Consider the following 57671-nt stretch of genomic DNA (forward strand, 5'->3'; position numbering starts at 1 on the left):
TCCACGCCGAGATCTCGCGCTCCGAAGCGGCGTTGACACGCGGAATGAAGCCGTGTTCTCCTGAAGGATTCGTCTTTGATTCAAAATCCGTGAGCAGGATTCGAGCGTCATGGGCGCATTGACACCACACTCGATGTCGATGGATACTGGCCGGATTTTCTCGATAGCGACTTTCGAAGAACTCAATCCTATGATTGACATTGAACCTCACCCGACTAGATATGAGGACATCGCAGGCCGCTCCCCGGACGGGGCAGGCCCATCCCAATCAGCCATTTGGGGCGTTCTGGTGCCTTGTTCTCGGAGGTCGTGTCATGGGTCTTCGTCGTTTCACCGCAGCCTCTCTCGCCATCTCCACCCTCGCCATTGCAAGCAGCGCACATGCGCTGAACGTCACACCGACCGATAACGCTCAGGCCCTGGCCAACGCTCTGCTCGGGAGCGGCGGCGCCGTCAGCATCACCTCCGTCAGCTACTCGGGTGCGGCTCACGCCTCGGGCCTCTTCACGGACGGGCCGCTCGGCCTCGCGGATGGCACGCTCCTCACGACGGGCAGAGCAATCGACGCGCTCCCTCCGAACTCGTCGCCGACCACGACGACCGCGAACAACCTTCCCGGGCATCCGCTCTGCGACGCGCTGATTCCGGGGTACACCAGCTACGACGCCTCGATCCTCACCATCACCTTCGATCTGGCGGCCTCGTTCAATGGTATCCAGTTCAACTCGGTGTTCGGCAGCGAGGAGTTCCCCGAGTGGGTCGGCTCCTCCTACAATGACGTCTACGGTGTCTATCTGAACGGGTCGCAGGTGGCGTTCGATGACAATGGCGCGCCGATCACCATCAACGGGCCGTTCTTCAGCAGCGGCTCCGTCGTCCTCACGCCCGCGAACGGCACGGAGTACAACGGGACCACGGGGATCTTGAATACCCGGGCGCCGCTGGCCGGAGGCTCGACGAACAACCTGCTCCAGATCGTGATCTGTGACGCTGGCGACACGGCGTTCGACAGCGGTGCATTCGTCTCGGGCCTCAATGGTTGCATCGGTGAGGACTGCAGCGGCACGGTCCCGTGCGCTCTCATCGACAACGACGGCGACGGCATCAACTCGTGCGACGATTGCGACGACGCCAACCCCAACACCTACCCCGGCGCGCCGGAGTACTGCGATGGCGTCGATAACAACTGCAATGGTGAGATCGACGAGGGCGGCGTCTGCGCGCCGGTGTGCGTGACGGTCCAGCGCGGCACCTTCGGCCACGCCGAGGATGCGTCGATCTACCCGCTGTCCCCGAACTACAACGAGGGCGCTCTGGCGAGCCTCCGGACCGGAAACACCAGCCCCCCGAAGAAGGCGCTCGTGCAGTTCGACCTCAACTTCGTGCCGTCGGGCGCGATCGTGACCCAGGCGAGCTTCGGCATCTTCCAGGAGTACACGACGCTGCAGAACCCCATCAACATCCACCAGGTGCTGGCGCCGTGGACCGAGAGCACGGTCACGGCCGGGAGCCTCAACAACAACTGGGATCCCGCCGTGCTCGCTTCCTTCACGACCGTGTCGGGCACCGCGGCCCACGCTGTGGACGTCACCACCATCGTGAGCGAGTGGGTGTACGGGATCGAAGCCAACCACGGCTTCCTGCTCGAGGAAGGCGCGTCTCCGGCGCTGCACTCCTACCGCGCCAGTGAGCACCCGAACGTCGCTCAGCGGCCGTACCTCCACCTCTGCTACTTCGGCGGGGATGGGGGCATCGTCGGCGGCCACTGAGCACAGTCCACCGCGGGTGAATTCCCCCACATGGGGACCCCGTGAGGATGCGCTGAAAGCGCTCGCCTCGTCGGAAAGGGTCGGGAATCACATTCTCGACCTTTCCGATGTGGGTTTCTGAATCCGATTGCGCTCCGCCCTCCTCCCGCGCGAATCTCCCTGCCTCTGAGCGCGGCTTTTCCCTTCGCCCATCTGGCTCGACGTGGTGGACGCCTGCCGGGCCCTCCCGCTCCATGGGGTCGGTACGGCTTGCGGGCTGCCGCGGCTTGCTACCTGTTGCTCATGGTCGCCTTGCCCGTGGGCATCGTGGCGAGGAGCGGGTTCTCTGCTGGGCTCGGAGGCCTCGCGCGCGCGCTCTGGCACCCCGTGGCCCGTAGCGCGTTGCTGCTGACCCTGCAGTCGGCCGCGATCATGGCCTTGATCAACGCGGTGATGGGCACACTCATCGCCTACGTGCTCGTGCGCTACCAGTTCCCGGGTCGACGCATCCTCAACCTGCTCATCGACCTGCCTTTCGCCATCCCCACGCTGGTCGCAGGGCTCATGCTCGTGGTGTTGCTGGGGCCCTCCGCGCCGCTCGGACGCGCCCTGGACGGCGCTGGACTCCGCGTCGTGTATGCGCCTGCATCGATCCTTCTCTGCCTGCTCTTCGTGACCCTTCCGTTCGTCGTGCGCGCCGTCGAGCCGGTGCTGCGTGAACTCGACCCTGCCGAGGAAGAGGCGGCTCGCATTCTGGGCGCGAGCGACGTCGCGGCATTTCGTCGGGTGATCTTGCCGTCGCTCTCGCCTGCCATCGTGAGTGGCTCCTTGCTCAGCTTCTCGCGGGCTCTCGGAGAGTTCGGCTCCATCGTGGTGGTGGCAGGGAACATCCCGCGCCGCACCCTCACCGCGGCGGTCTTCGTTTTCGGTGAGGTGGAGTCGGGGAATCCACTCGCGGCGAGCGCGATGGCGCTCGTCTTGATTACGATTTCATTTTCCATCCTGCTGCTCGTGGATGCATTCGGCCGGCGAGCAGCGCATGCCTAGGCGTGTCAGGCTCGGGCGTGCGGCGCTCATTGCCATTGCCGTCGTCTATGTCTGTGCGCTGGTCGCGGTTCCGGCTGCGGCGCTGCTCCATGGCGCCTTCAGCGAGGGGCTCGGGCCGTTCTTTCAGGTCTTCGCTCGGCCGGATGTCCGTCATGCTCTCTCGATGACGGCGCTGATGGTGTTCTCGGCCGTCGTGGTGAACACCGTGTTCGGCACGGCAATCGCGTGGGTGCTGACCCGTGACCGTTTTCGTGGCCGGCGGCTCCTGAATGGCCTCGTGGACGTGCCGTTCGCGATTTCGCCGGTCATCGTCGGGTTCGTGTTGCTCGAGCTCTTCGGGCGTCAGGGCCTCTTCACGCCGGTGACGCGCGCGCTTGGCGTCCAGATCGCCTTTGCGTGGCCAGGGATGGCGCTGGCAACGACGTTCGTGACGTTGCCCTTCGTCGTCCGTGAGGTGGCTCCGGTGCTCGAGGAGGTCGGCACGGAGCAGGAGGCCGCGGCCCATACCCTGGGGGCCTCCGCCCTCGTCACGTTCTTCCGGGTGACGCTGCCCTCGATCCGCTGGGGACTCGCTTACGGGATCACCTTGACGGCGGCTCGTAGCATCGGCGAGTTCGGCGCCGTCCTGATCATCTCCGGGGGCATCGCCGGCCGCACGGAGACGGCGACGAGCTTCGTGTACCGGGCGCTCGAAGATCGCGACGATCTCGGGGCTCATGCGGTCGCCGTCGTGCTCGCTGTCGCCTCCCTCGCGCTGCTCGGCGCCATGGAAATGCTCAAGCGCTGGCGTGCTGGTTCGCGCCAGGTAGAGGAGTAGCCGCCGTGGGGATCGTGGTTCGTGGCCTGAAGAAGCGGTTTGGGGCGACCCAGGTGCTCGACGACGTCTCGTTCGAGATCGCCCGTGGCGAGATGGTGGCGCTGCTCGGCCCCAGCGGCGGGGGCAAGAGCACGGTGCTCCGGATCATCGCCGGGCTGGAGTTTGCCGACGAAGGGGAGGTGCACCTCAGGGGACGGGTCGCCACCCACACCCGGGTGCAGGATCGCGACATCGGCTTCGTATTTCAGGGGTACGCGCTCTTCCGGCACATGACGGTCCGCGAGAACGTGGCCTTCGGCCTCAGCATCCGCAAGCGGCCGAAGGCCGAGGTCCAGCGCGTCGTCGACGAGTTCCTCGCGCTCGTGCAGCTCGACGGCCTGGGTGATCGCTATCCGACGGAGCTGTCCGGGGGGCAGCGCCAGCGCGTGGCCCTGGCCCGTGCTCTCGCTCCAGGAACGGATCTGCTGTTGCTCGATGAGCCCTTCGGGGCGCTCGACGCCAAGGTGCGCCTCGACTTGCGTGAGTGGCTGCGCCGCCTTCACCAGGAGCGTGGACTCACCGGCGTCTTCGTCACCCACGACCAGGAAGAGGCGATGGATCTCGCCAGTCGGGTGATCGTGATGAACCGCGGTCGTGTCGAGCAGATCGGTACACCGGAGGAGATCTACGATCGTCCCGCCACCGAGTTCGTGGCGAGCTTCGTGGGATCCATCAACGTGTTCGAGGGGCAGGTGCGTGGCGCGCAGGCAGCCCTCGGCGGGATCTCCGTGGGGGCTCCGTCGGGCGCAGGAGACGGCGCCAGCGTGCGTGCCTTCATCCGCCCCCACGACGTGGAGCTGCACGCGCGCGTCCGCCAGGAGGCTGGCTCGACGCCGGCGTCGCCGCTCGACGAGGGCGCGGAGGAGCGCTCCGACGCCAGCGAGGGGCCGGGGATCAGCCCTGCTGCTGCGCGCATCGAGCGGATGTCGCGGGTCGGATGGACCGCGAAGCTGGAGCTTCGTCTCACCGATGGACGTCCGCTCGTGGTCGAGGTGACCAAAGAGCGTCTCGCTCAGCTCGGCCTCTCCGAGGGGGACTGGGTCCTCGTCAGTGTCCGGCAGGCGAAGATCTTCGTGCAGGACTACGAGATCTGAGATCTCTGGGTCCGGGCTCGGCTCAGAAGTCCACGCACATGGGATCGCCCTTGTCGCACTTTTTCTTGGGCGCATCGGGCTTGCTGACCACCGCCCTCGGGCCTGCCCCGTGATGCGAAGGCGCTTGCCTGGACGTCAGCGCGTCGATCTGTCGCTGGAGTTCGAGCCTCTCCTTTTCACTCCTGGCCTGCTGGTACTGGTCCTGGAGTGACGCGATCTGTCCGGCGCGCTGCTCGAGTTCCTGCTTCAGCCGGGTCTGCTCCGCCTCTTGCGCCGCCAGCGCTGCGGCTTGAGTGGCCTGCTCCTTCTCGGCCTCCGGCTTGATCTTTCCGAAGTACACCCCGAAGGAAGCTCCCAGCACCAGCACCCCGCCGATGGTGCTCGCGGCGAGCAGCCGCTGCAGGCGCTTCTTGTGCTGGTCCTGCGCCATCTGGGCCAGAGAGCGTTCGTGCTCCTGCTGCCGGAGCAGTGCCTCCATCCTGGAGCGTTGTTCGACCTCGACCCGAGCGCGCTCGACCTCTGCTTGCTTCAGCGCCTCGAGCCGCGCGTTCTCCTCGCGCATGCGCTGCTCCTCCAGGCTGCGGCGCTCCTCTTCGGCGCGGATCCTGGCGAGTTCGGCTTCCCTGGCTCGCGCTTCGGCGTGTGCCCGTGCCGTCGCTTCGGCGGTCGCACGGCGCAGAGCGGCAGCTGCTTCCTCTTCTTGCCGCTGGCGCTCCAACCCCATGAGCTGATCCAGGGAGAACAAAAGGGAGTTGGCGTTTTCCTTCATCTCGGCCATGGCGCGTGGACCTCCTCATCGCTCCATCGGCGCTTCTCGAGCGTCGGCGAGCGGGCGAGTCAGGGGGCTACTCCGAGCGGCGGTGTGGCGCGCTGGGTGCTGAAGCCATGGACCAGCCAGGAATGCGCGGCTTGGGTCCCTCGTCGCGCTTACTCCTCGATGCGAACGGAGACCTTCACCTTCACCCACACACCTTCGGGAGGCAGCGGATACGACGGATCGATCTCTCCCTTCCAGTCGATGTGAATGGTCCAGCCCTCGCCTTCCGGATCCTCGTAAAAGAACTGTCGGATGTCGTCCTTGTAAACCACGTCGAGGGGCACGATGCGTTCGCCCTTCGGCATCGACGCCTTCTGCACGACGCGGGTGAGCTGGTCGCCCACCTTCACGTCCCCCGTGATGTTGCGGATGAAGCCCATGTCGGTCACCGACGTATCCTCGGCTTCGAGGCGTACGTACCGCAGCTCGGCGGCGCTCACCTGATGGGGGTTCTCGGTGATGGTGATCTCGCTCCAGCCAGCGAACGTCGTGGAACCTCCCGGTCTGACCGGAAATCGCGTCTCCGTCTCGTGATCGCCGCTGATGATGGAACATCCGGTCGAAGCGAGGGCCAGCGCGGCGAGGGCAGGGACCCATCCAGATGAGCGTGAAGGGACACGGGGCAGCAGGGTAAGCATGGAGACCCCAGCGTAACACGGGTCGCGAGGCCAGCGATCGGAGCCGATATCGCGGTTGGATCATCGGAGATCCAACCCTTGGTCGGTGTGCTCACGACGACCACCAGGGAGGTCGTGCTATGCAGCGAAGTGATGCCTTCCTCTCCCACCCTCGTGTCCAGCAACCGCAGTTTCGGCGGTGAGCAGCAGGTCTTTCGCCACGACTCGTCCGTCCTCGGCTGCTCGATGAATTTCGGCGTCTATCTCCCTCCCCAGGCCGCCTCCGGGCCCTGCCCGGTCGTGTACTGGCTGAGCGGCCTGACATGCACCGAACAGAACTTCATCACCAAGGCTGGAGCGCAAGCGCATGCAGCCCGGCTCGGCCTCATCCTGGTCGCCCCCGATACCAGCCCGCGTGGCGAGGGGGTGCCCGATGACGACGCCTTCGATCTCGGCTGCGGGGCAGGCTTCTACCTCAACGCGACCCAGGAGCCCTGGGCCCGTCAGTACCGGATGTACGACTACGTGGTGAGTGAGCTACCGGGCCTGATCGAAGCTCATTTCCCGGCGGCAGAGCGGCGCAGCATCCTGGGTCACTCCATGGGTGGCCATGGCGCCCTGGTGATCGCGCTGCGGAACCCCGGCCGCTACCGCGCCGTCTCGGCCGTCGCGCCCATCACGGCGCCGTCGCAGGTGCCCTGGGGTCAGAAGGCCTTCCGTGCCTACCTGGGCGAGGATCAGGGCGCCTGGGCCGAGTTCGATGCCAGCCAGCTCGTTCGTGTGGCCAAGGAGCGGCTGCCCCTCCTCGTGGACGTCGGCGACAAGGATCAGTTCCTGGAGCGGGAGCTGAAGCCCGAGATCTTCCGCCGCGCCTGCGAGGAAGTGGGCCACCCGCTCACGCTCCGGATGCAGCCGGGCTACGATCACAGCTACTACACCATCGCCACGTTCATCGGTGACCACCTGGAGCACCACGCGGCGGCTCTGAGCAAGTAACGTTGCATAGTTCCTGATGAGACTCCTTCCTTCCGAAGCCGTCTCTCCCGAGGACGGGATCCAGATCCCCACGGTGCGGGTCACGGCGACCTCCCCTCTGGGAGGAAAAGAGACGGCCGCTCTGGGGGCTGCACCTCTCGCGGTGGGGAGCAGCGCAGAGTGCGGCCTCACCGTGCGCGATCCGGCAGTCTCCCGACGACATTGCGAGTTCGTGCTGTCCTCACGCGGGATCACCCTTCGTGATCTCGGGAGCAAGAACGGGACGTTCGTCGGTGAGATCAGGATCGTCGAGGCGATCTTGCCCGTGGGCGCAACGATCCGGATCGGCACGACGCGGCTCTCCGTGGTCATGTCGTCGCCCCCCACCTTTCTGCCGTTGTCACGGAGCACCTCGTTCGGTGACGCCGTCGGTCAATCTCAGGTGATGCGCTCCCTCTTCGCGCGCCTGGAGCGTGCCTCCGCAGTCGGCGACGCCGTGCTTCTCACGGGCGAGCTGGGGACGGGCAAGAAGCTCCTCGCGCGCGCTCTCCATGAGGGCGGTGTGCAGCGGAACGAGGCCTTCGTGGCCGTCGAGATCAGTGGCCGACCGCCCAGGCATGTCGAGCGCGACCTCTTCGGTCAGGCCTCCAGCCAGAGTCACGCGGGGACGAGAGCGGAAGGCGCCATGCTCGCAGGGCAGGACGGCGCGTTGATGCGTGCGCGCAGCGGCACCTTGCTCCTCGAAGACGTCGGGGACCTCTCACCGGACCTCCAGGCCAGGCTGCTGCGTGTGCTCGAGTCGAGGCGGCTGGAGCCCTCCAGCGACAGCGAGGGGCTCCCTTTCGAGGCGCGCGTCATCGCGGCCACGCGTCGCAACCTCAAAGCCCAGGTCGACGAAGGCACGTTCCGGAGCGACCTTTACTATCTCCTCGCCGAGCTGGAGATGAGCGTGCCGCCGCTACGCGATCGCAAGGATGACATCCCGATGCTCGCGGAGCGTTTTCTTGCGGCCCAGACCCCCTCGCGCAAGCTCTCCGACCTTCCGCCGACGGCGCTCGATCTGCTCGCCGCGCATGCCTGGCCGGGCAATGTGCGAGAGCTGCAGAACATGGTGGTGCGTCTGGTGTTCCTGCCCGAGGAGATCGCAACGGCGATCTCGGAAGAGCAGGCCAACCCCACGGCAGACGACGGCGCGGCGGCCGTCGTGCCTGCAGGGAAGCCTTCGAGCGAGCCCTCGGTCGACAGGCTGCTCGCGCTGCCCTTGCAGCAGGCACGTGAGCTCGTGCTGGAAGCCTTCGAGAGACGCTACGTCACCGCCAAGTGGCGGGATGCTGGCGGGAATGCCTTCATCGCTGCCGCAAAAATGGGCATTTCAGAGCAGCTTCTGCGGCAACTCCTGGAGCGCTATCGACTGGATCGCGAAGGCTGAAGGAGCCGCGCCGCTCATCAGATGGCGCTGTCCCTCGGCCTCAGCGCTCGGCAGGCGCGTCGCCTCGCTGGGACGCTCGACTTGTAGTCCGGCCTTCTCTCCCGGGAGCACCATGGATTCGCCTCCTGCCTCCGCCTCGGCCACGAGTCCGTGAGGCGGCGATGACTTTTCGCGGTCGCGTGACGTCGACGCGCACGACGCGATGCGCAGAAGGTCGAGCGGACGGCGACACGAAGCTCGAGCGTTCGGGGGCAGGAAGTTTTCGTAATTGCAAGGATATCGGCGTTCGATGCGTTGTTTTCGAGCAGACCACGCAGACGCTGGCTGCCGCCTGCTACCGCCTGCTGCCTCGTGCTGCCGCGTCGATCATCCCTTCCGCTGGTTGGAAGGGCAGCTTTTGCCATCACGGCGCTTCACCGCTCCCGCATTCTCCCCGCCGATCATGGTACGATCCGAAGTGCGTGCCACATCCGTCCATCTTCACCCCGCGTCTCGAACTCGTGCCGATCACCGTCCCGCTGGTCGAGGCCGTGATGCGTGGTCGTCGCGATGATGTCGAGGCGATCCTGGCGGCCCGCATGCCGACGGAGTGGCCCGGCCCTGCGTTGATCGAGCGCGCTTTCTCCGCGTCTCTCGATCTCATCCGAGCGGCGCCGCTGGTTCGGCTCTGGGGAGACCGGGTGATGATCTCCCGCGAGGGAGCACGTCGGGTGATCGGCAGCGTGGTGTTTCACGGTGCCCCTGATGAGGATGGATCGGTCGAAGTCGCGTACGGCGTGGAGCACGAGTCGCAGCAGCAAGGCTTTGCGACCGAGGCGACCGAGGCATCGGTGCTCTGGGCTCTGCAGCAGCCCGGCGTCCGCCTGGTGAAAGCCACGACCCCCACCTGGCACACGGCCTCGCGACGCGTGCTCGAGAAGTGCGGTTTCTGCGTGGTCGGTTCCCGTGAAGGGGATCTCGTCGGCGAGCTGCTCGAGTTCGAGCGTTGCCCTTGAGGCGAGGCTCCGATGGTGCCTCGCCCCCAGGTCCAGCGCATCCGCCGGCATCGCTCCTGAGCCGACGCCTCCGCGCTGCCGTGCAGTGATTGCGGGGAGGTGAACGTCGTTGCGCGCTGCTCGGCGCGGGGGACGAGCTACGTGGTGGATTTCGCGAGCATCGATCGTCGTGAACCTGGCGTGGGCATGGGCACGAGCGTTGCTGTGACCTGAGAGGTGAGCCACGAACTCCACGGCCTGGGCCGTCACCCTGGTGGACGGTGCCCAGCAGATGCATGCGCGAGTCCCCATCCGAGAGCCACCCGACGAGGCACATCGTTCGTCGAGGTGATGGCGGCGCTGGGTGTTCTGAGCATCGGTGCAGCGGGAGCGATCGCGCTCGAGAAGGTGGTCTCTCGCTCCGGGGCACGTGCGAACACGCTGGCCGTCGCGAGCGCCGTGGCCTCGAGCTGGGCCGAGCGTCTTCATGTGGATGGCCTGCGATGGGGCGCTCATGGCCTCGCCGGCCTCGATGGCACCCTGTGGCTTCGCGCTGTCGAGTGGAGTCCCGGCGAACACCATGCCCCTGCCCCAGGTCCAACCGATGCACCGGTGGCCGATCGCATGGGTCTCGACGTGATCGACGGAGACGACGCGCTCCCGGTCTTCTGCACCCATGTCCGCCTCACTCGGCTCGGCCCCCTGTGGCCCGAGCTGGTGCGCGCCGAGATCCGCGTCGTGTGGGAGCGCGCGCTTCAGCCCATGGATTGCGGCGTGGATCCTGCCGTCGTCGACGCCGATCCTGGCCGCTTTGGCGCCATCTACCTCGTGGCCGGCGTGCTCGGACTCCCGCCAGGTGAAGCGCGATGAGCGCGTCGGTGGCGCGCCCCTCACGCCCGGGCCGCGCGTTCACGCTGGTCGAAGTGCTCGTCGCGCTCTCCGCCGGGCTCGCGATCGCTGCCGCAGCGCTGCTCCTCTCTCGCGGTGTCTCGCGGTTGCTCAGGGAAGATGCGCGCATGGCCTCCACCCGCGTGGCGGCCACACTGGGACTTGCCCGTCTCGTGGCGGACGTGCAGCGCGCTGGCTTCCTCTCTTCTGCCCACGCAGCGGCCGACCCATCGGTCTGTGGGGCCCGTGCTCTGTGGCCGCAGGGGCTCCAGCGCCTGTCCGCGGTCACCGCATGGAACGAGGGTTCTGTGATGGCCCACCCGGAAGATCTCGAGCAGAGCACCGCCAACGGGCTTCGTCCTGACGCCCTCATCGTGGGGGGGAACTCGGGAAACGGAGATGTGTTTCCCATCCGTGCAATCGCACCAGGCTCGGCCGGTGGACAGGACGTGTACCTGCAGATCGAAGGGAGCGGCGCCGTGCAACGCGCTCTCGCCCGAGGAGGAGCGGGCGGCGCTGACATCGAGGCGAGCTTTCAGGTGGGCCGCTTGCTGCGCATCGCCCTCCCGGGGCAGTCGCGGGTGAGCTACGGCGTGATCGCGGGGGTCCAGGTCGTCGGTGTGCCTCCCGCTCAGGTGGTGGTTCACCTCGCCTCGACGCCAGCGCTGCCTCGGCGTGAGCACGACGGCTGTGGTCTGGGCCGAGGAGCCCACGTCGGAGGGCTCGCCAACGCCGTGTCGCGTGTGCGGTACGACCTTCGACGGCTCGCGGGACACGCCGTGTACGGTGATCTGGTCGCGCCGATCTCTCCAGCAATCACCGGCGACCTCGGCCGCACCGAGCTGGTCCGGGTGGAGCTGGACGCCGACGACCGCGAGATCCCTGGCTCGCTGGAGCTCGTGGCGGAGTACGCCGTGGATCTCCAGATCGGCATCACGGCGGTGCTCGCCTCGGGCGACATCCGGCGGTTCCCCATCGGATCGAGCAACGAGGCAGAGGGCCTGGCCATCGCGGGAGATCCCGCCACGCCGGGAGCTGCACCCGAGCGGGTGCGGGCCGTGCAACTCCGGCTCTCCACCCGGGCACGTGCCCCTGATCGCGAGGCAGGGATCGACATGCAGACAGGCGGCCCGAGATCGCGGTTCTTCATCCCTGGTCTCGTCCCTGGCGTCGACACCGCGTGGGACCCGCTCCCTCCTGGCGCGCCGCCCGTCCACGCCCGCACGTGCACCCTTCAGACGGAGGTGGCGCTGAGGAACCTGGCTGGAGGTGCTCTGTGAGCGCGAGCGCCGTGCAGCGGTGGTCTCGCCGTGTACGTGCGCGGGGCGCTGCTCTGCCGATCGTGTTCCTTCTCGTCACCTCGCTGGCCTCCCTCGGTGTGTTCGCCATGAGCGCGACCCACACTGCCGTCGTCGCGAGCGGAGCCACTCGGCTCGAAGGGCAGGTGCAGCGCCTCACCAGCTATGTCCTGCTGGCCTTCGTGGCCGAGCTGAGCTCACCCAGAGGACCGACCTATGTGCAGGCGACCCGCGGCGCGAGCGACGCGGGCTGTACCTCGGCCGTCGCGTGCATTGCGCTGGGCCGAGAGCAGCTCGAACTCCAGGGAGGACCACTCCTCATCGCGCCCACGGCCGTCCGCCCTGGCAGCCTGGGCCTCGTCGAGGTGGGCTGGGGGGCGCGTGTCGAGCTGAGCGACCCCATGCCGGCGCTACCGCCACCGCCTGGATTCGACGAAAGCTCGGCGGGGGCCGTGAGCGTGGCGCCTGTCCTCGTGACGCTGAGCGCCACGGGCTACCTCTGGCCCGCTGCGTCAGACGGCGCGCCTCTCTCGCCCGAGCTTCGCGCAGCCTCGGCCGCGCGGACCGAGCTTCGCGCCCATGTGGTCGTGCACGGCGTTCCGCGCTGATCGCGCTTGCGCTGGTCTTCCGACGCCCCGCCGGGCATCATCGCGACGAGGCCAGCCATGTCGAACAAAAAGCCGAAGATGAGCACTCGTCGGAAGCTCGCCATCGCGAGCTGGAGTAGCCCGCGTGAAGGGAACATCTACGGAAAGCTCACGCTCGATGCGACCGAGGCTGTCGCCTACATCGAGCACCTGAGGCGTACCACGGGAGAGAAGGTGACCATCACCCACCTCGTGGGGAAGGCGTGTGGTGAAGCGCTCCGGCAGGAGCCTACCTTGAACGGCTTCATCCGACTCGGCTCGTACATTCCACACGACTCGGTCGACATCTCGTTCCTCGTCGCACTGGAGGAGGGCGGGAACCTCGCCAAGGCCAAGATCAGCCACGTCGACCAGAAATCCGTCGTCGATGTCGCGCGTGAGCTGCGTGAGCTGGCGGGGCGCCTTCACCGAGGCGGTGACGAGGCGTTCAACAAGACGCAGAGTCCGATCCGCGCGCTCCCCACCTGGTTGCTCCGACCACTGCTGTACTCGACCGGTTTGCTCAGCGCCTCGTTCGGGGTCTCGATCCCGGCGCTGGGGCTGGAGGCCTTTCCCTTCGGAGCCTGCATCATCACCAGTGTGGGGATGTTCGGTCTCGACGAGGGGTACGCACCCCCCACGCCGTTCGCGCGCGTTCCTGCCTATGTGCTCGTGGGGGCGCTGCGCGACAGCCCGGCAGTCGTCGACGGACAGCTCACGGTGCGCAAGCAGCTCACCATCACCGCGACCCTGGATCATCGCTTCATCGACGGACACCAGGCTGGCACACTCGCCCGCGTCGTGCGCGAGGCGTTCGAGAATCCCTGGCGACTCGAAGGGCTGCCGGGCCGCCCGGCGGAGGCGAGCGACGCCGCGGTGAAGGCCAACGCACAGCCTGGCGCTGCCAGCACCTGCTGAGCAGGGTGAAGCGCCGCGTGGCGCTGGAGGCGGCAGCCGCCGGAGGTGTAGACTGCCGCCGAGCCTCGTCATGGCGATCTGCCCTCGATGTCACTCGCAGCATTCGGACGCCACGCGCAGCTGTCCCGTGGACGGTGAGACGCTCGTCAGCGACAACACGCTTGGAGGGCAGGGGAGCGAGCTGCAAGCGGGGCACCTGGTCGGCGAGTACAGCATCGAGAGCAAGCTCGGTGAGGGGGGGTTTGGCGTCGTCTACAAGGCGATCCATCCCGTCATCGGCAAGGCTGCGGCCATCAAGGTCCTGAACCCGGAGTGCTCGGCGGACCCGCAGATGGTCGCGCGGTTCGTCGCCGAGGCGCGCGCCGTGAACCAGATCCGCCACAAGGGGATCATCGACATCTTCTCGTTCGGGAGGCTCGATGACGGGCGGCAGTACTACATCATGGAGCTGCTCGATGGCGTCCCGCTCGATGCCTATGTGAAGCGGCGTGGCCGACTTCCTCCGGAAGAGGTGTTGCCGATCCTTCGACAGATCTCCCGCGCGCTGGACGCGGCGCACGGTGCTGGCATCGCGCACCGTGACCTGAAGCCCGAGAACGTCTTCGTCGTCTTCGACGACGAGGGGCTCGTCTCGATCAAGCTGCTCGACTTCGGCATCGCAAAGCTCCTCGGCGATCATGAAGGCGGCCAGAAGACCCGCTCGGGCGCCCTCCTCGGGTCGCCGTTTTACATGTCACCGGAGCAGTGTCGCGGTCGAGGCGTCGACCACCGCACGGACATCTACTCGCTCGGCGTGATGGCCTGCGAGCTGCTCACCGGTCACCTTCCCTTCGAAGGCGAGGACATGATGGACCTGCTCATGAAGCAGGTGAACGCGCCGCCTCCACGGCCGTCGACCTTGTGCAAGGACCTCGCGCAAGAGCTGGATCAGCCGGTGATGCAGATGCTCGCGAAAGCTCCGGGCGCGCGACCCTCGTCCGTGGGAGGCGCCGTCGATGCGCTGGTCGCGGCGGCGCAGTCCGCGGGGCACACCATCCCGGCCACGGCGCTGCGCTCCGAGGTGGTCCGTCCAGTCAGTGATCGGGGAAGTGCATCCGCTCCAGGCGCGCGACACGACATCGGAGCCCAGGAGACCGTCGTGGCACCCGAGGGCGTCTCGGCAGAGACCCGCGGCTCCACACCAAAGACCCTCGTCGTGTCTGCCTCGGGAGCGTTCCCGGCCCCGAGCCACTCGCGGACGCTCGTCCTCGTCGCGCTGGTCTCGCTCACCGTCGGCATCCTGGCCGCACTCGCCTTCTGGACGAGCTCATCGGCCACGTCGTCCTCGGAGATCGCTCATGCCAGCCTCGATCCGTTGCCACCGACTCCGCCGGGGCCGATGGCAACCTCGGCGGCTGGGGGAGAGGAGGTTGCCTCCAAGCCATCGCCCCCTTCCGGGGAGGTCGTGATCGTCGTCCAGGGAAACCCTCCGGACCTCGACATTTCGTTGAACGGTTCCCGGCTCGGTTCCGCCTCGGAGGCGCTCGTCCTCCAGCGCAGCGACGACGAAGTGGAACTCTTGTTCTCCGCGAAAGGCTATCGAACGAGCACGCAGAAGATCTCGCCACGGTCCGACATGGAGCTGGAGGTCAAGCTCGTGAAAGAGACCGCGCCGTCCTCCAAGCCTGTGAAATCCAGGATTCATCGGGATCTTTCTTACGACTGAAGAGCGACGCGGGGTGTCGTACCGCCGTGTCGCTTCGGCTGGTGTGGCACTCTCGAGAGGGCGACCATGCGAACCACCTGCATCGCGGGACTGTTTCTGGGACTGGGGCTGCTCGGCGCGTGCATGTCGCTTCCGGACGTGGACGGAGGGATGTGCGGAAATCGCGTCGTTGAGGCAAGCAATGGTGAGTCCTGTGACAGCGTCAGGGCGGTCAATGGCTTTCAGTGCATCGCGCCAGGCGAACCGTATGAATGCCACTATCGGTGCAAAGATGAAGAGAGCACCCGAGATGGCGGGACAGCGTCGCAGCGATGTCCGGAGGGATATGCCTGCGGCAAGGGCGACGAAGTCTGTCGCTCCCCCGTCGGCCAGTTCGTCGCTCCGGAGCTCGTGGTGGCGAAGGGCGGGACGCAGCTCCTTGCCGCCGATATGGATGGCAATGATACGAAAGATTTGATCTCCGTCGGGGAGGCCGCGACTTCCGTCCACTATCTCGACGATAGCGGGCGGTATCTTTCCTCCGTCGAGGTCCCCTCTTTCCCGTTCAGACCCGCCGTGACGAACCTGGACGGCAAGGGACCCGAAGATCTGATCCTCAACCTGATTGCCGGGATCGGGGCCTTCGAGGGACAGAACGATCGGACGCTCCGGCGCATGCTCTTCGGCTCCTACGCGTTGCCTCCCGAGCTGGGAACGATCTTGCAAGTTCTCGTGGCGGACATCCAGCCAGCGCGTCTGGGTGACGAAAACCTGCTCGTCTTTCAGCACGATGACAAAATCGATCTGCTGAGCATATCGTCTCAACCTTTTACCGGCGTGGCCGTGATCGACGGCTGGACGATCCCGGGGGGGGCGACTGCCAATCTCGGTGAGCCCGTCGCCGCGGCGAAGGTCCGCCCGGGCGATCCATGTGTCCACCTGTTCCTGGCGATTCCGCAGAGCACGACCATCGAGGTATTTCGACCGTGTCCAGCGGCAGGCGTGAGGAGCACCATCCCTCTGCCCGCGAACCGAAGAGTCTGGGGCGAACTCCGCCTCGGAGATGTCGACGGCGACGGCGACGAAGATCTGATCGTGGGGTCGACGGATGCGGGCGGGAATCACGGCTACGAGATTTTCTCGTTCGATGACGGGAATGGCTTCCAGCATCTAAGGTCCATCGAAGTCCGCGAGGAGGCCGCTTGCTCATCACAGAATGGTGGCGCTCGCCTTTATGGGCCGGTGCTCGAGATCGTCGACATCGACGGCGACGGCCGTGTCGATTTGATTGATGGACGAGGCGCCTTGCGCATGACGTCGACCGGTCCGGTTCGTGAGGTGTGTGCTGCCGTTCCTCTCTGGAATCACGTCGTCGCTGGTCGCTTCAACGCCGACCCCTTCCTCGATCTGGCCGTGATCCGCGCGGTGGGTTCAGAGACGACGGTGGACGTGCTCATCGGAACCGGGACGGGCTGGACCAATACGTTCTCGTTTCCGATGGACCGACCCGTTCAGCGGCTCTTCGCGGCCGATCTCGATGGAGACGTCCTTGATGACGTGCTCGTCTGGCAGACGCCAGGGGACTCTCAGCCGGCTCGCCTCTCCGTGCTCTTCGGGCGTGCCGCAGGAGGTCCGGAGCCGCTGACGACGATTGGCGATCTCGACGCCATCCAGCGCATCACGGTAGGACGCTCCTACGGTGCGGATGGCATCAGCGACATCAGCATCGTCTCGGGTTCACCCGGTAGCGTGGCCTTCTCGTTGATCCCCGGAGATCCCAGCCGGCATTTTCTCTCTCCGTTCGTGTTCGAGGAAGAAGGGGCACCGGCAGGCGTGCGCGAGACGCCGGTGCGCATTGCGGGGGGCGAGTTCACCGGGGATGGCTTGGGGGACGTCGCTGTGCTGACGGCGAGGAGTGAAGACGACACCGTGCCGGGCAAGAGGTCCTTCTCCTTGTGGCTCGCCGCGGCGACCCCGAACGCCGGCTTCGTCCGTACGAGGCTGGAGCAAGGGCTCTCCATGCAGGACGGGGCCATCGCGCTTGCCATCGTGGACCTCGATGAGGTCACGGACCCGACGGGCAAGAAGGCAGAAGAGGCGGTGATCTTCTACCGAGGTCCTGACCGAGCCGATCAAGGCAGCGTCACCGATCGTTACATCATCGTCCGATCAGACGACTCAGGCGTTGCACCCATCCCGCAGGAAGTCCACCTCGGTGAGTCTCTGCGCTTGACGCCGGAGAGTCGCGACGTTCCAGCGCCCCTTCGCGTGATCGACGTCGACGGTGATGGGAAGCGTGACATCGCGCTCGCGACCTCGAAGAGCGTCGTCGTCTTCTGGAATGAGGGAAACTCCACCCTGGGGGGGCCAACCGAGTTTTCGCTGGCGCCATCTCTCGACAAGGCCAAGGAGGTGATCGAGGTCATGGACTTCGATTTCATCGAGCTCGATGGAGATCGAGCGCGAGAGCTGGTGATCCTGACCTCGGTGGGGCTCATCCCATTCGACCTCCGGGGAGCGGATGCCAAGGCGATGAAGCAGGGCGAGAGACCATCGACCGTGATGCCTTTCAAGGTCGTGGGGGCGCCGCAGATCTCGATCTCGGACCTGGAGGAAGATGAGGAGGATCAAACGCTCAGCGAGATCCCGGGTGGCCGAGGGGGCCTCGCGTTTCTCTGCGCCGATGTCGATCGTGACGGCCTCGACGACATCGTCGTCGCGAAGCCCGATGGCATCTTCCTGCTTCGCGCAAGGCAACAGGGGGCCCGGTGAGCACATCCTCTCGTTCCCTGGCCCCTCCCGCTGCGGCAGCTTGCGTGGCGCTGTGTTTGACGATGGCCCTCGGCGTCCCCTCGGCGCTCGCCAACGACACGTCCGATCCTGCGTGGGTCTATTTCAATGCAGGCCAGCAGGCTTACGCTGCAGGAAAGTACCCGTACGCCATCCAGGCGTTCCAGCAAGCATTCAAGATCACGGCGCGGCCCGGGCTCGTCTTCTCGATAGCGCAAGCCTATCGCAAGCAATACGTCACGCTGCGCAAGCGACAAGATCTCCAGGAAGCCGTCACCCATTATCGCAAATACCTCTCCCTGGTCCCGGATGGGGGTCGGCGGGCCGATGCCGTGTCCGCGCTCGAGGAGCTGGAGCCTGCCCTCGAGCGCCTCCAGACCCAGCAGGAGGCGGAGGCCCCTTCGCCGGTGCCCGAGGAGACGATGCCCTCCACGAGGCTGATGGTCTCCGCCTCGGTGCGCCAGGCGCGGATCTCGGTCGATGGCGGAGCCCCCTCCGAGATGCCGCTCATGGTCGAGGTGAGCCCGGGCAAGCACACGCTCCGGATCGTGGCCGACGGTTACTTCCCCGAAGAGCGCGAGGTGGTCGCCGCCGAGGGCGGGATCGTGGCGCTGGACATGGCGCTGCGCGAGAAGCCCGCGTTGCTCGACATCGTGGCCAAGGCGGGCTCGCGGGTCACCATCGATGGCCGCCCTGCAGGTGAGCTTCCGTTCGGGCGCCCCATCGAACTGGAGGCGGGGTCGAGGTTCGTCACGGTGACGCGCAATGGCTTCAAGCCTTTCTCCAGCGACCTCCTGCTCGAGCGGGGTGGACAGAAGCAGCTCGTCGCTCGCCTCGAAGTGACCCAGCAGCGCGTGCTCGCCTATGTGCTGCTGGGCGCTGGTGCAGCCACGGCCGGCCTCGGTGCGCTCCTGGCCTTGCGGGCTGCGGAAATCGAGAGCGAAGCGGATGAGATCAACACCCGCCGCGTCAGCGGCTCCATCCAGGCGGCCGAGCTGAATGACTACAATGCCTTGATTCGCGAGCGTAACGAGTTCCGCATCGGGGCCGCCACGACGCTCGGTGCCGCGGCCGCCATCTCTGGCATCGGGGCGCTGCTCTTCGCTTTCGATCCGCCGGGCATGGTCTCCGTCCCCCCGCGCGCGACGCGATCCACACCTCCTGCCCGACCCGAGCCCGGCGACGTCGGCGACAAGGGCGTCGACATCTCGGCCGCGCCTGTGTGGGCGCCTGGTGTCTTCGGCCTGACGGTGCGCGGTCACTTCTAGATCGTCCGGTCATCCTCGTCGAACGCCAGCCCTCGCTTCGCGAGAGAGGCCGGGTCGACGCCCGCCCGTCACCCGGCTATCGTCTGTGCCCACATCATGGCCATAGCATCCGGCGTGGATCTCGAATCCCGACTCGCGGTCGCGCGTGACGCGAGCCGCCGTCTCAAGGACGCGATCGCCCAGGTGATCGTCGGGCAGAGCGAGGTCGTGGAGCAGACGCTCTGGGGGATCCTCGCTGGCGGTCACGTGCTCCTCGAAGGCGCGCCGGGGCTGGGGAAGACGCTCCTCGTCCGCACCATCGCCTCGTGTCTGGACCTCAGGTTCTCGCGCATCCAGTTCACGCCGGACCTCATGCCGAGCGACGTGACCGGCACCAACATCCTGGTCTCGGCGCCGGACGGGTCACGTCACTTCTCGCTGCACAAGGGACCCATCTTCGGACAGGTGATCCTGGCCGACGAGATCAACCGCGCCACACCGAAGACGCAGAGCGCCTTGCTCGAAGCGATGCAGGAACATGCCTGCACCATCGCGGGCGTGCGCCACGTCATGGAGCAGCCCTTCTTCGTGCTCGCCACCGAGAACCCGATCGAGATGGAAGGGACCTACCCCCTGCCCGAGGCCCAGCTCGACAGGTTCCTGCTCAAGGTGATGGTCCCGAGCCCGACCGAGGACGAGATGACGGAGATCCTCGTCCGCACCACGGGGCACGCGCTGGAGTCGCCCTCGCGCGTGCTCACCCGCGAAGAGATCCTCGACCTGCGCTCGCTCTGTCGTGACGTGGCGGTGGCCGAGCCCGTCATGCGTTACGCCTCGCGCCTCGTCCGCGCCACCGACCCGCAGGAGCGCGGAGCGCCGGACATCACGCGGCGCGCCCTTCGGTACGGGGCGGGTGTGCGAGGCGCGCAGTCTCTGGTCCTCGGCGCGAAGGCGGTCGCGTTGCTGGAGGGAAGAGCGCACGTCGCCTTTGCGGACGTGCAGCGGGTCGCGTTGCCCGTCCTGCGCCACCGCCTGATCCGGTCCTTCGAGGGCGAGGCGGACGGCATCACCACCGATCAGGTCGTCTCCGCCGTCATCGAGGCGATCCCGACCCGGCCGGCGTCGGTGGACGAGGCGATCAAACGATGACCCTCCGCCACGGCCTGAGGATCCACGGCCTCGGGATCGCAGCGCTCACCGCCACCCTCGTCGCCGCCGGGACAGCGGAGGCGCAGACGCCAGCGACGTCGGGCGCCGCCAAAGCGTCCAGCGTCGTGGCAGAGGCCCATCCAGCGATCTCTCTGGGAGCCGGTGTGTCCGGCGGCTGGAACCAGATCCTGGTGCGCGTCCAGAACCAGGGCCAGCAGCCGGCTCGGGGTCAGGTCGCGGTCTCGGCGCATCCCTACAGCGGCGACCCCTCCTTCGAGGCCTCTGCACCCTACAGCGTCGGACCAGGCGCCTCGGTGCATGTTCGCGTCCCCGTGCTCGCGGGAACGTATGGCGACGTCCAGGTCCGCGTGGGGGACGACAAGGGCGAAGAGCTTCTGAGGCAGAGCTTCACCTCCAGCACGCTCTCCTCGGTGGTGCTCTTCGACATCGAGCCCGTATCCAGGTTGCGCACGGTGCTCAACGAGTCCCCCATCTCCCTCACCTCCGCCGGTTCGTCGGGGGGTGGCAGGGCCCCGACCGCCAGCACCAGCTTGCTCGTGAGCCAGCCGCATGTGGATCCCGCGACGGGGGATCCGATGCTGCCCGATCGGCCGGCACTCTATGCAGCCGTGGATGTCGTGCTGATCCGCTCCGACACTCTCGCCAGGTTGCACGGCGCGGAACTCGACGCCCTCGCGGGGTTCGTCCTTGCCGGTGGGACGATCGCCTTGACGGTGACGCGGCCGGAGGATCTCCGCAGCGCGACCTTGATCTCCCTCGTGGGCGGGGAAGTGTCGCCAGCGTCTAGGTCGCCGGAGCTCGCGCAAGAGATCCCACCTCCCTTGCCACCCAGCAGCGCTGCAAGCCGCTCGCTCCCACCGGCCCCGACGCCGACCCCAGCGGTCGCCGAGGCGCTACGGGGATGGCAGGGCGGCAACCTGCGGCCCTCCCCTTACGGCAACGCTTCGACCTACGGCCTGGGCGAAGTGCACCTGCTCGCCTTCGACCCGGGCCATGCCGAGGCGCTCTCGGATCCGTGGATCCACCTGCGCATGATCGATCTCGCCCGTCGCGCCCACGATCGACGAACCTCCGTGGTTTTCCGCCAGGGAGCCGAGCAGACCCACACGGACATGAAGCGCGTGCGCCAGCAGCTCGATCCCAACGAGAGCACGCGCTGGGCCCTCGGCCTGTCGGTACTTCTGCTCGGCATCTACGCGATCGTCGCCGGACCGATGAACTTCATGCGCGCCGCGAAGAAGCAGCAGCCGCTCCGCGCGCTCTGGCATCTGCCCATCTATGCTGCCGTGACCTTCGGACTCATCCTGGCCATCGGTGTCGCCGCGAAAGGCGTCGTGGGTCGGGCGCGGCACCTCACCTTGGTCGAAGCGGGGGCCGGCATGACCCAGGGCACGGCCCGCCGCTTCCGAGGCTTCTTCACCGCCGAGAGCAAGGGCCTGACCGTACGCACCACGGACGCGAGCAGCGTGATGGGCATCGCGGTCAACGCCGAGCTTGCCGAGAGGCGCGAAAAGCTCGTGGTGGACCGGGACGGCGCGCGCCTCGTCGACGTGGTCGCGCTGCCCTGGCAGACGGTGGTGGTCCGGGAAGACGGCTTCTCCTCGCTCGGAGAAGGCATCTCGATCCTGCCGGTGCCTGGCGGTGGAGCCACCGTGACCAACCGCAGCGGCCGCGACATGCGGGCGGTGCTGCTCTGGCTCCCTGACGGCATGCCCACCGCATGGTACTTCGACAAGATCGAGGACGGCGCTCAGGTCGCCTCGTCGGCGGGCACGGATCTGCGCAGCTCCAAGCAAGGACTCGCGTGGCTCACCATCATGCGTCACGGGAGGCGCTCGGGCATCATGGACCTCCACGACCTCAACGCGACGCAGCTCGCCCCCATCCTCGACGTCGCCGCCCCTCGCCTGAGCGAAGCCTGGCGCGCCCTGGAAAACGCCGCGCCCGGCCAGGTCGACTGGTTCCCCACGGGGGTTCCCACGCTCCTCGCCCAGCTCGATGGAGGCGAAGGACGCAGCAGCGACACGGGCCTGCGCCTGGAGAGCGATCGGCTGCTGGTGCGGGTCGTGGGATGGGGAGGTCGGCCATGAGCGAGCCCGTGGGACCGACGGTGGAGGGGGGCGCCCCGGTGGCGCAGGCGCCCGCGCAAGCGTCTCGGCCCCGACCCGCGATCCGCGTGCGGCACCTGTGGCACCGGTTCGGCACCTTCGACGTCCTGAGGGACGTCACCTTCGACGTGGCCGAGGGCGAGATCTTCGGCTTCATCGGCCCGAACGGCGCTGGCAAGACCACCACCATCCGGGTGATGACGACCCTGCTCGAACCCATGGCAGGGCGCGTGGAAGTGGACGGCATCGACGTCTCCCTCAATCCGTACGCCGTGCGTCGCCTCATCGGCTACATGCCCGATCACGCCGGCGTCTACGACCGGGTCACGGTGCGGGAGTACCTGGAGTTCTTCGCCGACGCCTTCCGCGTTCCCTCCGCCGACGTGGTCGACGCGGTCCTCGAACTCACCGAGCTACGGAGGATCCAGGACCGCGTCGTGGCCACGATGTCCAAGGGCATGAAGCAACGCCTGCAACTCGGGCGCATCCTGCTCCACGACCCGAAGGTGCTCATCCTCGACGAGCCGGCCAGCGATCTCGACCCGCGCGCACGGATCGAGATCCGCGACCTCCTGCTCGAGCTGCGCAGCCTGGGCAAGACGGTCTTCCTCTCCTCGCACATCCTCACCGAGCTGAGCGACGTCTGCACCTCGATCGGCATCCTCGAGCGAGGCCGCCTCGTCGTGGCAGGTCCCATCGGCGAGATCGGCGCTCGGCTCGAGGCCATCCGCGCTGCCCAGGCCATCGGACACCACCCGCCGCCGAACGCCCCCCATGGCCACGCCCCCCATGGCCGCGCCCCCCATGGCCACGCCCCCCATGGCCACGCCCCCTACGGCCACCTGCCACCAGGACACGCTCCACCCGCGCCCTACCCCGCGGTGAACGGCGCGCCGCCTCCAGCGTACCCTGGCGCTCCAGGCCAGACGCCTCCACCAGGACCGTCCATGGTCCCCGGCCACGCCGCCGTGCCAGGCCACGCCGTCGTACCAGGCCATCCACCCGCGCCTGGTGTCCCCCTCCCCGTCGCCATCCGGCGCAAGGTGAAGGTCAAGGTGCTGGGCGACGCCATCCGCGCCGCGTACTTCCTTCGAGGCGGACCCGGCATCATCGAGGTCGAGGTGATCGCCGGCCTGGTGCACGTCACCTTCGAGGGCGGTGAGGTGAAGATCGCCGAGATCGTGCAGCACCTCGTGAGGAACGGCGTGGGCGTCGTCGGTGTCGAACCCGAGAGAAACGAGCTCGAGCGGATCTTCCTGGAGGTCACGCGGGGAGAGGTACAGTGAGCGCGCAGACGGGAACTCCGACGATCAGCGGACCTGCATCGACCGGGTGGCTTTCGCGGGTGCGGTTCTGGCTTCACCAGCTCCGACACGCGCCGAACCCCATCTGGCTCCGCGAGATGAAGCAGTCCGTGCGGCTCACGAGAACGCCGGTCTTCATGACCGTGCTCACCGTCGTGCTCACGCTGCTCATCGCCTTCATCGGAGGTGTCGCGTCGACCGAAACCTCTCCGGCGAAGACGGGCGTGGTGCTGTTCCACGTCTTCTTCTCTCTGGCGTACTTGATCGTCACCCTCGTCGGTCCGGCCGTGGCCGCGAACAGCATTGCCGCGGAGCGTGAAGGGAGGACGTGGGAAGCCGTGGTCCTCACGGGCATCCCCCCTGCCGACATCGCGCGGGGCAAATTCCTTGCCGCCTACACCTCGATGGGCATGTACATCGTGATGATGGCGCCCGTCGGCGCGCTGCTCTTCCTGTTCGGCGGCGTGACCGCGCTCGAGGTGATCGTCGCCTTCGCGCTCCTCTTCCTGATCGCGCTGGTCAGCGTCGCCCTCGGCCTGGCGATCAGCTCGCAGATGAGCAACCTCAGAGGGGCGATCCTGCTCACCCTGTTCTGCGCCGCCTGTCTCGCCAGCGCCGCGTTCGTCATGGGAGGACCCTTGCTCTCGGTGGCGGTTCACGAAGTCTGGCCTGGCATCATTCGCGGCGCACCCATCTGGTTGCCTGCCGCGTACGAGCGAGCGACCTTCGGACTGTCCTACGTCCTCTTCCTCATCGTCCTGCCGTTTCTGGCCATCGCGCTGCCTGCCTGGTTTCTCTACGAGGTCACCATCGCGAACCTCAGTGACCCGAGCGACGATCGCTCCTCGGGCGTGAAGCGCTGGTTTCTGGTCGCCATGCCTCTCTTGACCGCGACGGCCGCCCTCCCGGTCTCGATCGTCGACGTTCATGATCGCGTCCCGGCGCACTTCATCTCCATGGGCGCCATGGTGGTGTTCTTGAGCTGGGCCACCTTCCTCTTCGCCAGCGAGCCCATCGGCCCTTCGCGGCGGGTCCTCGCTGACTGGGAGCGGTCCCGCGCAAGCGCATTCCGGCGCTACCTCGGGCCCGGGGTGGAGCGCACCGCCTTTCTCCTCGCCTCCTTGGGCATCATCGCGCTGCTCATGCTCACCGCGCTCGGCCTCATCGTGCTGAACGATCCGGCGATCACCAGCCACGAGCATCACCTCCAGCGGCTCGTGTGCTTCGCCAGCTATGCCATCTCGTTCTATCTCTTCATGGTCGGCCTGGCCGCCTTCTTGAGAGCGCGCTCGACCACCACGATCGTTGTCAGGCTCATGCTCTTCTCGCTGCTGTTCGGCATCGCGGTCGGCCCCTGGATCTTCGTGGCGATCGCAAGTGTGATCTCCGAAGCACGTGGCGATCTGACCGGCGCGATGGCTGTCGGAGCCCCCTCACCGTTCTACGTCTTCCTGATGATGGCCAGGGTTGGAGAGGCCGACAGCGAGATCCTCATGATGGCCGGTGCGGCAGCGATGCTTGGGTGGGTGACACTCGGCCTCGCGCTGCTCGTGGGAGCGCGCGCTCGGTGCAGGCAGCTGCTGACGGCGCAAGCCGCGATCGTGGCGCAGACGGATGAGATTGTCCGCGCCGAAGACGAGCAACTCTCCGCAGCCCCCTGACCGAACACCTCCACCCTCCGCCTCGCAACAGCGCTCGGCCTCGTATCAAGGCTTGGCGCACCGCCCGACCAGCAGGACGTACGCGACGACATCCCGGGATTCGCGCGGTGATGCGCAGGGAAACGAACAGAACTGAGAATCCAGGACACCTGTCCGGAATGCGCATCTCATCCACCTGCACGGAGGAGACGCAGCTACCGGACCCGCGAAACTTGGGCAACCCACATCGTCCGTGAGAAGCACCTCGATCACCGTTGCGACACGACGCAACCGGGCGAGGGGCCACGATGAACGACGGCGATCGGCGTGGGGTCAGCGACACGTTACTCTGGGGGACACCCTATCGTGTCCATCGGTGGCTCGGGCGCGGTGGCTCGGGCGACGTCTTCGAAGCCGAGCATCAGCACCTCGCCAGGTCGGTGGTGGTGAAGGTCCTCCACCCCGACCTGTGCCGTGAGCCACGCGGCATGGAGCGCATGCGCCTCGAAGCCCAGGTACTCGCGCGCCTCTCCCACCCGAACCTGGTTGCGGTGCGCGACTTCGGCGTGACCGCCGAAGGGCGGGCCTACCTGGTGATGGAGCGCCTCCGCGGCCGTACCTTCGACGACGAGCTCCGAGCGCGCGGCAAGCTTCCTGTCCAGGAGGCCATCTCCTACGTGGTGCAAGCCCTGACGGGGCTCGCTGCCGTGCACGCCGTCGGCATCGTGCATCGCGACGTCAAGCTCGAGAACCTCTTCGTCTGCGAGCCCGACGCGACGGGGCATCGGGTGGTGAAGCTCCTCGACTTCGGCGCCATCAAGCTGCTGTCACCCTCCCTTCCGATCGCTGCCGCCTTCGCGACGGCGCAAGGCGTCTTGCTCGGATCCCCCCGCTACCTCGCCCCCGAGCAGCTCACGACCGGCATCGTGGATGCGCGCGCCGACCTGTACGCGATGGGCATTGCGCTCTATGCCCTCCTGACCGGACGAGGACCGTTCGCGCCTGCACAGCGCCTCACCGACATCCTCCACGCCCACACCAGTGAAGTGCCAGCGCCCCCCTCGCGGTGGGCGCCCGAGATCCCTCCCTACCTGGATCACCTCGTCCTGCAGGCCCTCGAAAAAGATCCAGCACACAGGTTCTCCAGCGCCGCCGCCTTCGCCACTGCGCTCACCCAGGCAGCGACGGCGATGGCGACCCCGCATCCTGTCCCCGCCGCGTCCCGCGCTTCCTCGCTGCCTGGCGCGCTCAACCCCCTCGTCGTGTGCGCCTCCAGGCCCTCCCTCCTCGCTGGGGTGGCCTCCGACAGGTCGTCGTCACCTGCTGCAAGCGCGTCTTACGAGAGCCCCTCACGCCCTGTCGACCCACTCCCGTCGCTCGCTCCAGGACACGCACACCAGGCACCCGTGACCCGCTGGGCCGTGACCGAACCCCTCGATCCTCGCCATGTGCTGGCGGCTGCGTGGCCAGGGCTCCAGCCACCCCAGCGACGACACGGACGACGCCTGGGTTTCTGGGCGATGGGCTCTGCGCTGCTCGGCTTCGCCGTCGCGATGCTGCTCCACACCTGGCACTGAGCCACCGGACGGCGAAACGCAGACCACCATCACGCAGAACGGACAAGCTGAGCTACGCCCCCGCGAGCATCCGAGATACCATGACGAGCATGGCTGGGTCGGTCCGCGTCGATGGTCAAAAGCCTGAGCATGCCGGCAAGGTGGGCTATCCTGCGGAGAGCCGGGTCTCAGACGGAGACCTGACGCGGCCAGAGTTCAGCAGCAGCGACACGCCGCACAGGGAGCAGGCATGACCACGACGAAAAGAGACGAGCTGGATGGCCTGCCTGCGGATCCCCCTCGGGCGTCCACGCACGACGACGACGGCCAGCTCGTGGAGTGGACGGGACCGCTGCCCGCCAACCGCCGTCGAAAGCAAGACCGCGAAGCAGGTCCCAGCGAGAAGCACATCTACGTGCCTCCGGTGACGCTGCCGCCCACCAAGGGCCCCTCTGCGGTCGACCAGCAGAAGATCCTGGTCGCTCCCTCCGTGCTGAAGCCCGCCGACAACTCGCGCAACCAGCCCACCATCCGGAAGCTCCCCAGCGCCATCGGCCCTGAGCTGATTCCAGGTGGGGCACAAGGACCGGCCAGCGGTGATGCCGCAGCGCAGACGTTGAAGACCGGCGCGCAACCCACGACCGTCCAGGTCCGCGCAGCGCAACCCCAGGCCGCAGCGCAGCCCCAGGCGGCCGCAGCGCAGCCCCAGGCTGCCGCGCCACCTGCTGGTGCGAAGACCGTGGTCGGAAAGACCGAGCCTGGCGCGAGCCCCTGGGCCAAGGGCGGACTCCCTGCCGTCGACCGCCAGGCCTTGCCCTCGGCCCAGCTCCTCGCCACCTCGGCCACCAGCGCGGCTGCTGCGCAAGCCAAGACGGAGAAGCCGCGCCCCTGGACGGGCGTCTTCGTCGGTGTGCTCGTCACCGCCGCCGCTGCCGTCGGCGTCTGGTTCCTCGTCGCCTGGCCCGAGCCATCCGGAGGCCCGAGCACACCCATCCGTGTCGTTCCCACGGCCGCCCCCACGCTGGACCCTGCGACCCTCGCCGCGGGCACCCGCAACACCGAGCCACCCCCGCTCACGCCCACCGACACGCCTCCGCCGCCGGCACCCCAGCTACCCCCGCAATCGCCCATCGAGGCGAAGCCCACGAACAACGAGCCCGCGCAGGGGACCCCCTCCGAAGCCGCCACCGCCGCGACGCCTCGACCCCCGGTCACCTCGCGGCCGCCGACGGCGACCACCACCAAACCTCCCGCGGCCACCACCGCGAAGGACCCGGCGCCTGCACCGACACCGGCTCCTGCTCCCACACCGACCGCCACGACGACAGCTCCGCCTCGACCGTTCTGACGTTCGCCACTACCCTGCGAGCCCGCGATGCGATCCCGAAGCTTGATCTCCTTGGGCCTCTTGCTGTTCACCGCCATCGCTGCGCCCCGCTCCGCTTTGGCGGGCAAACCGCAGGCTGGCCCAGACGCACCCGCACCTCCTCCCGCGGCCGCTCCAGCCCCTGCGACGCCAGCCGCTGCACCTGCTGCCGCGCCAGAGGCCGCAGCGCCGGCTCCCCCTGCGGGCGCGAACGATCCGAACGCGCGTGCCGCGCAGCTCTACCAGGAAGGCAACGAGTTCTACGATCAGGGCAAGTACGCCGAGGCCGAGGTGAAGTACCAGGCCGCCTGGGACCTCGCGCAGAGCTTCGACGTCGCCGGCAACCTCGGCAACACCGAGATGCTCACCGGTCAGTACCGTGACGCTGCCGAGCACCTCACCTACGCCCTCAAGACCTTCCCCCTCGGCGGCACCCCGCAGAAGCGCAAGTTCCTCGAAGACCTCCTGGACAAGGCCAAAGCGCAGATCGGCACCTTGCAGATCGCCGTGAACCTGAACGGCGCCGAGGTCCGCCTCGACGGCAAGCGCATCGGCGAGTCCCCCATCCTCGGCGAGCTGTTCGTCGCCCCGGGCGAGCGCGAGATCGAGGTGCGGCGTGGCACCCTGCAGGTCAAGCGCTCCATCCTCGTCGCCAAGGGCTCGTCGCAGCGCGTCGCCGTGCAGCTGGAGTCAGGCCCTCGCAAGGAGATCCTCATCACCGGCGGTGCCGTCGGCGCAGCCGGCATCGGCCTGGGCGTCGTGTTCGCGATCCTCTCCAGCGGCAAAGGCTCCGACGCCGCCGCCGAGCCGATGGGATCTCCGGTGCGCGCTGGCCTGCGCGACGATCAGACCGTCTTCGGCAACGTCTCCTTCTGGAGCTTCGTCGGCGGCGGCCTCGCCCTCGCCGGCACCGGCGTGTACTGGCTCATCGCCGCCAGCGAACCGGCCCCCACCACGACCCCGGTCCGAGGTCTCCGCGCAACACCGATCGTGACCGGTCAAGGCGGAGGCCTCATGCTGGGTGGGAGTTTCTAGTGCGACTCACAGTGAGCGAACCAGGTTCTTGTCTTTGGTTTCTGCGGAGGATCGGATGATGCGTCGCGTACGTTGGGCAACCCGAACGGTCGCACTTCTCAGCATGGCCGCCAGCGCGCAGGCGATGGGCTGCTTCCCGCTCGACTTCAGCGAGGGAGACGTCGGCGGAACGGGTGGTGGCGGGGCGGGTGGCTACGAGCCGCCCGCCTGCCCCGGGGACCCGGTCACCGACCCGGCGCTGGTGCGGGACGACTGCGGCACGTTCGTGAGCGCGAGCGCAGCGGACGGGGGTGATGGGACGAAGGCGAAGCCGTTCAAGAGCCTCGCAGAGGCCGCGACGAAGGGGGCAAAGCGGATCTACGCCTGCGCGGAGAGCTACTCGGCCGGAGCTGAGACCGTGATGTTCACGGGTGGCGTCGATATCTTCGCAGGCTTCACCGACTGCGGTGCAACGGGCGCGTGGACGTGGGCAGAGGGGTCGAAGGCGACGCTGAGCGGTCCGGCTGACCTCGTGGCGCTGACGCTGAACGGCGGCGATTATCTGGTGCGGAACCTGAACGTGACGGCGGCGAACGCGCAGGCGCCTGGTGGCTCGTCGATCGCGGTGGTGGTGACCGGGGGGACGCTCCATGCCTTGAACAGTGAGTTCCGGGGCGGCAATGCGCAGAATGGGGCCGACGGAGCACCTCAAGCCGATGATCCGGACCTGGACGGTAACGATGGCGGTGCTGGTTCTGGCGTCTGTCTGAGCGCAGCCGAGAATCCGGGCGCCGTGGCGCCCGTCAAGGTGTGCACGGATGCCCCCTCGTCGACGGGAGGGAAAGGTGGAGATGGCGGTGTGCTCGTGGGTGGCGCACCGCAAGTGGCGGGCAGTGGTGAGGACGGCCTCCCGGAGCCGGTCGATCCCGACCCCCCCAACCTCGGAGACGGGGGCGTGGGTGAGGGCGTCAACGGCGCCTCGTCATGTCGGAACGGGGAACCGGGCGCAGATGGTGAATCCGGCACGAATGGCGGCGGCGTCTCGGGCCGTGGCTCCGTGTCGCTGACGGGCTACACGGGGGTGGACGGCGCTTCCGGGCTCGGGGGTCAACCCGGCCATGGTGGCGGTGGTGGTGGCGCTGCTCGCGGTGCACAAAACATTACGTGCAATGGTGTGACCATCTCCCGGGTCGGGTCGAGTGGCGGTGCAGGCGGTACGGGAGGATGCGGCGGTGCAGGGGGCCATGGCGGCAAGGCGGGTGGCTCGAGCATCGCCCTGCTCGTGCTCGACGCGACGGTGACGCTGGAAGGCACGACCGTCACTGCCGGACGGGCGGGTCATGGAGGCAAAGGGGGGGAGGGGCAGCGGGGTGGCCAACCTGGGCAGGGTGGCGGCAATGGAGCAGGCCAAGGGGCTGCCCGCCAGAGCTGCCGTGGTGGAGATGGGGGTCTTGGCGGTCGTGGGGGGCACGGTGGCGGCGGGACCGGCGGTCACGCGCTGGGCATTGCCGTAGATGGCGACGCGAGCGTCACGGGCGCGACCTTCGTGATGGATGCTGCGGTCGCTGGGGATGGGGGGCTCGGCGCTGGCACTGCTCCGGACAACGGGAGCGACGGCGCAGGCGGGCAAGTCCAGAACTGCTGGGACTTCGGCAAAGACAGCGCCTGCAGCGGGTAGCATTCGCTCCTGCTGTTTGGCTCAGGCCTCTCTCCCGAGAGGCCGAGCGCACCCCTTTCGCAGGACACCACCAGCCCCGAGCCACACGCTCTCGGTGCGAGAGCATGCCATGCACACGGGGAGCTGGAGGGCCCGGCGGTGGCGGCCGTGGAGGGGACTCTCTTGGCATCGCTGAACCCCTCCTGGCCTGACCTGGAGGCCCAGAGACTGGCTCAGGCGATCACGACGCCCAAGTCTGGCCAAGCGTCCCACGGTGTGCTCCTGCGCTGCCACGCGACGTTTGCTTTCCCTCCCTGTGTGTGAGCGAGGCAGGTAGGACGAGGGAGAAACGGTTCGAGCGCTTCGATGAGGCCGCGTCGTTGAGGGTGACGCGGCTCTGCACCTGCCTGCATCTCCATCCATTGCGCAGGGATGCGGCTGCGGGTCCAGGCCTGTTTCCTGGATGTCTCTTCGTCCACGATTCCAGATAGCGTGAGTTCGCATGAGGCTCTCCTGGCTACGCCGCTGCTGCGCGGCTGCTCTCTTGATCCCTCTGCTCAGCGTGGAAGGTGCATGCGCTGTCCTGGCCGGTCTGGACGACTTCTCGATTCAGGAAATTGGCTCTGGGGCCGGTGGATCGGGGATGTCTGAGCCTCCGGTGTGTCCTGGTGATCCTGTCACCGACCCGGCGCTGGTGCGGGACGACTGCGGCACGTTCGTGAGCGCGAGCGCAGCGGACGGGGGTGATGGGACGAAGGCGAAGCCGTTCAAGAGCCTCGCAGAGGCCGCGACGAAGGGGGCGAAGCGGATCTACGCCTGCGCGGAGACCTACCCGGCGGGAACTGCGACGGTGAAGTTCACGGGCGGCGCCGAGATCTTTGCAGGCTTCACCGACTGCGGTGCGACGGGCGCGTGGACGTGGGGGGAGGGCTCGAAGGCGACGCTGAGCGGTCCGGCGGACCTCGTGGCGCTGAGGCTGGATGGCGGCGACTACGTGGTGCGGAACCTGAACGTGACGGCGGCGAACGCGCAGGCGCCTGGTGGCTCGTCGATCGCGGTGGCGGTGACCGGGGGAATGCTCAATGCCTTGAACAGTGAGTTCCGGGGCGGCAATGCGCAGAATGGGGCCGACGGAGCACCTCGAGCCGATGATCCGGACCTGGACGGTAACGATGGCGGTGCCGGTACTGGCGTCTGTCTGAGCGGAGCCGAGAATCCGGGCGCCGTGGCGCCCGTCAAGGTGTGCACGGATGCCCCCTCGTCGACCGGAGGGAAAGGTGGAGATGGCGGTGTGCTCATGAGTGGCGTACCGCAAGCGGCGGGCAGTGGTGAGGACGGCCTCCCGGAGCCGGTCGATCCCGACCCCCCCAACCTCGGAGACGGGGGCGTGGGTGAGGGCGTCAACGGCGCTTCGATATGTCGGAACGGGGAACCGGGCGCAGAAGGTGGAGCCGGCACGAATGGCGGCGGCGTCTCGGGCCGTGGCTCCGTGTCGCTGATGGGCTACACGGGGGTGGACGGCGCTCCTGGGCTCAGGGGTCAAACCGGCCACGGTGGCGGTGGTGGTGGCGCTGCTCGCGGTGCACAAAACATTACGTGCAATGGTGTGACCATCCCCCGGGTCGGGTCGAGTGGTGGTGCAGGCGGTACGGGAGGATGCGGCGGTGCAGGTGGCCATGGCGGCAAGGCGGGTGGCTCGAGCATCGCCCTGCTCGTGCTCGACGCGACGGTGACGCTGGAAGGCACGACCGTCACTGCCGGACGGGCGGGTCATGGAGGCAAAGGGGGGGAGGGCCAGGGAGGTGGACAGCCTGGGCTGGGTGGTGGCAATGGAGCAGGCCAAGGGGCTGCCCGGCAGAGCTGCCGCGGTGGCGAAGGGGGTCGCGGTGGTCGTGGGGGGCACGGTGGCGGCGGGACCGGCGGTCACGCGCTGGGCATTGCCGTGGCTGGCGACGCGAGCGTCACGGGCGCGACCTTCGTGATGGATGCTGCGGTCGCTGGGGATGGGGGGCTCGGCGCTGGCACTGCTCCGGACAACGGGGGCGACGGCGCAGGCGGGCAAGTCCAGAACTGCTGGGACTTCGGCAAAGACAGCGCCTGCAGCGGGTAGCATTCGCTCCTGCTGTTTGGCTCAGGCCTCTCTCCCGAGAGGCCGAGCGCACCCCTTTCGCAGGAGTCGAGTTCGCTACTGCTTTCCGAATTCGGTCGATCCCTCGAACGACTGGCATCGCTTCCCTGCTGAAATCATCGAGCGAAACGCTCCCGAGACCAGACACTGCTGGATAGCGGCTGCCCTGGCATTCGCGCGCCTCTCGACACCTTGATCCAGGTATGCGGCTGCGGGTCCAGGCCTGTTCCCTGGATGTCTCGGTGTCGGCGATTCCAGCTACTGTGAGTTCGCATGAGGACCTCCATGCCACGCCATGGCTGCGCTGCCGCTCTCCTCCTCCCTGTGCTCAGCCTGGGAGGTGCTTGCAAGGACAGGTCCTGGGACCTGTCGGAGGAAGTTCGAGAATGGACCGGGAGAGGTTCTGGGATCCGTCGAAAGAGGTCCGGTACCGACCGGGAGAGGTTCTGGGACCTGTCGTGGGGGAAGTCTCGAACCGACGAAGAGAGGTCAGAGGATCTGTCGGCGGAGGTTCGGGAACCGACCTGGAGAGATGGGGGAGTCTGTCGAGGAGGGTCGGGAACCGATCCAGAGAGGTCCGGTACCGACCGGGAGAGGTTCTGGGACCTGTCGAAGGAAGGTCCAGAAGTGACAGGGAAAGGCGCCGGGATTGGACGGCGGAAGGCCTGGGAGCGACCAGGAAAGGCCGCTGGAATCCAGCCGAGGGAACCGGAAAAGGCTGTCGAAACGGCTGTGGGAGCTGCCTCGCTCGTCCGGAAGACGCTGCCTCGCTCGTCCGGATATGGAGGGCATCCTGCGGACTGCGACGCTCCCCGACCCCACGCCTCGGTCCGTCGACTCTGAAACTCGACCCGTCGAGTCAGCGCAACGGATCGAGCGTGAGGGGTGGCTTCGGCGCGAACGTCCCCACGTCCTTCACGGCACCCCCTGCACCTCCAGCAGCGCCTCTCCGAACAGGGAGGCCCACGCCTGACGCGCCCGCTCCCGCAGCGCGTCGTCCCCCTCTTGGCGGAGCTGCTCCAGGGCCTGTGCCACCTTCCCGACGTCCAGCTTGCCGGCCCCGTCCATCCCCCGCACCTCTCGCCCGCTCAGCACCTCCAGCGCGATCAACCCGACCTGGTGCTCCACCCCGCGTCGCCCCAGCAAGGCGAAGCGCGCCAGGTGCACCAGCCCCAGGCGTGGCGCCGACCCGGGCCCCGTCATCTCCGCCAGGTACGCGGACAGCTCCCGGTTCGCCCGCTCCCGGGACGCCTCCCCGTAGCCCCCCAGCCGCCTTCGCACCAGCGTTGCCACGGGCAGGTGCGGCCCATCCACCTGGTGTTGCAGCTCGTGCCGCTCCGTCGCCTCCGTCAGCGCCACCAGCAGCGGCTCCTCCCCGCCAGCGTTCCGCACCGCTTCTGCGAGCATCGCTCCGCAAACGGCGAGCCCTCGCCTCCGCTCACCGTCGTCGCCCCCTGGAAGCGGCATCGCTTCGTCCTCGGGCGCTTCGGGCGCTCCGGACGTCTCGGCTTCGCTCGTTGCCCCCGCGTCGGCCATCCCGGCGTCTGCTGCCGCGGCATCTGCCGCTCCAGCGTCCACGGCGCTCGCATCCGCAGCGCCTGCGCCTGCCATCCCCACATCACCCGCAGCGCCCGCGTCGGAGGCGCTGTCACCCGACCCGCTCCCGGGGCCATCTCCTTTGCGGGGCACGGCGCTCCCTTCCTTCTCGCCGTCCAGCAAACACACCTCTTCCGCTGCCATCGCCACCACCTCGTCCCGGTGGGGCTCCAGCTCGTCCAGCACCACCAGCGCGAATGGCTGCAGATCCCGCGAGAATCCCAGCCGCGCGTGCCCGTCCCGCCGGTGTCCGAGTTGCCGCACGTGCAGTGCCGCGAGCTCCTGGCGGCCCATCGTGAACCGCCGCGCCTTCTCGATCCGGTAGCTGTGGGCGTGGAAGTGCCGACGGAGCCCCTCCTCCGTCTGGTAGACGCGCACCGTCGGATCCACGTAGTAGGGCAACCCGGCCTGCCGGCTCGCCTCGTTCACCTCACCGAACAGCCGGTACCAGCGCCGCCCGGCCAGATCGAGCTGCCCGGCTTCCGACGTCAGCGCCACCATCGCCTCGCCGAGCCCGGCGTCCAGCGCCCGCGCGGCATTCGTCAGCTCGCGCGCTGCGGACTTCACCTGCACCAGACGCCCGGCGGCGCTGTCGGCGCGCACCCTCCGGTCCCACCGCAGCCGCGCCTCGCTCCAGGTGTGCAAGCGCTCCCCGAACAGCTCGTCACCCTCGGCCGTGCGCTCTTTCAGTGTCCAGGTCACCCCCTTCACCGGCGGTCGCGCCAGCTGCCACTGCGCGCTGCCCAGGAGCACCGTCGCCAGCGCCCCGATCATCGCGGCGCGCTGCAAGGGCAGTCCGGGCGCCAGCGCGAGTTCCGCTTCCGGCGTCACCCAGGCCTCGGCCAGCACCTCCACGGCCGACGCCATCAGGCAGAGCAGCGCCGTGAGCATCGCGATCGCCAGCAGCGCTGCACCCAGCCCTGCGCCGAGGGCTCCCCCGAGCAGACCGCGGTAGGCGAACAGGAGCAGGATGGTGGGCAGGCCGTACAGCGCGAAGGCGGCGAGGAGAGGCTGCTCGCGGGTCGGGGGTCGGTTCAGGAACTGGAGCCCTGCGATCGGCAGGAGCAGCGGCCACAGCGCCACCAGCGCGATGAAGAGCATCCCGAGCTGGAACCGGAGACTCGGCAGCTCCGGCAGCGAGACCAGCGCGCGCGCGAGCAGCACGAGCGGGGCCTCTCCGCGCATCGGAAAGGCATAGAACAGCGCCGCGGCGACGAGCGCTGCGCTCAGCACCCACCGACCGGCTCGTCGCGCCGCGGGCCGGAACATCAGGCTCGCGCCTGCGGCCGTGAGCGACAGCGCGAGCAAAGCGGGCGGAGAACGGCCCGAGAGGCTCTCGGGCAGGTCCAGCACCTCCCACGCGGCAGCGTCTGCGCCGAACTGGATGAACAGTCCTGCCAGGGTGAGCGCCGCAAGAACCGTCACGGCCAGGGAGCTTGCGCGTCGGGCCAGGAACGACGCTGCCAGGATGGCCAGCCCCGCCGCCGTCGGCGAAAGCGCCGCCAGCACGCCCGCGGGGGGCAGCTCGGGCAAGAGGCTCCACACGAACTGGGGCGTCTCGTCGACGATCTCGTACGGGAGGAACAGGCCGAGGGCCAGCGCGGCGCCGCCCCTCCGACAGCGTGCCCTGAGCCGCGCGCTCGACAGGCCGAAGAACAGGGCCGCTTCGCTCATGGCACCTCCACCGAGGCCACGAGGCTCACCTGCCGGCGGGGCAGGCTCGGATCGGCGCCCACCGACTCGAAGTACACGCGCTTGCCGTCCGGCGAGAAGCGCGGCGAGCGCTCCAGCATCGGGTTGGCGGTGAGCGCGCGGGTCTCGCCGGTGGCGAGCGTCAAGAGCGCGATGTCGCCCTCCCGGCTGAAGGCGACCCGGGTGCCGTCCGGGGACATCGCGGGCTCGTCGGCGCGTCCCTCGGGATCGTGCACGGTCACCTTGCCGCTCTCGACGTCGATCGTGGCCAGCCGGTTGGGGCCGTCCTTGAAGAGCACCACCGCGAGCTTGCGGCCGTCGGTGCTCGCCGAGGGGCGCGCCCAGGTCTCGCTGGCGGGCACCTCGATGGACTTCACGACGCTCGCAGGGCGCTTGCTCACGTCGATGAGGGTCAGCACCTGTGCCGGGGCAACCTGCGCCTGCGCCTTCGCGGTGGACGCCTGCGCCTTCGCAGGCTTCACCGGGCCCTCGACGCCCAGGTCGGCCTCGTCGCCGCCTTCCGAAGGAGGCTTCGGGCGGTGCAGGTACGCGAGCGAGGTCGGACTCAGCCACGTGAAGCCGTGGAACTCGCCGCCGTCGAGAGGCAGGAGGAACCGCTCGCTGCCGTCGTCGAGCGAGATCACGAGCAGGTCGCCGGCGCAGTCGCGGCAGGCGCGATCGTACAGGGCGGCGAGCTTGCCTCCGGGCGCGACCTCCGGGCCCACGAAGCGGTGCTGGGCGTCCACCCGCAGTCGCCGCGCCTTGCCGCCGGCGTCCACCACGGTCAGCGTCTTCGCCCAGCCGAACAGGTCCTCGACGAAGAGCACGGGGGAGCCCTCCGGCGCGGCCGAGGGCTGGCTGAAGATGTGGTAGCCGCTCCAGAGCGGCCTCTCTTTGCCATCGGGGGCTCGCCAGACGACCGTCTCCATGCGGGTGATGCCAGTGAGGTTGAGCGTGGTGGGCGAGATGAACGGGGTCACGTCCGCCGTCCTCACCAGCGCGCCGGCGGGACCCACGGTGCCGAGCGTGTCCGCGGCTGACGGGACGCTGTGGTACTGCACCTTGGCGCCTCGCTCCGCGGCTTCGCGCTCGCGTCCCGTGGCAGCGTAGGCGTCCTCGACTTCCTTCAGCCGGCTCTGCCGGTACGCGACGTACTTCTTCGCGGGCTGGAGCTTCTCCAGGCGCTTGATGTCGCTGCTCTCCAGCACGGACTGGATGGTCGGGTGCGCGAGCAAGCTGGGGACCACGGCGTCCACGGCCATGCTGCTCAGCGACCGGGCGACGAGGCGCATGGCTTCGTCCTTCTCGGGCGCGCCCGACCAGCCCGTGATTTGCTGCTGCTGGCACGCCTCCGCGTCGTCCATGTGCCGCACGGCGATCCCGCCCGCGACCCGCACCTCGACGTAGCCTTTGTCCACGGGGTGCTCGATGCGCTCCGGGACCAGCAGCGAGGTGACGAGGAACGCCGCACGCAGCTTGCGCGCTGCCTCTTCCGGAGAGCTGGCCTTCTCCAGCACCGCCGCGACCTCCGGGTCGCCGCCGCGCACGGGCTCGAAGCCCAGCTTGGTCAGGTGCTCGCCGACCCGATCGGCCAGCTCCGCCGCCGGCTCCGAGCCCTCCCACCAGGTCCCGTCGAGGTCGATGGCGATCAGCACCCGCAGGGGGACGGGCCGCCGTGACAGCCAGAGGCCAGCGCCTCCGGCCGCCGCGACCAGCACCCCCAGCGCGAGCAGCGCAGGCCACTTGCGTCGCCTGGGCATGAAATCCTGGCCATCGACCTCGTCCCCGGACCCCTCGACGTCGGACATTCGCCGCACGTACCCGCTTCGTCACCGTGCGGCAACGCCGTCAAGGCGGAGGTGTATTACAGTTCGACCATGCTCCCTGTCCTCGTCACGCTCGGGCTTCTCCTGCTGGCCTACCTGCTGTCGGGCTTCCGCCAGATCAACCAGTGGGAGGTGGCCCTGCGCTTCACGCTGGGAAAGCTCTCGGGGCGGGTGGCGCCCGGGCTGACGATGTTCCTGCCCGGGGTGCAGGAGCTGCGGCGCATCGACACGCGCATGAAGAACCGCGACCTGTTGCGGCAGATGGTGATCACCCGGGACAACGTGACCACCATGATCGACGCGGTGGTGTACTACCGCGTCACCGATCCGGAGAAGGCGACGCTCGCGGTCGAGAACTACGAGGCGGCGGTGAAGGATCGCGCGAAGGTGGTGCTGCGCGACGTTGTCGGCGAGACGCGGCTCGACGAGCTTCTGGCGCACCGGGAGGAGGTCGCCGCCAAGGTGCGCGCTCAGGTCGAGACGGCGGTGAGCGCGTGGGGGCTGCACGTGGAGACGATCGGCCTGCAGGACGTCCAGCTCCCGCCGCAGATGCAGGAGGTGCTCGCCAAGGTCGCCATCGCCGAGCGCGACCGCCGCTACGTGGTCATCAAGAGCGAGGCCGACGTGGAGAGCGCCAAGAACTTCGCCGAGGCCGCCTCGATCCTCTCGCGCTCGCCGGGCGCGATGGAGCTGCGGCGCTTCGAGGCGCTCGCGAACCTGTCGCAGGGCAACACCAAGGTCATCTTCGATCTCGCCAAGCCTTACGATGACGTCCGCCGGACTGCGGCGGCGATCGCCGAGGCGTCGAACTCGGAAGACCTGAGCCAGCGGCGGCGTCTCCCGCACCCTGGGCAACAGGAGCACCACGTCCCCATGGACGCCCAGGCCCAGCGCGAGGCGGAGGCCATCGCCGAGGCGCAGGCGGTGCTGGAGACCGAGGAAGCCGAGCGGCGCGGTCGCATGGGCAGCGCGTGAGCGATCCGCTCTCCGCCCTCCGCGTCGCCGTGCGCGAGCTGCTGCTGGCGGAGGGGGCGCGGCGCCTTTCCGCCCTCGTGGACGGGGCCGTCGTGGAGATGGTCGGTGCCCCCGAGCGCTGGGCGGTCGGGGCGCAGGAGGTCCGCGCGATGCGGCTCGTGCTCCTCGTCGATCCGACGGCCTATGCGGCGCTCTCGTCGGACCCGGCGCAGCTCTCGACGGTGCGCGATGCGTTCGCGCGGGCGGTGCGCACGCCGGAGACCGACCTGGCTGGCCTCGCGCTCGCGCTGCGGCTGCCGGGCATCGAGCGAGGCTGGCATCGCGCGTACCGGGACGCCGTGCCACGCGCTTTGCCCGAGCGTCCGGAGCCCGAGGCCGTCCTCGGGGGGGCGGCGGCGTTGCTCGACGCGCAGGAACAGCCGACCGCAGCCGCCATGCTCCGCCGCGCTCGGCTCGAAGGGGCGGAGGTGCCCGGGGGAGGAGCGCAGGCGCTGGTGCGCTACGTGCTGCGCCTCGACCCTGCCGACTGCGCTCGGGTCGACAAGGAGCCCACGCTCGAAGAGCGCCTGCGCCGGGCGGTGCGGGACGCCGGGACCCGCGCCGCGGCGACGGTGGCGGGGGTGGAGATCGCGACGGCGCTCCGCCCGCTCGAGGCCTCGGACGACGCCGAGGCGCGGCTCACCCGGGCCCTGACCGCGCTCGGCGCCGTCGTCGTGCCGGTGTACCGCGACGACACGCGCGTGGTGCTGTCGTTCGTCACGGGGGGGCAGCTCCATCAGGTCGAGATCGCCGTGGAGGGCGCAGGCACCCTCGACGCCTCGGCCAGCTTGCGGTGGCAGGCCGAGGCCGTTCCCGCCGCCACCGTGGCGCGTGCTCAGGTGGAGGATGCGGCCGGCGCCAGCCTGGTCGCAGCGCTGCTCTGCGGTAGCCGCTGACGTTTTTCCTGAGGAGGCGACGCGCGGGCGTCGGTGAGCCCGCCCAGGGTTCCGGATTGCTCCCCTGGAAGCTGCTGGAGTACGCTGATGACGTCTGAATGGCGCAACAGATCGGCGGAAAGTACAGCCTGGAGCGTGAGCTCGATCGCGGCGGGATGGGCTCGATCTGGATCGCCTTCGACACCAAGCTCCGCCGCCGCGTCGCCCTCAAGCTGATGCGCCCCGACCGTCCCGGGTCGAGCGGGTCGCACGAGCTGTTCGAGCGTGAGGCGATGGCGATCGCGCAGCTCCACAACCCGCACGTCGTGCAGGTGTACGACTACGGGATCGACGGCGGCTCGCCGTACATCGTCATGGAGCTGCTCGAAGGCGAGGACCTCGCCGCGCGCCTCCACAAGCGGGGGAGCTTGCCGTTGACGGCCGTCAGCCAGATCTTGATGCAGGCGGCGCGCGCGCTGGGCGCGGTGCACGGCGAGGGGATCATCCACCGGGATCTGAAGCCGGCGAACATCTTCATCGTGCCCGGCGAGACCGGCGAGAACGTGAAGATTCTCGATTTCGGTGTGGCGACCGTGCTCCAGCGGCAAGCGGCGCTCGACGATGCCGGCGCCCTCCAGGCGATCGGCACGCCCAGCTACATGAGCCCCGAGCAGGTCGAGGGCAGAGCTGCGGACAGTCGGACCGATCTCTGGTCGCTCAGCGTGGTCGCGTACCACGCCCTGACCGGACAGCTCCCCTTCCAGAGCAAGGACTCCAACGAGCTGATGGTGGAGATCACCTCGGCCACGCCGAAGGCCCCGTCGACCCTCGTCCCGGAGCTGTCTCCCGCCGTAGATCGCTTCTTCGAGCGCGCGCTCTCCAAGGAGCCAGGGAACCGCTTCCAGTCCGTCGGGGAGATGGCCGCCGCCTTCGCCGCCCTCGCCGAGCCTCGTCTGACCACGAAGATCCTGGTCATCGACGACGAGCCCGACGTCGAGACGCTCATGAAGGCGCGCTTCCGGGACCAGGTGAGGAGGAAGCACTACCACTTCACCTTCGCCGTCGACGGCCGCAGCGCGCTGGAAGCGCTGCGCCGGGACCCCGACATCGAGGTCGCCCTCAGCGACATCAACATGCCCGGCATGGATGGCCTCACCTTCCTCCGGCAGGCTGCGGAGGTGAGCCCGACGCTCAAGGTGATCATGGTGTCCGCCTACAGCGACATGGCGAACATCCGCGCCGCCATGAACCGGGGCGCGCATGACTTTCTCGTCAAGCCCATCGACTTCAAGGATCTCGAGGCCACCATCGAGAACGCCTCCGAGCGCGTCCGCGAGATCCGCCGCAGCATCCGCGCGACCGAGGAGAACGGCATCCTGCGGATGTTCGTGAACGACGGCATCGTCGACCGTCTCCTCCCCGTGATCCGCGCCGCGGACAACCTTGCGGGGGAGCATGTCCAGGGGACGGTGGCCTTCATCGATCTCTGTGGGTTCCAGCGCCACGCGCGCTCGCGCAGCGCCGACGCCGCCATCCGTCTGCTCAACGCGAACTTCGAGATCATCGTCCCGGAGATCACCGCGCGCGGTGGTGTCGTCGACAAGTTCATCGGAGACGCGGTGATGGCGCTCTTCCACGGCAAGGACCACGGCCGGCGCGCCGTCGAGGCGAGCCTCGCAGCGCGTGACGAGCTCTCGCGGCTGGCCGAGCGGAGCGGGAAGGGATCGCCGTACGGGTGCGGCGTCTCCATCGGGGTGGCCTCTGGCGATCTGATCTCCGGCAGCATCGGCTCCAGGGCGATCGGGCGGCTCGACTACACGGTGCTGGGCGCGGTGGTGGCGCGCGCCGCGCGGCTCTCCCTCCAGGCGAACCCAGGGCAGATCCTCATCGACGAGAAGCTGCACGCACAGGTGCACGAGACGTTCATCTGTGAGGACGGGGGGCGGGTCTCTTCGGCGGGGGACGACGAGGGGCGGATCTTCGACGTACGCAGCCTGGTGGTGAGCGCGACGGTGGAGCCGTTGCAGCTCCCGACCGTGCCGATGCCGCGGGAGCGCCGAAAGGACGGGAAGGCGCGCAACGAGTCGCCTCAGGGGTCGGGGACGCCCACCGAGGACTGACGCTGGATGAGGACTGACGCTGGATACGGTCAGGCGGCCGTGACGTCGGCCTGCGTCTCGTCGCCAGACGCTGGACGGGTGGCGGCGAGGGGAGGGGGGGGCGTGCACCGGGCGAGCCGCTCTTTCGCGAGGGCGTGGTACTGCGTGGCGATCTCCGCACTGTAGCAGCGCCGCCCCACGGCGAAGGCGGCGACGGCCGTGGTGCAGAGGCCGCCGAACGGCTCCCACACGACGTCGCCAGGATCCGACGAGGCGCGGATGATCCGGTCGAGTAGCTTCACGGGCTTCTGATTGCCATGCAGCGCGCGCGCCTCGGCCTTGAATCGCTCGGCGCCGCGCACCGCCGGCTCGTGCCACACATTCGTGACGCCGACCTCGCAATGGAATTTCGAGCGCATTCCGGCCCACTCTTCCCCCGTGAGTGAGCGCTTCCCGTCGACGGAGAAATAGGGGCGCCCCTCCGGGCGTCCGCGCGCATTGGCGAAGGCGACGAGGCGCTCGAAGGCCTCGGCGGGGGGGTAATACCAGAGGTGGCAGCGGGTGAAGTACTTGCGCGTCGCGGCGTTCTTCACGCCGCACGCTTCATTGGTCAATCCGATGGGCAGGCCCGAGCGCTCCCACTCGCGGCGGAGCCACGCCTTCATGGGCATGCTGACGCCAGCGGAGTCGAGGTGGACCTCGCGGACGTACTGCGCGCAGACCTCGGTGACCATGGGGAACTTGCGCAGCGTGCGGGTGTTCGCATTGCCGGCGACGTGGGCGATGCCTTTGTCCCAGATATGGCAGCTCCGGTACGCCCAGCCATTGCGCATGAGGAGGGCGTGGACGGTGGCCCAGCCGATCTCGGTGCCCCAGAACCAGAGGGTGGTGGAGGGCAAGGCGCGGCGAGACCAGGCGTCGACGTGAGGCGCATACCAGTCGACGAGGCCATCCGGGGTCGGCGGATCGCCCGGGAAGCCCGAGACACCGTACGCGCCGTCGGAGACGATGACCGTGGGCGCAGGCCAGGTGTCGTAATGGTCGAGGGCATTGCCCAGCACGAGGGTGGGGCGGAGCTCTCGCTGGATGGGTCGGCGCGCGGTGGGCGGCACGGGGGGCATCCAATCGAATCGGCGAAAACAGTCAACAAAACGGCAGAAGTCGCCAGGACCCGAGGACCCGAGAAGGGCGACGCGAGGGCGGGTTTTTCGCGGGGGTTGCGCTGGAGGCTGCCGCAGGTGCCGTGCCGGCGAAGAGGCTCGGTTCGAGGCTGGCTGGCTTCGGGTGAGGCCCGGTTCGAGGCTACCTGGCTTCGGGGTAGAGGTACTCGACCAGGGTGTCGGTCAGGTCGTCGTGGAGTTCGCCTTCGCCTTCCATGCGACGGAAGATGTCCTCGGTCGGCTCGTACACGTAACGGACGAGCCGGCGGGGCTCGCCGAATTTCTCGGCGGTGAGGACCATCGCGGTGATGTCCCGCTGCCACTCCAGGGCAATCTCGGCGTTGCGAGGTGGGCGCTGAAGGCGAAATTTCCCGGCGGCGTCACGCCACAGGCGGAGGCCGGGCATGGCGCTTTCGCCGGTGAGATCGCGGGCCAGGCGCTCGATGGTCTTCAGGGCACGGCGGTTCACCGGGGCGTCGCCGGAGGCCGTGAGCTTTTCCTGGAGGGACTTCGAGAGATCCTGGAGGCGTTTGCGTCCTGTGTCCTCCGACATCGCGTCCAGGCTAACCGAAGGGGCTTGCAGGGTCGAGCTTCGCCGGGCGTGCCGCGCTGGACCGGCGTGCCGCGCTGGACCGGCGTGCCGCGCTGGACCGGCTGCGTCACGGGGCTTCACCCGGTCGAGGTGAGGCCGCTTCACCTGGCGGTGCCGTTGCCATCGGTCGGCGTTACGCTGCGTGCTCGTCGTGCCGTTCTCTCATCGTCCGCTCGTGCCCGTGCCCCTCTGGGTCGCCCTCGTGTCCACGCTGGTCGGCCTTGCGTGCGTCGGCCTTGCGTGCGGTGGCTCGTCGTCCGTCCGGACGGGGGGGCCGGCGGACGGTGCGACACGCGGTCTGGAGAGACGATCTCCTGCGACCTCCGGCGGCCTCCAGTACGTCGCGAAGGCCGCTCCAGGCGCCCGGACGCTGCGCATCGAGCTGTCGCTGCCTCCAGGTCCTGCACGTCTGCTGGTCGTGGAGGAGGGGGCCGAAGCCTTCGTGCGTGACGTCGAGTTCGTTGCAGCGGCCAGCGCGGAGGGCGCTGGTCGCGGTGCGGCGGCGCCTCGGCGGCTGCTTCTCCACGGAGACCGGTGGCGCATGCCGGCATGTCCTCAGGGCTGCCAGGTCGTGTACCGCTTCTTGCTCGATGAGGCGGCGGCGGCGATGGACCATGTCGGCTATGCCGCCGAACGGCAGGGGACCTACCTGGCGCCACCGTCCACCTGGTTGCTTCGCCCTGCCCCGGGAGGTCCGGACGCCGAGGAAACGCGGTTCCGCCTCCGGGTCGAGGTGCCCGAGGGGGTGCAGTTCGCGTCGGGGCTCTTCCGCGCGGCAGGGGCGCCGGACGAGTACGAGGCGACGCTCTCGGATCTCCCCCGCACGCCCTATGCCGTGTTCGGGGCGGTGGAGAGGCTCCAGGTGCCCGTGCGCGGGGGGGTGATCGAGGTGGCGCTGCTGCCCGGTCTCCTGCACGTGGGGTTGCAGGAGATCCGCCAGTGGATCGAGCAGGCGGCGGGAGACGTCGCTGGCTACTTCGGTGCGTTTCCCGTCCCGTCGGCGCTCGTCATCGTGTTGCCGTCGGAGGGAGAGCACGGGGGATATTCCACGGCACTCGGCAATGGGGGCGCGTCGGTCATGGCGCGGGTCGGGCGGTCCACGTCGTTGCACGGGCTCCTGCGCGGCTGGGAGCTGACGCACGAGTTCGTGCACCTCGGGTTTCCCAATGTGCATCGCCGGCATTCGTGGCTCGAAGAAGGGATCGCCACCTATGTCGAGCCGATCGCGCGGGCGCGCAGGGGGCTGATCCCCGTCGAGAAGGTATGGCGCGATTTCGCGCTGGGCTTCCCGAAAGGGCTGCCGGAGCCAGGGGACCGGGGGCTCGACCATACGCCCACCTGGGGTCGCACCTACTGGGGCGGGGCCCTGTTCTGCTTTCTGGCGGACGTCGAGATTCGAAGGCGCACGCGCAATGAGCGCTCGCTCGACGACGCGTTGCGGGCGGTCCTCGCGGCCGGTGGAAACGTGTCGGTTCGCTGGCCGATCGAGCAGGTGATCGAGGTGGGGGACGAGGCGACCGGGGTGCCCGTGCTGGCGGAGCTGTATGCGCAATGGAAGGATCGGCCGGTGGAGCCGGACCTGGAGGCGCTGTGGCGGCAGCTCGGGGTGCGACTCGGAGAGCGGCGGGTGTTCTTCGACGAGGCCGCGCCCCTCGCGGGCATCCGGGACGCCATCGTGCCCCGGAGGGCGATTGCTGGCGGGCCGTGACGGCGCTGGGGCGCTACGAATTCAGTGCGCCAGCGGGTGCCCGTCGACGCGGAGCTGAAACAGAAAGTACGGCGGCATGCAGGCGCCACGTCCGGCCGGGGTCCGTGCGCACACGTAATCGTCGCGGCATGCGTGCTCGGCGTCGCAGGCCTGAAGCCCGGCGGGCTGCACGGTCTCTGCAATGCATTGCTCGAAGGGGAGCTTCCGGGCGAGGCAGCCATTGAAGGTGGCGAGCACGGGGATCCCGCCGCACACGCCGTCAGGGCTCGCCTCGGCGTCGCCGCAGGTCGTGAAGCACATGCCGCCGGGGAAGCCGACCTCGTTGGTGTCGCAGCCGGCAGGCGCGGCGCATGCCGTGCGGGTCATCCGGGCCACGCCGTCCCGCCGTCCGTCGTCGTTCGGCTGGATCCGTGCGGTCTCGCAGGCGTCTCCTGCCCGGCCAGGGCCCGGCGTGGAGCACACGCCCACGTCGCGATCGGTGGCGTCGTGGTCCCCCAGGGTGCAGACCAGCCCGGGCTCGCACGTCCACGCCGCGAAGCCGGGATCTCCCAGGCCGCAATGGGCATGGCGCGGGCCACCGCGCTCGCCGGGCTCGGCGCGTTCGGCGATGGGGGCGTGGAGATCGGGTGCTGCTCCTCCGGCGAGCGCCTCCGTGAGCGCCGCGCGTCGCCGCAGGTCGTCGCCGAGGTGAGGGGAGACGGCCACGTGCAGGCCATTGGCGCCGTGGCCGCCGGGGGGGTCTTCCCCCAGGAGGTGGAAGCCGGCCACGCTGCGGCTCTGGTGGCACCCCTGGCAGGAGAGCTGGTCGAGCCGGCGCAGCAAGGCCGCCGGCGATTGAATGCTGGGGTACGGGGTCAGATCCAGCGCGGCGAGCTCCCGGGGTTCGAAGAGCTGCCGGAACGGGCGGTTGTGTCGGCGCGCGAGGCCACGGGGGCTGACCGACGTCGCCCGCCTCGCCAGGAATGGCTCCGGGAGGACGGCGGTGCCCGCATCGATCGCCGCGAGGTGCTCGGGGTGGGCCATCCAGCGCAGCAGCTCCGCGCGAAGGCGGCGGTCCGTCCGGATCTTCGCCACGTCCGGTGTGTTTTCGAGCGGCTTCGGGGCGAGGTGGCCTTGCGCGTCGGGGGCGAAGGCGAGCAGCAGGTATTCGGCGTGGCCCGCCATGTGGGGCCGGACGGTGGACGGCCAGCGCACCGTTTGCACATTGAGATTCACGCCGAGCAGCCGGTGGGTGGCCACGCGCGCGGGGGAGAGCGGCCCCTCTTCGCCCGTCAGCCACGCGCCGAGGGCCGCGCCGCTCAGGTGACTCGGCGCTCGCCATGCGCGCGCGGCGTCCGCGCAAGGGATGTCTCCTCCGGACGGCGGCACGAGCAGCTCCAGGATGACCGTCGCCGGAAGCTTGGAGGCCAGCGGTCCAGAAGGTGAGCTGCGGCCGTAGGCGAGGCGATAGGCGAGCCGCACCTCGCCACAGCTCCCGGGGTGGAAAGGAGCCCGGTCGAGGCGATTCACCACCCCACTCAGCTCGAAACGCGCGTCGGCGGCGCGCAGCCAGCCCACGTCCAGGAGCCGGTGGGGTTTGCTCCCGACGCCCACGCCGCTCAAGGGGTCCGTCGTGCGAAGGGTGCGCACCTCGGCCTCGACGGCGCGCACCAGTGTGCCGAAGCGGGGAGCCCGCGCGAGATCAGCGTTCCCTCCCGACACGCCGTCGAGACGCTCCCCCAGGCCGTGACCCCGGGCTTCCACGGCGCGGAGGGCGCCGTGCTCGGTGATCAGCGTGAGGGTGCGCCGCTCGATGGAAGGCGGTTGCACGTCGGTATCGCGCGTGCCGGAAGCGCCGTTGAAACCGGGAGCGGGCGCCACGGGCGGCGGAGGCGCTGGTCGTATGTCAGGGCCGGGGGTGCAGGAAACGAAAAGCAGCGCGAAGAGGCCGCGGTGGAGACGCCGGAGAGGGAGGAACATCGAATGAAGAATCTAGCCGGGTGTGGTCGGCACGCGGAGCTTGAATCCGTTCGTCACTCGTCCGTGGTCGCGCGGTCGATAGCGGTCAGGAGCGTCGCAGCAGATCGTCCCATCCGCCCCGGAGAGTGCATCGCGCCGCCCCGTACGGAGCACTCGTGGGCTCATTGAGCCTGAAAATCGCGGCCGATTGCGCGTCGGCGCACCGCATTGGTATCGAATTGGTTGGACTGGCCGCCCCGGGCATCTGGGAAGCGAGCGTTCCCTTGCGGGTTTTCATTTTCGAGGGATACCAAATGGGAAACGCCTGTCGCTCCACGGAAACAATCAGCACCGGGAGGTCTTGGTGAACCAGCAAATCGATCTATTCATGGACCAGAACACCCGCCGGAATCCTTATCCGGTATACGCCGAGCTGCGTCGCAACCGGCCCGTATGCCAGGTCAAAGGTGGAATCTGGGTCGCCGCGCGGCACGCCGACGTCATGCGTATCGCGAAGGACGTGACGAGCTTCTCTTCCTCGGGATTCCGCGTGATCCTGAGCCCTCCGACCATTGGCCCGAATCCCGTGGCCGAATCCATCCTCGCCCTCGATCCACCGAACCATACCCAGCTGCGCGCGCTGGTGAGCCGCGCATTCACACCGCGCAACATCGGCCGCCTCGAGGGGCGCGTCACCGACATCGCCAATGAAATCGGCGACCGCCTCCGCGACATGGGCGAGGCCGATCTGGTCGCCGAGCTGGCGGGCCCGCTGCCTGCGCGGATCATCGCGGAGATCCTGGGGCTCGACCCCGCACTGCACCGCGAATTCAAGCGGTGGGGCGAGCACCTCGCGGTCATCACGCCGGCGACCGTGGATCCGCTCGCCAGTGCCATCCGGTCCAGCATCGGCGAGATGGAGCGGTACTTCAAAGAGGTGATTGCGGCGCGTCGCCGAAATCCCCGGGAGGATATCGTCACCGACCTGACGCGGGCGGAGGTCGATGGCGTGAAGCTCAGCGATCCGCAGATCATCTCGTTTCTCTTTCTCCTGCTGAGCGGCGGCTTCGAGACCACGGTGAACCTCATTGCCCACGCGATGATGATCCTGTCCGCGCGTCCTCAGGATCACGATCGGCTCCGGGCCGAGCCGCACATGATCCCCGCCTTCGTGGAAGAGGTGCTGCGGTACGAGCCGCCGCTCCAGGGGTTGCCGCGGGTGTGCTCCGCCGACGTGGTGATCGGCGGGCAGTTCATTCCTGCTGGCTCGCTCGTCGTGGGCTTGATCGGGTCGGCGAACCGGGACGAGAGCCTCTATCACGACCCCGACCAGTTCGACATGGACCGGGAGCAGCATGGCGCGCTGGCCTTCGGTCACGGGATTCACTTCTGCCTCGGGGCTGCGCTGGCGAGGCTGGAAGGGCGGCTGTCCCTGGAAGCGCTGCTCTCGCGCTTCCGGCGGTTGCAGCAGCTCCCGGGCGAGATCACGTACACGTGCGCGATCTCGTTGCGCGGGCCGATCGCCGTGCCGATGCGCTTCATCCCGGGGTGATCCCGGCGTGACGGGCGCTCGGCGCCGGCTGGATGGGGCTGCTCCGGCCGTCGCCGGCGAGGTCGGCGCTGCCGACCCCGGCAGCTCCGGGTCGAGGTCGGGGTCGGCGGTGGTGGGTGACGCCCCCTGAGGGCGCGGTACACTCGCCGGCCATGGTGCTGGTCGCTCCGAAGAAGATCACGCGAAGGGCTTCCCTCCCGAGGCTCGTTGCAGCGGGGGGGCTCTGGGGTTCCCTGCTCGTGGCGACGCTTCCGGGCTGCGCGCCCGAGGAGACGCTCAACCCGAGGGTCGACTGCTCGACGAGCGCAATGAACCAGCGGCTCCTTCGCCGGATGCACGAGACCTACCTCTGGAACAAGGAGATCCCTGCGGACGTCGATCCGCTCGCCTACGACTCGCCCGCAGCATTGCTCGACGCGATCGTGTACTCGGAGCGCGATCTCTGGAGCCACATCTCGCCAGCCGCGACGGTGAGCGCCTACTACGGCGAGGGGAAGTCCATGGGCCTCGGGGTCCGCTGGAAGTTCGATGCCGACGGCGCGTTCCGCATCGCCATGACGTACGAGGGCGCGCCTGCTGCCGAGGCAGGGCTGCTGCGCGGGGATGAGGTGCTGGCGATCAACGGGGTGGACATCGAGACGATCGACGCCGAGGGCCGGTGGGGCTCGGCCACGGGGGAGGACGCCGAGGGGGTGGCCGTCGAGCTGCGTGTGCGGCGTGCGGGCGGGGAGCCCGAGACGATCACGCTGCACAAGCGGGTGTACACGCTGCTGTCCGTCGCGGCGCCGAAGATCTTCGAGGTCGGTGGCAGGAAGATCGGCTACCTGCTGGTGGACCGCTTCATCACGCCGACGTACGCCGGGCTCCGCTCCGCGTTCGCCGTGCTCGACGAGGCGCAGGTGCAGGACCTCATCCTCGACCTTCGCTACAACGGCGGCGGTCTGACGGAGGCCTCCCGGGTGCTCGCCAGCTTCATCGGGGGCAAACCCCTCGATGGACGCGCCTACAGCCTCACCCTGCACAACGATCAGCAGCGGAGCGAGGACGCGATCGCGCGCTTCTCCATCGCCGAGAACCAGCTCTCGCTGCCCCGGCTCGCGGTGATCACCACCGGCTCCTCCGCCTCCGCGAGCGAGCTCGTGATCAACGGGCTGGACCCGTGGATCCGGGTCGGCCTCATCGGGGCGACGACGTACGGCAAGCCCGTGGGGTCACGTGCGTACACGGAGTGCGAGATGACCGTCTCGGCGATCACCTTCCGCACCGTGAACGCCGACGGCGACGGCGGCTACTTCGACGGCCTGCCCGTCGACTGCGCCGCCGAGGATCAGCTCGGGGCGCAGCTCGGTGATCCGGCCGAGGCCTCCATCGCGGAGGCGATCCACTGGTTGACGAGCAACGTCGACGGTGAGCCGGGCGTGGTCGAGAGCTGCTCCGTCACTGCGGGCAGCAGTGCCGCGCTCCGGCCGCCGCCGCGAAGGCAGCCCCAGCTTCGCGGTTTCCTGCTCGAAGTGGGCGCTTTCTAGTCGAAGTGCATGCCGGTCGCGGCGCGGATGCCCCAGGACTGGTCGAAGGGGGGGCCCAGGGGCGACGTCAACGGCAAGAGCAACCCCATCCGCAGGAAGAGCCGCTCGCGCTCCAGGATGAAGAACGGCTCGATGGCGAGCTGGGTGTGGTCGGTGTCGGTCGCGGTCGGCAGTGATACGCCCTGGAAGCGGAAGCCACCGCCGATGGTGTGGCCGAGCTGGATCTCGGCGGCGTACTGGAGCGCGAGTTCGAGGGCGTCGTACCTGTCCGACGTCCGGATGTGCAGCACCGGGGAGAGCTCGGCGCGGAGGAGGACGAGGCTGCCGGCATGCGCCTCCACGCCGGCCTGGACCTGCACCGGCAAGGTCTCGGGAGCGTACTGGTGCATGTTCCACAGGGCCTGCGCCTGCATGCCTGGCGTCACCAGCGGCTCATCGCGACCGACGAGGGGGAAGCCGAACGCGCCGCCGAGGGTGATCCAGACTTTCTCGTCGGGTCGCAGCACGCCGTGCACCCCCAGCATGGGGTTGCCCAGGCTGCCGATGGTCAGCGGCAAGCGCGCATCCACGAACACCCGCTTGGCGACCGAGAACTGGCCGACGACGTCCAGGGTGCCGTACATCAAACTCCTGGCGCCCGACATGCGTGCCGCTTCGAGGCGCAGTCCGCCGCGCATGGCGAGCGGGAGACCGTCGGCGGTGATCACCTCGCGTTCGGCCTTCGGGGGTGACTCGTCGGCGGTCGATGCGGGGTCGGCTCGCCATCCCGGGGGCGGAGGCGGAGGGGGAGGTCCACCCTGCCATCCCGGCGGTGGAGGCGGCGGTCCCCCTTGCCAGCTGCCAGGAGGCGCTTGCGTTCCTCCCTGCCAGCCGGGGGGCGGAGGGGGCGGTCCCCCTTGCCAGCCGCCAGCGGGAGGTTGCCCTGCTTGCCAGCCGCCGGCCGCGCCTCCCGGGTGGCCCCCGGGCGAGGGCAGTGGCTGACCTGGGGGCGGTTGGCCTGGGAGCGCGCCGGGCGGGCCTGGCTCTGCGCTCGGTGGGACCGCGGGGGCATCTTCCGAGGGGGTCGCCGCCGGCTGGGCCGAGGCCGTCACGCTCATCAGCAACGCTGCAACGCTGGGCGCCCAGGAAAGGGAACGAAGGAAGTGTGATCTGCGCATCGTCTCCGCTTCTACCAGAGTCAGGGCTCGACCGGGCTCTTGAGTGCCCCCCTCGGGCCCGCACATGCGGCCTGGTTCGTCGCGCAGGTCGAGCGATGGTGAGCGTTGATGGACCCGCGGACGCGCCGACGGGGTGTGGGCGCGCATCGAATCCGAGCTGGTGGGTTCGGTGCGACAGGGGGACGAGGGGTGAGCCCCAGAGCGGCGGAGCGGCGGAGCGGCGGAGCGGCGAGCAGGAAGGGAAGGGGAGCAGGAACTCCGGCGCACCCGCCATGAACGCGCGGACCGTGCGGCGCCGAGGCTCCACCCTCCCGGTCACCAGCGCGCCCTCGTCGCCCAGGCCGAGTTTCGTGCTGCCCGCCCGAGACGAGAGACGCACGGGGCGCCCTCCGACCTCCGCGCCGGTTGCGAGGCGAGGCGCCTTGGAGTAGCGTCCGCGCCGCCGCGCAGCAGAAAATGCGCTGCACGAGGTAGAAGGATTCGCATGGCTCGAGGCTCAACAGCAGCACGGCAATCCCCCGACGACGCGACCGACTCGGTGCTCGGCCGCGGGGCCCGCGTGCGTGGGCGTGTCCACGGTGACGGCTCCCTGCGCGTGGAGGGCACCATCGAGGGCGACGTCCAGGTGAGCGGCGACATCGAGATCGACGACGGAGGCTCCGTCTCCGGTGACGTCGACGCCGGCGCGCTCACCATCGGCGGCCAGCTCACGGGCAACGCCTCGGCGCGCGGGCCCATCACGATCCGTTCCACCGCGCGCGTGTCCGGTGACATGCTGGGCGCCGAGGTGGTCCTGGAAGAGGGCGCGTCCTTCACGGGCCGCATCGAGGCGGAGTTCGAGCTGCCGGAAGAACTCACGGGGCGCTGAGGGTCCCGCTAGTCCGCAGAGCAAGGCGACGAGGAGCACGAAGTGGCAACCATCATCGGGAACGGGCTCACGATCGAGGGCGAGATCACGTCCGAGGAGGACGTGGAAGTGGCCGGCACGCTGCGGGGGAAGCTCACCGCTGACGGTGTGGTGTCGGTCGAGGGAGGCGCGGTCATCGAGGCCGACGTCTCGGCGTCCACCCTCCAGGTGGGCGGCACGGTCACGGGCAACGTGAGCGCGAGTGATCGCGTCGACCTGCTCGCGGGCGGTCGCCTCGTCGGTGACGTGAAGGCGGCGCGGTTGACCATCGCAGACGGGGCCCAGTTCAAGGGCAACGTCGACATGGATGTGTAACCGATGACGGTCCAGTCCTCGATCGGGCCGACCACCACCGTGCGCGGGAACGTGCGCGGTGAGGGTGATCTCGAGATTCTGGGTCGCGTCGAGGGGAGCGTCGCCGTCAGCGGTGACGTGACCGTCGGCGATGGGGCGCTCGTGCGGAGCGACGTGCGCGGCCGCCGGGTGGTGGTTCGTGGCGCCGTGGCTGGCAGCGTCTCCGGCGAGGAGGCGGTCATCCTCGAAGAGGGCGCTCGGGTCGTCGGCGATCTGGGCGCACCTCAGGTCGGCATCCGTCCTGGCGCGCTCCTGCGTGGCCATGTCTCCACCGCGGGCCCGCTGCCCGAGGGGGGCTCCCAGCAAGCCGCCGCAGCGCGTCCGGCTCCTGCTGCGGCCCCCGCTGCTGCGGCCCCTGCGCGTCCGGCAGCCGCCGCGCGCGCCGCGACCCCAGCCGCACGCCCCACGCCGGCTGCGCGCCCTGCGCCGGCACCTGCGGCGCGTCCGGCTCCCGCTGCGGCGCGTCCAGCACCCGCCACCCGCGCCGCAGCAGCGCCCAAGGCGGCCCCGGCACGGCCTGCGCCGCCGCCGCCGCCACCTCGCGTCGTCGCCGAGGAGCCGCCGGCTCCCCCGCCCGAGCCCGCTGCGGCCGAGGAAGAAGAAGAGACCTCGACGGCCGCGCCCGGGGGACCGCCCCCGCCGGTCGTCCCCGCCATCCGCAAGGGCACCAAGGCTGCCGTGCGAAAGCGCGGGGGCCGGTGAACGACCTGACCGGGCCCCGGGCCCGGGAGCGCCTCGTCCACCTCCTGCGGGACCGCTCTTTCGAGCAGAAGCGGGTCGTCCTCGCTTCCGGTCGTGAGAGCGACTTCTTCATCGACTGCAAGCAAGCCGTGCTCACCGCCGAGGGCCACGCCCTCGTCGGTGCGCTCATGCTCGACGCCCTCGACGCGCTGCCCGGCTGCGATGCCGTGGCGGGGGTGGAGCTCGGTGGGTGCCCCCTCGCCAGCGCGGTCTCGCTCATGAGCCACCTGCGTGGCACCCCCTTGCCCGCCCTCTACGTGCGCAAGGAGACCAAGGATCACGGCTCTCGGCGCCAGGTCGAGGGGGACAAGGCGCTTCATCCGGGAGCGCGGGTGGTGATGCTCGAGGACGTCATCACCACCGGGGGCTCCACCCTGAAAGCGGTCGAGAAGCTGCGCGCTGCCGGCGCCGAGGTGGTCGGCGTCATCGCGCTCGTCGATCGGCTGGAGGGAGGCGCCGAAGCGATCCGGACCGCGGGGCTGCCCGTGGTCGCGCTGTGCACCCGCCGCGACTTTCTGCCCGATCCCGCCTGAGCGCCCTTCCCCCTCGTCGAGCGCTCCCCCCCCGGGGCGCCTCACCTCTCCGCGCCTGGCCGGCGCGCGGCTCTGGCCAGCGCTACTCCAGCGTGAACCAGTGGACCTCGACGCGCCGGTTCATGTCGTGGTCGCTCTTGCTCACCGGCTCGTTCCAGCCGACCCCGTAGATGTCCACCCGCTTCGGGTCGATCTTGAACCGCTGCGTCAGGTACTTGCGCACGTCCTCCGCCCGGTCCTTGCTGAGCTGCACGGCCGACAGCGCCATCTTCTGCACCTGCGCCTCACCACCCAGCCGGCGGAACTCCGCCACCATCGAGTCGTCCACGTGCCCGCGCAGCAGCACCGTCGACCCGGGGCTCACCTGGAGCAGCTTCCGGATCGCGGCGAAGTTCTCCTCGTTGGCCGCCTTGCTCTCGCCCGCCATCTCGAGCTTCGCCGAGTTGGGCTCGAAGAAGAACCGGATGTCTTTCGACAGGAGGGGGTCGCCCTCCAGCGTCTTCGACCCGCCGCTCTTGATGGGCGCGATGAGGATCTTCTGGTCCTTGTACGCCCCCGACTTCTCCAGCGCTTCGAGGTGGCTCAGGTCGGCGAGCTTGTCCTCGGAGACGGGGTTCTTGATGAGATCGCTCCCGTACGCCATCACCGCCGACTGATAGATCCCACCGAAGCTGCCCGCCGCGTCGATCGCGCCCGAGAAGAACGCCTGGTTCTCCGGCAGGTTCGCGAGGTGCACCTTCGCGAGCTGCGTCGGCACCTCGCTGCTCTTCCACCCGAACGCCTTCGCGATCACCTCGGTGTGCGCGGTCGGGTTCTCCCGCACCATCCGGTTGCCTTCCATCAGCCCGTCCACGAGCGCTGCGACCAGCTTCGGGTGCTGCTCGGAGAGCCCTTTGTTGACCAGGAGGACGTCGGCCACGATGAGCAAGTTGGTGTTGGTGGTGAGCGTGTGGGCCTTGCCGCCACTCTGCTTCACCACCTCGTCGGTGAAGGGCGCCCAGGTGACGCAGCCCGCGAGCCGTTGTCCGCCCTCGGTCACGTCGTTCAGGAACACCTTCCCGGCCACCTCCGCGTCCGTGGCGAAGAGCAGGTTGACCTTCTCTGGGTCCGCGGGCGCGTCTTTGCTCGGGAGCACCTGGAGCGGCAACCCCGCCTCTCGCGCGAGGAAGCGGATGAAGAACTCTGCCTCGTTGAACTGCGACGTGACGAGCACCTTCCCCTTGAGCTGGTTGATCCGTCGGATGTCGCTCCGCACGACCAGCCCATCGGCGCCACGCGAGAAGCCGATCAGCGCCGGGACCACCGACCCGAGCTGACGCCCGTACACCGCGAGCACGTCCACCGTGGTCGCCGAGGCGGCGAGCTTGCCCGACGCGAGTTTGCCCCAGTCCTCGTCCTCGGCCAGCTTGATGTTCAGCTTGAGCCCGTGCTTCTTGTGCAGCACCGAGCCCTCTGCCGGGGAGAGTCCCCCGTTGGCCACGATCAGCCCGGAGTACCCAGCGTACTGGCTCAGCTCCACATCGAGCGTGTCGCCCTGCGGTACGTAGGCGCCCGCAGGCGGCAACCTCGGCACCTCGCCCTTGGCCTCCACGATCCCCTCGGAGGCTTCGGACTCCTCGGGGGTGGCCCCCTTCGCCGTGCTCGTGGCGCCCGTCGACGGCGCGCCATGCTGCGCGTCGTCGTCGCCCTTGCGCATCACGATCCACAGCCCGAGGCCGATCAACGCCGCGATCAGCACCAGGGAAATGATCTTCCCCAGGCCCCCTTGGCCGCTGCCCTTCCCGTTGCTCATCTCACCTCTTCTCCTCGTCTCGTCAGCGTCGTCTCGTCAGCGTCTCCCTGCCGTGCGCGCGTCGCTCGACGCCTCCAGCAGCTCCGGCGCCTCGTCCAGCAGCTCCATGGCGTCGAGTTCGGGTTGCGCTCGCAGCCACGACATCGTCTCGTTCAGGCCGGTGCTCACCGCGTCGATGCGCAGCGACATCGCGCTCGGATCGGCCGAGATCACCGCCTCCTCCCGGATCAGCTCCACCTGGTGCTCGATCCGCCGGAGTTCGGCCTCGATCTGGGTGAGCTTCGACCGCGCCTCCACCTGCCGCGCCGCGCGCTGACGCAGCAGCTCCTCCTGGGCCGCGAGGCTGCGGCCGAGCTGCTTGTCGGCGCTCGCCTGCTGCACGCCGAGCCCTTGCGCCTGGCGCAGCAGCGCCTCTTCGTCCTCGCCGCGCGAGGCAGCCTCCCGGAGCAGCGACTCCAGCGCGCCCCGGGAGCGGAGAAGCTGCACGTACATCCAGAGCAGCCGGTCCAGCGCCCCCCGCTGCACCGCCATGGCCGCGGCGTCTCCATGCGGATCGCGAAGCAGCCGCTCGCAGCGCCCGCGCAGCTCCTCGTAACGCGCCCGGTCCTCGCGTCCGAGCCGGGCGAGCTTCGCCTCGATGCGCTCGCGCGTCGGCGCCTGGAGCCGGGCCGCCTCCTGGCTGTCGACGTGCTGCCGGAAGCGAGCGTTGTTCACGAGAAGGAACAGGTAGGCCAGCTCGACACCCGCGCCGAGCACCCAGAACCCCCAGTTCAGCAGGCCGAGCAGCGTGAATACGCCGAGAAGGATCCAGTTGGGGGCCACGAACATGCCGAGAGGTCGCGCATTGAAGGCGGACTTCAGGTAATGCCGAGACCCGGTACTCATGGATGACGTATACCGAAGCCGGCCTTTCCATGCGATAAGGCCCGTCTCGGGGCGCACGATGGTCCATGATGGTCTTGCCCCAGCGTGTATGGCGCAAGCTCACCGCGGGCGACGCCGACCGCACAGGACGCCGCGTTGTCCGAGAGTCCATGCGCGCGGCCTCTCCGCCCACGGGCGGGGGGCGTGACATCACCTGCCACGTAGAGGGCGACGGAAGCCGGGGTTGGTTGTATCGATGGCTGACGAGCGAAGCTCGTGGATTCCCGAGCGGTTCCGGATCGAGCGGCTGGTGGCGCGGGGAGGGATGGGCTCGGTCTACCGCGCGTTCGATCGAGAGCTGCAACGCTTCGTCGCACTGAAGCTCATGGATGCTTGCCTCGGCGAGGGCATGGACGCCCAGCGCTTCGCCCGTGAGGTCGAAACGCTCGCCCACCTCGAACACCCGCGCGTGGTCCAGTTCCTCGGCCAGGGGCAGACCGAAGAAGGCCGGCCGTTCCTGGTCATGCAGTGGCTCGATGGGGAGGACCTGCGCAGCAGGCTGACGCGCGGCCCGCTCTCCCTGCGCGATGCCCTGGAGGTCCTCAAGGGGGCCACGGAGGCCCTCTCGGCGGTGCACGCCCTCGGCATCGTCCACCGCGACCTCAAGCCCGCAAACCTGTTCTTGCCGGGCGGCTCCATCGCCGACCTCACGCTCATCGACTTCGGCATCGCGCGCCGCATCACTTCCGCGATGCAGCTCACCCTGTCGGGGATGATCCTGGGCACCCCGCAGT

Annotated in this window: 44 protein-coding genes (1 of these 44 cut by a window edge); 34 read left to right on the forward strand and 10 right to left on the reverse strand. The window is 68.8% G+C overall.

What is annotated here, in order from left to right; genetic code table 11:
• Positions 1-314: 314 nt before the first annotated feature.
• The 4 genes from CMC5_RS06225 to CMC5_RS06240 all read left to right on the forward strand — a co-directional run bounded on the left by CMC5_RS06225 (position 315) and on the right by CMC5_RS06240 (position 4745).
• Positions 315-1769, forward strand: coding sequence for a choice-of-anchor L domain-containing protein (locus CMC5_RS06225; protein ID WP_050429544.1), 1455 nt, complete (start codon positions 315-317; stop codon positions 1767-1769).
• Positions 1770-2018: 249 nt separating this feature from the next.
• Positions 2019-2795, forward strand: coding sequence for an ABC transporter permease (locus CMC5_RS06230; protein ID WP_218920233.1), 777 nt, complete (start codon positions 2019-2021; stop codon positions 2793-2795).
• Entirely contained in the window at positions 2788-3612 is an 825-nt protein-coding gene (locus CMC5_RS06235) for a sulfate ABC transporter permease subunit (protein WP_050429546.1), read from the forward strand. The genes CMC5_RS06230 and CMC5_RS06235 overlap by 8 nt, the downstream gene beginning before the upstream one ends.
• Before the next feature lie 5 nt (positions 3613-3617).
• Positions 3618-4745, forward strand: a complete 1128-nt coding sequence (locus tag CMC5_RS06240; RefSeq protein WP_050429547.1) for a sulfate/molybdate ABC transporter ATP-binding protein — start codon at positions 3618-3620, stop codon at positions 4743-4745.
• Positions 4746-4767: 22 nt separating this feature from the next.
• Here CMC5_RS06240 and CMC5_RS06245 read toward each other — a convergent pair whose 3' ends face one another.
• The gene (locus tag CMC5_RS06245) at positions 4768-5523 is read right to left on the reverse strand and encodes a hypothetical protein (protein ID WP_050429548.1); all 756 of its coding nucleotides are present in this window, start codon (positions 5521-5523) and stop codon (positions 4768-4770) included.
• A 149-nt stretch (positions 5524-5672) separates the two neighbouring features.
• The gene (locus CMC5_RS06250; protein ID WP_050429549.1) at positions 5673-6200 is read right to left on the reverse strand and encodes a hypothetical protein; all 528 of its coding nucleotides are present in this window, start codon (positions 6198-6200) and stop codon (positions 5673-5675) included.
• Between the two features lie 132 nt (positions 6201-6332).
• Between CMC5_RS06250 and fghA the strand changes: the two genes are divergently transcribed.
• The 19 genes from fghA (at position 6333) to CMC5_RS48350 (ending at position 32933) form a co-directional block, all read left to right on the forward strand.
• Positions 6333-7175, forward strand: coding sequence for an S-formylglutathione hydrolase (gene fghA / locus CMC5_RS06255; protein ID WP_050435744.1), 843 nt, complete (start codon positions 6333-6335; stop codon positions 7173-7175).
• A gap of 16 nt (positions 7176-7191) precedes the next feature.
• The gene (locus CMC5_RS06260) at positions 7192-8583 is read left to right on the forward strand and encodes an FHA and sigma-54 interaction domain-containing protein (RefSeq protein ID WP_050429550.1); all 1392 of its coding nucleotides are present in this window, start codon (positions 7192-7194) and stop codon (positions 8581-8583) included.
• A gap of 179 nt (positions 8584-8762) precedes the next feature.
• Positions 8763-9578, forward strand: coding sequence for a GNAT family N-acetyltransferase (locus CMC5_RS47275; protein ID WP_245678325.1), 816 nt, complete (start codon positions 8763-8765; stop codon positions 9576-9578).
• A 330-nt stretch (positions 9579-9908) separates the two neighbouring features.
• Complete coding sequence (locus tag CMC5_RS06270; RefSeq protein WP_050429552.1) at positions 9909-10427, forward strand: type IV pilus modification PilV family protein; 519 nt, start codon at positions 9909-9911, stop codon at positions 10425-10427.
• The gene (locus CMC5_RS06275; RefSeq protein WP_050429553.1) at positions 10424-11725 is read left to right on the forward strand and encodes a hypothetical protein; all 1302 of its coding nucleotides are present in this window, start codon (positions 10424-10426) and stop codon (positions 11723-11725) included. The genes CMC5_RS06270 and CMC5_RS06275 overlap by 4 nt, the downstream gene beginning before the upstream one ends.
• Entirely contained in the window at positions 11722-12351 is a 630-nt protein-coding gene (locus tag CMC5_RS06280; RefSeq protein ID WP_050429554.1) for a hypothetical protein, read from the forward strand. Before CMC5_RS06275 ends, CMC5_RS06280 begins: the two co-directional genes overlap by 4 nt.
• Before the next feature lie 57 nt (positions 12352-12408).
• Positions 12409-13287 (forward strand): 2-oxo acid dehydrogenase subunit E2, encoded by an 879-nt coding sequence (locus CMC5_RS06285; RefSeq protein WP_050429555.1) that lies wholly within the window; start codon positions 12409-12411, stop codon positions 13285-13287.
• 127 nt (positions 13288-13414) lie between these two features.
• On the forward strand, positions 13415-14992 hold the full coding sequence (locus tag CMC5_RS06290; RefSeq protein WP_169796463.1) for a serine/threonine protein kinase: 1578 nt from the start codon (positions 13415-13417) through the stop codon (positions 14990-14992).
• Between the two features lie 66 nt (positions 14993-15058).
• Entirely contained in the window at positions 15059-17743 is a 2685-nt protein-coding gene (locus CMC5_RS06295) for an FG-GAP repeat domain-containing protein (RefSeq protein WP_050429557.1), read from the forward strand.
• A complete protein-coding gene (locus CMC5_RS06300) occupies positions 17740-19029 on the forward strand; it encodes a tetratricopeptide repeat protein (RefSeq protein ID WP_156338261.1) in 1290 nt (429 codons plus the stop codon). Before CMC5_RS06295 ends, CMC5_RS06300 begins: the two co-directional genes overlap by 4 nt.
• Positions 19030-19125: 96 nt before the next feature.
• Positions 19126-20157: an AAA family ATPase gene (locus CMC5_RS06305; RefSeq protein ID WP_050429559.1), complete on the forward strand. Its 1032-nt coding sequence runs from the start codon at positions 19126-19128 to the stop codon at positions 20155-20157.
• Positions 20154-22268 (forward strand): hypothetical protein, encoded by a 2115-nt coding sequence (locus tag CMC5_RS06310; protein WP_050429560.1) that lies wholly within the window; start codon positions 20154-20156, stop codon positions 22266-22268. Before CMC5_RS06305 ends, CMC5_RS06310 begins: the two co-directional genes overlap by 4 nt.
• Positions 22265-23572 (forward strand): ABC transporter ATP-binding protein, encoded by a 1308-nt coding sequence (locus CMC5_RS06315; protein ID WP_050435745.1) that lies wholly within the window; start codon positions 22265-22267, stop codon positions 23570-23572. The genes CMC5_RS06310 and CMC5_RS06315 overlap by 4 nt, the downstream gene beginning before the upstream one ends.
• A 59-nt stretch (positions 23573-23631) precedes the next feature.
• Positions 23632-25251 (forward strand): ABC transporter permease, encoded by a 1620-nt coding sequence (locus tag CMC5_RS06320; protein ID WP_156338263.1) that lies wholly within the window; start codon positions 23632-23634, stop codon positions 25249-25251.
• A gap of 287 nt (positions 25252-25538) precedes the next feature.
• The gene (locus CMC5_RS06325; RefSeq protein ID WP_050429562.1) at positions 25539-26807 is read left to right on the forward strand and encodes a serine/threonine-protein kinase; all 1269 of its coding nucleotides are present in this window, start codon (positions 25539-25541) and stop codon (positions 26805-26807) included.
• Positions 26808-27036: 229 nt separating this feature from the next.
• Positions 27037-28134, forward strand: coding sequence for a hypothetical protein (locus tag CMC5_RS06330; protein WP_050429563.1), 1098 nt, complete (start codon positions 27037-27039; stop codon positions 28132-28134).
• A 27-nt stretch (positions 28135-28161) separates the two neighbouring features.
• The gene (locus CMC5_RS06335; RefSeq protein WP_179955512.1) at positions 28162-29187 is read left to right on the forward strand and encodes a PEGA domain-containing protein; all 1026 of its coding nucleotides are present in this window, start codon (positions 28162-28164) and stop codon (positions 29185-29187) included.
• Positions 29188-29290: 103 nt separating this feature from the next.
• Positions 29291-30844 (forward strand): hypothetical protein, encoded by a 1554-nt coding sequence (locus CMC5_RS06340; RefSeq protein WP_050429564.1) that lies wholly within the window; start codon positions 29291-29293, stop codon positions 30842-30844.
• Between the two features lie 622 nt (positions 30845-31466).
• Complete coding sequence (locus CMC5_RS48350; RefSeq protein ID WP_050429565.1) at positions 31467-32933, forward strand: hypothetical protein; 1467 nt, start codon at positions 31467-31469, stop codon at positions 32931-32933.
• A gap of 933 nt (positions 32934-33866) precedes the next feature.
• Here CMC5_RS48350 and CMC5_RS06350 read toward each other — a convergent pair.
• Positions 33867-36221 carry a hypothetical protein gene (locus tag CMC5_RS06350; protein WP_050429566.1) on the reverse strand — a complete coding sequence of 785 codons (2355 nt, stop codon included), beginning with the start codon at positions 36219-36221 and terminating at the stop codon, positions 33867-33869.
• Positions 36218-38047, reverse strand: a complete 1830-nt coding sequence (locus CMC5_RS06355) for a TolB-like translocation protein (RefSeq protein WP_050429567.1) — start codon at positions 38045-38047, stop codon at positions 36218-36220. The genes CMC5_RS06350 and CMC5_RS06355 overlap by 4 nt, the downstream gene beginning before the upstream one ends.
• A gap of 69 nt (positions 38048-38116) precedes the next feature.
• Here CMC5_RS06355 and CMC5_RS06360 point away from each other — a divergent pair, with 69 nt between their 5' ends.
• The 3 genes from CMC5_RS06360 to CMC5_RS06370 all read left to right on the forward strand — a co-directional run bounded on the left by CMC5_RS06360 (position 38117) and on the right by CMC5_RS06370 (position 42074).
• Positions 38117-39040 (forward strand): SPFH domain-containing protein, encoded by a 924-nt coding sequence (locus CMC5_RS06360; RefSeq protein ID WP_050429568.1) that lies wholly within the window; start codon positions 38117-38119, stop codon positions 39038-39040.
• Positions 39037-39975 carry a hypothetical protein gene (locus tag CMC5_RS06365; protein ID WP_050429569.1) on the forward strand — a complete coding sequence of 313 codons (939 nt, stop codon included), beginning with the start codon at positions 39037-39039 and terminating at the stop codon, positions 39973-39975. Before CMC5_RS06360 ends, CMC5_RS06365 begins: the two co-directional genes overlap by 4 nt.
• 98 nt (positions 39976-40073) lie before the next feature.
• Positions 40074-42074: a protein kinase domain-containing protein gene (locus tag CMC5_RS06370; RefSeq protein WP_050429570.1), complete on the forward strand. Its 2001-nt coding sequence runs from the start codon at positions 40074-40076 to the stop codon at positions 42072-42074.
• 29 nt (positions 42075-42103) lie between these two features.
• Here CMC5_RS06370 and CMC5_RS06375 read toward each other — a convergent pair whose 3' ends face one another.
• Together CMC5_RS06375 and CMC5_RS06380 are read right to left on the reverse strand one after the other, a co-directional pair.
• Positions 42104-43165, reverse strand: a complete 1062-nt coding sequence (locus tag CMC5_RS06375) for a DNA methyltransferase (RefSeq protein ID WP_245678327.1) — start codon at positions 43163-43165, stop codon at positions 42104-42106.
• A 190-nt stretch (positions 43166-43355) separates the two neighbouring features.
• On the reverse strand, positions 43356-43766 hold the full coding sequence (locus CMC5_RS06380; protein WP_050429572.1) for a hypothetical protein: 411 nt from the start codon (positions 43764-43766) through the stop codon (positions 43356-43358).
• A gap of 190 nt (positions 43767-43956) precedes the next feature.
• On the opposite strand from CMC5_RS06380, the gene CMC5_RS06385 reads away from it, so the two are divergent.
• Complete coding sequence (locus CMC5_RS06385; protein ID WP_156338265.1) at positions 43957-45513, forward strand: M61 metallopeptidase family protein; 1557 nt, start codon at positions 43957-43959, stop codon at positions 45511-45513.
• 21 nt (positions 45514-45534) lie between these two features.
• Here CMC5_RS06385 and CMC5_RS06390 read toward each other — a convergent pair whose 3' ends face one another.
• Positions 45535-47472, reverse strand: a complete 1938-nt coding sequence (locus CMC5_RS06390) for a hypothetical protein (RefSeq protein WP_156338267.1) — start codon at positions 47470-47472, stop codon at positions 45535-45537.
• Positions 47473-47839: 367 nt separating this feature from the next.
• On the opposite strand from CMC5_RS06390, the gene CMC5_RS06395 reads away from it, so the two are divergent.
• Both CMC5_RS06395 and CMC5_RS06400 read left to right on the forward strand, forming a co-directional pair.
• Positions 47840-49003 (forward strand): cytochrome P450, encoded by a 1164-nt coding sequence (locus CMC5_RS06395; RefSeq protein WP_050429575.1) that lies wholly within the window; start codon positions 47840-47842, stop codon positions 49001-49003.
• A 152-nt stretch (positions 49004-49155) separates the two neighbouring features.
• Complete coding sequence (locus tag CMC5_RS06400; RefSeq protein WP_050429576.1) at positions 49156-50529, forward strand: S41 family peptidase; 1374 nt, start codon at positions 49156-49158, stop codon at positions 50527-50529.
• Here CMC5_RS06400 and CMC5_RS44030 read toward each other — a convergent pair.
• On the reverse strand, positions 50526-51626 hold the full coding sequence (locus CMC5_RS44030; RefSeq protein WP_156338269.1) for a hypothetical protein: 1101 nt from the start codon (positions 51624-51626) through the stop codon (positions 50526-50528). The two genes, CMC5_RS06400 and CMC5_RS44030, sit on opposite strands and share 4 nt — an antisense overlap.
• Positions 51627-52170: 544 nt before the next feature.
• Between CMC5_RS44030 and CMC5_RS06410 the strand changes: the two genes are divergently transcribed.
• Genes CMC5_RS06410 through pyrE form a run of 4 tightly spaced genes read left to right on the forward strand, consistent with a single transcriptional unit; the run spans position 52171 to position 54221 of the window.
• Positions 52171-52554 carry a bactofilin family protein gene (locus CMC5_RS06410; RefSeq protein ID WP_050429578.1) on the forward strand — a complete coding sequence of 128 codons (384 nt, stop codon included), beginning with the start codon at positions 52171-52173 and terminating at the stop codon, positions 52552-52554.
• Between the two features lie 42 nt (positions 52555-52596).
• Complete coding sequence (locus CMC5_RS06415; RefSeq protein ID WP_050429579.1) at positions 52597-52908, forward strand: bactofilin family protein; 312 nt, start codon at positions 52597-52599, stop codon at positions 52906-52908.
• Positions 52909-52911: 3 nt separating this feature from the next.
• The gene (locus CMC5_RS06420; protein WP_050429580.1) at positions 52912-53649 is read left to right on the forward strand and encodes a bactofilin family protein; all 738 of its coding nucleotides are present in this window, start codon (positions 52912-52914) and stop codon (positions 53647-53649) included.
• A 5-nt stretch (positions 53650-53654) separates the two neighbouring features.
• On the forward strand, positions 53655-54221 hold the full coding sequence (gene pyrE / locus CMC5_RS06425) for an orotate phosphoribosyltransferase (protein WP_050435746.1): 567 nt from the start codon (positions 53655-53657) through the stop codon (positions 54219-54221).
• Between the two features lie 82 nt (positions 54222-54303).
• Here pyrE and CMC5_RS06430 read toward each other — a convergent pair whose 3' ends face one another.
• Positions 54304-56013, reverse strand: coding sequence for an OmpA family protein (locus CMC5_RS06430; protein ID WP_050429581.1), 1710 nt, complete (start codon positions 56011-56013; stop codon positions 54304-54306).
• Between the two features lie 36 nt (positions 56014-56049).
• Positions 56050-56898 carry a hypothetical protein gene (locus CMC5_RS06435; RefSeq protein ID WP_050429582.1) on the reverse strand — a complete coding sequence of 283 codons (849 nt, stop codon included), beginning with the start codon at positions 56896-56898 and terminating at the stop codon, positions 56050-56052.
• A 235-nt stretch (positions 56899-57133) separates the two neighbouring features.
• On the opposite strand from CMC5_RS06435, the gene CMC5_RS06440 reads away from it, so the two are divergent.
• Positions 57134-57671, forward strand: the 5' end (the start) of a protein-coding gene (locus CMC5_RS06440) for a serine/threonine-protein kinase (RefSeq protein ID WP_050429583.1). 3410 nt of this gene lie beyond the right edge of the window; the window shows 538 of its 3948 coding nt (coding positions 1-538); its start codon is at positions 57134-57136; its stop codon lies off the right edge, out of view.

It is taken from the genome of Chondromyces crocatus (assembly GCF_001189295.1).
In the GTDB taxonomy this organism is placed as follows: domain Bacteria; phylum Myxococcota_A; class Polyangia; order Polyangiales; family Polyangiaceae; genus Chondromyces; species Chondromyces crocatus.

What these genes read in the sequence shown, in the direction of transcription:
- CMC5_RS06430 (WP_050429581.1), bottom strand. Translation starts at nt 56,013, where the DNA reads ATGAGCAACGGGAAGGGCAGCGGCCAAGGGGGCCTGGGGAAGATCATT.
- CMC5_RS06355 (WP_050429567.1), bottom strand. Translation starts at nt 38,047, where the DNA reads ATGTCCGACGTCGAGGGGTCCGGGGACGAGGTCGATGGCCAGGATTTC.
- CMC5_RS06380 (WP_050429572.1), bottom strand. Translation starts at nt 43,766, where the DNA reads ATGTCGGAGGACACAGGACGCAAACGCCTCCAGGATCTCTCGAAGTCC.
- CMC5_RS44030 (WP_156338269.1), bottom strand. Translation starts at nt 51,626, where the DNA reads ATGAGCGTGACGGCCTCGGCCCAGCCGGCGGCGACCCCCTCGGAAGAT.
- CMC5_RS06335 (WP_179955512.1), top strand. Translation starts at nt 28,162, where the DNA reads ATGCGATCCCGAAGCTTGATCTCCTTGGGCCTCTTGCTGTTCACCGCC.
- CMC5_RS06400 (WP_050429576.1), top strand. Translation starts at nt 49,156, where the DNA reads ATGGTGCTGGTCGCTCCGAAGAAGATCACGCGAAGGGCTTCCCTCCCG.
- CMC5_RS06435 (WP_050429582.1), bottom strand. Translation starts at nt 56,898, where the DNA reads ATGAGTACCGGGTCTCGGCATTACCTGAAGTCCGCCTTCAATGCGCGA.
- CMC5_RS06310 (WP_050429560.1), top strand. Translation starts at nt 20,154, where the DNA reads ATGACCCTCCGCCACGGCCTGAGGATCCACGGCCTCGGGATCGCAGCG.
- CMC5_RS06235 (WP_050429546.1), top strand. Translation starts at nt 2,788, where the DNA reads ATGCCTAGGCGTGTCAGGCTCGGGCGTGCGGCGCTCATTGCCATTGCC.
- CMC5_RS06325 (WP_050429562.1), top strand. Translation starts at nt 25,539, where the DNA reads ATGAACGACGGCGATCGGCGTGGGGTCAGCGACACGTTACTCTGGGGG.
- CMC5_RS06295 (WP_050429557.1), top strand. Translation starts at nt 15,059, where the DNA reads ATGCGAACCACCTGCATCGCGGGACTGTTTCTGGGACTGGGGCTGCTC.
- CMC5_RS06350 (WP_050429566.1), bottom strand. Translation starts at nt 36,221, where the DNA reads ATGAGCGAAGCGGCCCTGTTCTTCGGCCTGTCGAGCGCGCGGCTCAGG.
- CMC5_RS06395 (WP_050429575.1), top strand. Translation starts at nt 47,840, where the DNA reads ATGGACCAGAACACCCGCCGGAATCCTTATCCGGTATACGCCGAGCTG.
- CMC5_RS06225 (WP_050429544.1), top strand. Translation starts at nt 315, where the DNA reads ATGGGTCTTCGTCGTTTCACCGCAGCCTCTCTCGCCATCTCCACCCTC.
- CMC5_RS06360 (WP_050429568.1), top strand. Translation starts at nt 38,117, where the DNA reads ATGCTCCCTGTCCTCGTCACGCTCGGGCTTCTCCTGCTGGCCTACCTG.
- CMC5_RS06340 (WP_050429564.1), top strand. Translation starts at nt 29,291, where the DNA reads ATGGCCGCCAGCGCGCAGGCGATGGGCTGCTTCCCGCTCGACTTCAGC.
- CMC5_RS06270 (WP_050429552.1), top strand. Translation starts at nt 9,909, where the DNA reads ATGGCGGCGCTGGGTGTTCTGAGCATCGGTGCAGCGGGAGCGATCGCG.
- CMC5_RS06370 (WP_050429570.1), top strand. Translation starts at nt 40,074, where the DNA reads ATGGCGCAACAGATCGGCGGAAAGTACAGCCTGGAGCGTGAGCTCGAT.
- CMC5_RS06305 (WP_050429559.1), top strand. Translation starts at nt 19,126, where the DNA reads ATGGCCATAGCATCCGGCGTGGATCTCGAATCCCGACTCGCGGTCGCG.
- CMC5_RS06420 (WP_050429580.1), top strand. Translation starts at nt 52,912, where the DNA reads ATGACGGTCCAGTCCTCGATCGGGCCGACCACCACCGTGCGCGGGAAC.
- CMC5_RS06410 (WP_050429578.1), top strand. Translation starts at nt 52,171, where the DNA reads ATGGCTCGAGGCTCAACAGCAGCACGGCAATCCCCCGACGACGCGACC.
- CMC5_RS06250 (WP_050429549.1), bottom strand. Translation starts at nt 6,200, where the DNA reads ATGCTTACCCTGCTGCCCCGTGTCCCTTCACGCTCATCTGGATGGGTC.
- CMC5_RS06260 (WP_050429550.1), top strand. Translation starts at nt 7,192, where the DNA reads ATGAGACTCCTTCCTTCCGAAGCCGTCTCTCCCGAGGACGGGATCCAG.
- CMC5_RS06285 (WP_050429555.1), top strand. Translation starts at nt 12,409, where the DNA reads ATGTCGAACAAAAAGCCGAAGATGAGCACTCGTCGGAAGCTCGCCATC.
- CMC5_RS48350 (WP_050429565.1), top strand. Translation starts at nt 31,467, where the DNA reads ATGTCTGAGCCTCCGGTGTGTCCTGGTGATCCTGTCACCGACCCGGCG.
- CMC5_RS06330 (WP_050429563.1), top strand. Translation starts at nt 27,037, where the DNA reads ATGACCACGACGAAAAGAGACGAGCTGGATGGCCTGCCTGCGGATCCC.
- fghA (WP_050435744.1), top strand. Translation starts at nt 6,333, where the DNA reads ATGCCTTCCTCTCCCACCCTCGTGTCCAGCAACCGCAGTTTCGGCGGT.
- CMC5_RS06390 (WP_156338267.1), bottom strand. Translation starts at nt 47,472, where the DNA reads ATGTTCCTCCCTCTCCGGCGTCTCCACCGCGGCCTCTTCGCGCTGCTT.
- CMC5_RS06315 (WP_050435745.1), top strand. Translation starts at nt 22,265, where the DNA reads ATGAGCGAGCCCGTGGGACCGACGGTGGAGGGGGGCGCCCCGGTGGCG.
- CMC5_RS06275 (WP_050429553.1), top strand. Translation starts at nt 10,424, where the DNA reads ATGAGCGCGTCGGTGGCGCGCCCCTCACGCCCGGGCCGCGCGTTCACG.
- CMC5_RS06245 (WP_050429548.1), bottom strand. Translation starts at nt 5,523, where the DNA reads ATGGCCGAGATGAAGGAAAACGCCAACTCCCTTTTGTTCTCCCTGGAT.